The sequence below is a fragment of the Fibrobacter sp. UBA3629 genome (assembly GCF_002374005.1).
GTDB lineage: Bacteria > Fibrobacterota > Fibrobacteria > Fibrobacterales > Fibrobacteraceae > Fibrobacter.
On record NZ_DFLC01000012.1, the window covers coordinates 199,827 to 256,115 of the forward strand.

The following is a 56,289-nucleotide window of genomic DNA, read 5'->3' on the forward strand; positions in this document are numbered from 1 at the left end:
GACCTTTCTTGACGGATACCGTAATCTGCTTACCCGTCTCGTTCCTTCTGTTCTCGCGCTGCTTGCGGGCGGCGTAATGCAGGAGCCCGATGCCTGTCGCGTAGGATGGCTTGCGGAACGCTTCCTGGATTCCGCTGAAGAACTTGGGAAGCCCGATGCGCACCGGCTTGTGGAACACCTTCTCTGCAATCTCGTCGATTCCTTCGAGAGCGCAGCAGCCGCCCGTCAGCACGATTCCGCCGTTGATGAGGCCGTCGATTTTGTGCTTCTGGAGGTCATCGCTCAGCATCTTGAAAATCTCGGCGACACGGGCCGTGATCACGCGCGCAAGGAGCTTGCGGGAGCACTGCACGTCACCGCGGTCGCCCACGCCCGGGACCGGGAAAGTTTCGTCCTCGATGAGGTTGTTGATTTTGCAGGTGCCGTATTTTTTCTTGATTTCTTCGGCCTTCGAAAGCGAAATGGGAACCTGGAGGCACTTGCTGATATCGCTCGTGATACTGTTCCCAGCAAGGTCAAGGGAAACCGTATAGCGAACGGACTCGCCCACGAACACGGCCACGTCGGCAGAACCGGCGCCAATGTCAATCAGGGCGACTCCCAGTTCCTTTTCATCCTCGGTGAGCACGGCATAGGCGGCAGCAAGGGGTTCCAGCACAAATTCCACCGTGTGGAGACCGGCGCTCTTTACGCACTTGTCCAGGTTCTGGATGGCGTTCGGGCGCGAGGTAACCACCTGGACTTCGACGCCGAGGCGGCGGCCGTTGAGGCCCTTCGGGTTGCGGATGCCCGGCTGGTCGTCGAGCGTGTATTCGCCCGGGAACACGTGGATAATCTGCCCGGCCGATTCGGGAATTGTGCTCGCCTGGTCCTTGACCGTTTCGATATCCTGGCTGCGGACTTCTCCGGTCGGAAGCGTAATGAGTCCCCTGTAGTTGAACGAGGAGACATGCTTTCCGGCGATACCCACGTACACGTCGTGGACATCCACGCCGACCGTCGACTCGATGGACTGGGCCGCATTCTTGAGCGTCTCGACCACGTGATCGAACTCGTCCGCATTGGTAAGCGGGAAGTCCCCGCATTCCAACACGCGCACGGAAGCTCCGTCCACCATGCCGACGAACAGGTTAATTTTCGAGGCTCCGATATCCAGACCGAATATCAGGTCCTCTTTCCTCATTTCATTCCTTGCTTCATCCATTGACACACCTCTTGTCAAAATTCCTTACATAAGCAAAACCGGCATAACGCATGTCCAATTCACCGGCACAACGCAAATCCTTCGGAAATCCCGCCTTGACCATCTCGTACAGGGCGAAGAGATCGCTGTTCCAACCCGACTGCGGAAACAGCACATGAAACTCGACATCGCGGAAGAACACCTCGAAGGCCTTGTCTTCCGAATCCCAGCCCACCTGGGAAATCTGGCCGAAAAGCTTGGAATCGATCTTGCGCATTTCGGAGAGAAACTTGCATATGCGCTTGATTTCGTCCATGGAACCGGGTTCCACTATCGGAAGCCTGAGCGCAGTCGACATCGATAGCGGCATGGGCACTCCGCGTTCGGAATAGACAGTCGCCTTGCCCCCTTCGAAGAACGAAGCCACGGGATCCGCCTCCTGCAAACGGATTGTCACGGAGGAGGGGAACTTCTTCTCCACTTCCGCCGAACGGATGAGCGGCATCTGCATCAGCATTTTTTCTACCGAATCAGGTTCGAGTTCCGACATGAGCATTCCCGGTTCCACCTGCGCATTCTGGATAACGTCTTCCCACGAGAGCATGCGATTCCCCTCGATATCGATATACTGCAAATGGCGCAGTTCGAGCGGGTTGAATCGCTGCACGTAGAATCGGTTCGTCCAGAGAGCGACACCGGCGACAACCAGCAGGATTGCAACAATCCAGCCACGGCGCACGAACCAACGAGCGGCGCCCTTGAAGCCGCGCTTCAGCTTTTGAACGCGGGCCTCCTTGCGCTTGCTCTCGTTGTAGCCGATGCGACGGCCGAGGAATGTCGTCCTGGATTCGGTCAAATGCATTCCTCCAAAATACGGTCACCCAACTTGTAGATGCTTCCGGCGCCCATCAGCACCACCACGTCGCCTGCCTTGAGTTCCTCCTTCAGGATCGGAAGCAGGTTCATCTGGTCGCCCACGAAACGGGCATTGCGGTGGCCGCGGTCGCTCGCGCTGTTTGCGACAAGCGCGCCTGTCACGCCTTCGATGGGGCGTTCACGCGCCGGATAGATATCCGTCACCAAAAGCACATCGCAGTTCGCGAAAGCCATACCGAAAGCTTCGTGCTGGTCGCGGGTGCGACTGAAAAGGTGCGGCTGGAACGCAACGACAATCCTCTTGTCCGGGAAAGCCTCGCGGAAGCCAAGCAGCGTCGCGGTCGCTTCAGTCGGGTGGTGCGCGTAGTCGTTAAACACCATCACGCCGTTCTTCTCGCCCATGAATTCGAAGCGGCGCGTCACGCCCTGGAACGCGGCACACGCCTTGCGGGCCACATCGGCAGAAATGCCTTCCTCGATAGCAAGCGCCACGGCGGCGGTCGCATTGAGCACGTTGTGGCGGCCCGGAATCTGGAGGCGGAATTCGCCCAGGTTTTCGCCGTCGTTCAATATTTCAAATACGGGATACCCCTTCTCGAAGCGAAGGTTGTCCACGCGATACTTGGCCTGTCGAGTAAAGCCATATGTTATCACCGGCTTCCTGACGCGCGAGAGAATCGCCTGCACGTTCGGGTCGTCGAGGCAGAGGATTGCCTGGCCGTAGAACGGAATCTTGTTCACGAACTGCACGAACGCATCCTTGATATCCTCAATATTCTCGTAAGTATCCAGGTGGTCGGCATCGATATTTGTCACGATGGCCGAAGACGGCATCATCGAAAGGAAACTGCGGTCGAACTCGTCGCTTTCGGCAATCAGGTAGTCGCCCTTGCCCACCTTGGCACCCGAGCCCTTGCCCTTCACCACGCCACCCACGATAATCGTCGGGTCGAGACCGGCTTCTTCCCAGATTTCACCGACGATGGAGGTTGTCGTCGTCTTCCCGTGCGTCCCGCAAATCGAGAGCGTATACTTCATGCGCATGAGTTCGCCGAGCATTTCGGCGCGGCGAATGACGGGGATGCGGCGGTTGTGCGCTTCCACGAGTTCGGGATTATCGTGCGGAACGGCGGACGAATACACGACCAGGTCGGCATTTTCCACGTTCTTCGCTTCGTGCTTCGGCGCAATCTTGATGCCAAGACCCTTGAGGTAGTCGATGACGGGGCTTTCACCCGTATCGGAACCCGACACTTCAAATCCATTCGCATGCAGCACCTCGGCAATGCCGGACATCCCGGCGCCACCGATGCCCACAAAGTGGAGACGACGAACACGTTTACAATCATTGATCTGCATTACGCTTCTTCCTTTTCCAAGATGGCCTTCGCGATCTGGTCGGCGGCATCGGGCATTCCCAGCCCCTTCGCGGCAGCGGCCATAGCATTCAAACGGGTTTCATTCGCCAGAAGCTGCTCCACCTTTTCCCACAGGTGGTTCTCTTCGGCATCGAGCTCGACGAGGCATGCCCCCGCCTTTTCGACCACGCGGGCGTTGTGTTCCTGGTGGTTCGCAGTCGCATGCGGGAACGGGAGCAGAATCGACGGCTTTCCGAACGCGAGGATCTCGGCCAGGGCGGAAGCCCCGGCACGGCTGATTATCAGGTCGGCATGCTTCATGTAGGCGTAGATTCCGTCGAGGAACCCGCGGATGGCGACATTCGGCACATTGCCGACACGTTCCGAGATGGCTTCGACATTCTTCACGCCCACCTGCCACACGACAGACACGTCGTCGCGGGCGGCAATCGTCTTGATGCTTTCTTCAATCTTGTTGTTGATACCGGCTGCGCCCTGCGAACCGCCCACAATAAACACGGCCTTCTTGCCTGGGGCAAACTCGGCCGGACGAGCAAGCGAATCGCCATCGGGCAGCTTGCGCACGGGGTTTCCAAAGACCATGCACTTTTCTGCGGGGAAGAACTTCGCCGCATCATCGGAGGTCACAAACACAGTCTTCGCATAGCGAGACCCGACCTTGTTCGCGACACCGGCAACGGCATTCTGTTCCTGCAGGTAGACGGGGATTCCGAGACGGCCTGCCGCCATCACAATCGGGAGCGACACGTAGCCGCCCGTCGCCACGACCACATCGGGATTCACTTTCTTCACGACGCTCTTCGCACGCACCAGCGACTTCGAAAGCTTGAACGGAAGAGCCAAATTCTTGAGGAACGGACCGCGGTGGAGCGGTTCCGCCGTGATATATTCATAAGGCCAGTTAGCAGCCACAAGGCGCTCTTCCATGGAGTCCTTGCGACCTGCGAACGTGATGTCCGTATACCCCTTCTTCTTGAGGCTTTCGGCAATCGCAACTGCCGGGAAAATGTGGCCACCGGTGCCACCGCACACAAACAGGAACTTTTTCATGATTCAGCCCTCGTTATATCAAAACCGCCGAACGTATAGACGTTCGTTTTCTCGCCGCCCACATAGGGCTCGTCTATTCTCTTTCCCGTCCCGGACTTGGAAATATTCAACAGGACTCCTATGAACAGGCCGGAAACAATCAGGTTCGTCCCGCCAAAGCTGAGGAACGGAAGCGGCTGGCCCGTTGTCGGGATGAGCCCCGTACTCACGCACACGTGGACGATAAAGTTCAGGAACAGGGATGTCGTCAGCGCCACCGCCATATACTTTCCGAAGCGGGTCGAAGAATTCCTCGCAATCTCGAATCCCTGGTAGAAGAGCACTCCAAAAACGAACAGCACGCAGAACGTCCCGATAAATCCAAATTCCTCGCCTATGACCGAATACACCACGTCCTTGTGTGCCTCCGGAAGGTATCCGAGTTTCTGGATGCCCATGCCAACTCCTGTTCCAAAAAAACCGCCATTGCCGAGGGCTTCCAGGGAACGTTCCGCCTGGTAGGCACTGTCCTGGTGCATCGACGGATCCAGGAACGCGGCAATGCGCTTCGAAGAATGGCTTTTCACCAGAAGCATGATTACACCCATAAGAAGCCCGCCCCCCAGCGCCGGCAGCAAGTGCTTGAAGTTCACGCCGGCAACAAGAAGCATGGCCACGACAATGCTTGCGAACATGATCAGCATCGAGAAATTGGGCTGCAAAATCAGGAGGATTGCCGCAATCGCAAAAGGAATTCCGGGCTGGATTAAGCTGCACTTCAAGCTCTTTATTTCGGAGCCCGCCTCCGAAAGCTTGACCGCCACCATCACGATTAGCCCGAACTTCAGCACCTCGGAAGGCTGCAGCTGGAAGAATCCAAAATCCACCCAGCGTTTGGCACCAAGATGCGCCTTCCCGAAAATGAGGCAGTATACCGTCAGGGCGCAGCCCCCCGCAAAGATGACGCGCGAGAATTTTTTCCAGACCGAATAATCGATTTTTGCAGCAAAGAGCATGACAAGCAGCGTTACCAGCACCATCATGCAATGCTTCTTCAGGTAGTATTCCGGGGCAAGTCCCATCCTGAGCGCATGCTGGGTACAGGCCGTATAAACGACAACGATGCCAAAGCTCATCAACAAGAGTGTTGACAGCAGAAGCAGCTTGTTTACGCCTGTAGTCTGGTTGCTCATCTTAACTTCTCGATACCTTACGCCTTAGAAACCGGAGCCTGCTTGAGCAGGGCATCCACCACCTGTTCCATATGCATTCCGCGGCTGCCCTTCACGAGGAGCACGTCGCCTTCGCAGACCACTTCGCCCAAAAACTCAATCACGTCCTGCACAGAATCGAAATGGAAAGCCTGCTCCAGGCCGCCTTCCTTGGCGCCTTTCACATATTCCTTCGCATCCTCGCCCACAGCGAGCAGCAGGTCGAAATTCATCTCGGGAACGAGCTTTCCGATTTCGCGGTGCATTTCGCGACTCGCCTTTCCGAGTTCCAGCATGTCGCCGAGGACTGCGATACGGCAGCCGCGCACGTTCATGTTGCCGATGGTCTGAAGCGCCATGCGGGTAGAAGAGGGGTTCGCGTTGTAGCAGTCCGAAACAATCTTAAATCCGTTGCCCTTGCGGAATTCCATGCGCATGTTTGTCGCATGGAAAGCCTTGAGCGCCTTCGCGATATCGGCCTTCGGCACGCGGAAAGCCTCGCCCACGGCAATCGCCGCAAGCGCATTGTAGAGGTTGTGCGTCCCCGGCACGCTCAGTTCGAAATGCGTGCGGCCGACATAGAAATCGGCACAGGCGTTCTCGTTCCAGGTGAGCCTTTCGGGCTTCACGATTCCGCGATGCACGCCGAACGTGACGACCTTCATGTTCTTTGTCGAACGCACCTTGCAGAGGCGCGGGTCATCGGCATTCACGATCAAGGTGCCGTTCGTCTTGAGGCCATCCTTGATGGTAATTTTTTCGCGGAACACGCCGTCCAAATCGCCAAGGCGTTCCAGATGCGAAGCGCCAATGTTCGTAATCACGGCGACATCGGGTTCTGCGGCCAGCGAAAGCGGGCGGATTTCATCGGGACCGCTCGTGCCCATCTCGACGACAGCAGCCTCATGGCTGTGCTTCAGCTGGAACAGCGTCATCGGCACGCCAATATGGTTGTTGAAGTTGCCCTGCGTCGCATGGGTCTTGTATTTCATGGAGAGCACGGCCTTCGTCATCTCCTTGGTGGTCGTCTTGCCGTTGCTTCCGGTAATGGCGACCTTCTTCACCTTGAAGAGCCTCTGGTAGCCCTTGGCGAGCTTGAGCAGCGCCTTGGTGGTATCTTCCACCGGGGCATACATCTTGATGGAATTGCTTTCTACGGATTCCTGGTTCACAACGCTCATCAGCGCACCATCCTTTTCCATTTGAGAGACAAACTTGTGCGCATCGAAACGCGCTCCCTTTATAGGCCAGAACACCACGCCCTTGGCCTTCTCGCGTGAATCCATGCAGAGATTCACTTTCCGCTTCAAGACGCTGGCCGGAACACCCACGGCGGATGTTTCCAGGATTTCCAGCATTTCGCGGACTGTCAAATCAAGCTTTAACATTCTTCCATCGCCTTCACCGCTTCTTCGCGGTCGTCAAAATGATGCTTCGTCTTGCCGACGATCTGGTAATCTTCGTGGCCCTTGCCCGCAATTACGAGCCAATCGCCATCCTTCAGCGCGGCACATGCCTTGCGGATGGCTTCCGCACGGTCCGCCACGACCTCAAACTTGTCCGTACTCATTCCCGCGCGCACATCCTCGATAATCGCGAGCGGGTCTTCCGTGCGCGGGTTGTCGGAAGTGAGCCAAGCCTTGTCGGCAATCGTTTCCGCGATGTGACCCATGATGGGGCGCTTGGTGCGGTCACGGTCACCTCCGCAGCCGAATACCGTAGAGAGCGTCCCGCGGCAGAGTTTGCGCGCCGTCGTAAGCACGCGTTCCAGGGCGTCGGGCGTATGCGCATAGTCGACCACGACATGCTTTCCGTCCTTGTTCCATACCTTCTCGAAACGGCCCGGCACGCGGACGCTCGCAAGCGCAGCACGCATCGAGAGTTCCGGGATTCCGACCGCATTCGCCCAGGCGAGCACAAGCAACACGTTATCCACGTTAAAGTCGCCACAGAGGGGCGTCTCGAATTTTTCCTTCGCAACGGCAGGCAGGCTGAACACGAGGCCGTTCTCGGTATTCTGCACGTCGCCTTCCGGCTTCATGGAGGCCTTCGCATTCCCGAGCCTCGAAACCGCGACGGCATTTTTCCCGAGCGTCTTCAGTTCATCAAAAAGTCTCTCGCCGTGCGCATCGTCGATGTTCACCACGGCAACGCCATCATCGGCAAGGTATTTCGTAAAGAGGAGTTTCTTGGCCTCGAAATAGGCATCCATCGTCTTGTGGTAATCGAGATGGTCTTGCGTGAGGTTGCTGAAGAGCCCGCTCCTGAAGCGAATTCCGGCCACGCGCCCCTGGTGCAGCGAATGGCTCGACGTTTCCATGACGAGGTCGGTGCATCCGGCAGCAACAGCCTTCGAGGCGAACGCGAACAAATCCAAAAGGCCCGGAGTCGTGAGCGTCGCGGGAACGGACGATTCGCCAATCTTGTTCTTGATGGTGCCGAGGAGAGCCGTTTTCCGGCCTGCCGATTCAAGCATCGCATTCATGAGGAAGGCGCTGGTCGTCTTGCCGTTCGTACCTGTCACCGCATGGCAGCGGAGCTTCGCGAACGGATCCTTGTAAAATACACGGGCCGCTTCCAGGCGAGCTTCCTTCACGTCCGAGACCTGGATCCACTTGGAGGCAAGCCCTGCAGGGGCAGCCTGTTCGCTCACCACGGCAACGGCACCCGAAGCAAGGGCGCTGCGCGCAAATTCTTCATAGCCATCCGCGGGCATGGAGAAGAACAGGTCCTGCGCCTTCACGCGGCGGGAATCGTCGCAAAGTCCCTTGACAGACAAATTCTGCATCAAAGCTTCCGAAATCATCAACCTCTCTCCTTAAGCTTCAGCTTGCAAATTGTACCCTTGCGTAGTTCTTCCTCCGGCATCGGGGACTGCGCCACGACATGGCCCTTGCCCTCGTATTCCACGTTCACGCGGATGTTGCCCATAATTTCCATGGCGTCGCGCAGCGAAAGCCCCTTCAAGTCAGGCATCTTCGATGCGGCCATCTCGCCAAGGACAAGCGTCACGCCCGCCGTATCGGATGTGTTCTGGCGCTGGGAAATAACGCGGGAACCCACGCCGTCAAAAGCCACCTTGCAGTTCCTGTCGCTTGCAACCTTTTTCGCGCCATCGAGCGGCATTCCCATAAAATCGACATCGCAGGGAGTATCGCGTTTCACCTGCGCCAGGTTATACGAAATCGGCGAAAGTTGCGGATGGAAGTAGATCCCTTCCATAATCCGACGGAAAATAGGGCCCGCCGTGACGCCACCCGTATGTCCGCGGTCCTTGTCCATATTCGGGTCATCGACCAAGACCATGCACACGTAGCGAACATCCTCGATCGGAGCAAGGCCAATAAGCGAAGCAACCTGGCGATTCTTGTCGTACTTGCGCGTCACGTGGTTATACTTTTCGGCCGTACCCGTCTTGCCACCAAAAATCACATTCGGAATCTTCTTGCTCATCGCCTGCTTTGCCGTTCCCTTCTTGTCATACACCACGCGCTGGAGCATCTTGCGGATAGAGGCCGCAGTCTTCTCCGAAATCACGCGGCGAACGGCCGTCGGCTTTTTCTTGTCGACCACGTTGCCCTGCCAATCGCGCCATTCCTTCACAATCATCGGTTCCATGAGAACACCGCCGTTCGCGATTGCCGCATACGCCATCGCCATCTGTATCGGGGTCACCATCACGGCATGCCCGTAGCCCATCGTCATGAGCGTACGCGCATCGCGTTCCAGTTCGAAGGGCTTCAACAGGCGTCCGCTTTCCTCGCCCTGGAAATATTCCGAAGTCTGGATGCCAATACCGAAGCTGCGCGCCATGCGATAGAACCTGTCGGCGCCAACCGCATCCGCGACCCTCGCAAAGTACACGTTCGAGGACTGTGCCATGGCCTCGGGCATATCCACCTCCCCGATGACATGGGAATCGCAAATCGGCTTCTCGTTCTTGAACTTCGGATTGCCTTCCCACCATTCCCAGCAGCGCCCGCCATTGCTCGGGTAAACCTTGTCCGGCGAAACAATGCCGTCTTCGAGGGCGGCGGCAGCCGTAATCACCTTGAAGGTAGAGCCCGGCTCGTAGGGAAGCGAAACGATGTCATTCTTGGCCATGCGCCCCACGCCCTGCGTTCTGGAATTCGGGTCAAACGTCGGATAACTCGCCATCGCGAGGATTTCTCCCGTAACGGGCTCGATGACCACCGCGCTTGCACTTGCCGCCTGGAACTCCTCGACGCCATCCTTCAGCGCCTTCTCGACAATTTCCTGCATGTTGCGGTCGATGGTGAGGACCAGGTTCAGTCCCGGTTCCGCCTTCGCCACTTCCTCGGAGCGGCTGTAAATTTCGCGCTTCTGGACATCGCGCACGCCCACGCGTATCCCTTCGATTCCGCTCAAAGTGGTGTCGAACACCTTCTCCATGCCCATGTTGCCGCGGCCGTTGAAATCGAGTTTCCCGACAATCTGGCTCGCCAGATGCCCTTGCAAGAATATGCGGCTATAGTCATCGACACCCTTCGTGGTATCGCGATAGTTGTCGGCAAACACAATACCGTTCCTGTCCATGATGCGTCCGCGACCCGCATACACGTTGCGCGTACTCGTCACGCGATCCTTCGTCTTGGTCTGGTAGACTTCGCTGTTGAGCACCTGGATGTTGAAAGTCTGCCACATCAGCACGCCGACGAGGCTCATCACGACCCACTTGAGGAAGGCCAGCGGTTCCAATTTTACCCTATTGTACACCGGGACCTCCCGCATCCATCACCTTCACGGGGACTCCATTGAGCCCAAGCCCCACCGAGTCGGCAAAACTGCACAGGTATTCGAGCGACGAATACTGATTTATTTTTAGGTCCAGCATCAAAATGTCGCGCTTCAAAAAAACGATCTCGTTCGAAAGCGCATAGGACTTCGAATAGAGCGCATTCACCCTGTTCTGAAGGTACAAGGGAGTCACGAGGCCGATGACAATCAGCACGAACACAACCGCAACGATCAGGAAGGTCGCCCTGTTCGTCTTCGGTACCGGCAATTTATCCGTAGCGCTCATACCCGTTCGTACACCCTCAGTTTCGCAGAGCGAGCCCTGCTGTTCCTTGCAATCTCTTCACTTGTCGGCAAAATCGGCTTGCGGTTCACCTTGCGCAGGCGCTGGTGATTGCCGCCGCACGTGCACACCGGCTGGCGTTCGGGGCAAATGCAGGCCCTCTCGAACTTCGCGGCGGTTTCCTTCACGCAGCGGTCCTCCACCGAATGGTAGCTCATCACCACCAGGCGACCACCCACCTTGAGGCAGTCCACCGCGGCGCTCAGGCTATCTTCAATCTCCTTGAGTTCGCCATTCACTTCCATGCGTATAGCCTGGAAAACGCGTGCCAAAAGGCCGTTCACTTCGCGCTTCTTGTCGGGGAATACCGATTCCACCACGGCCTTCACGTCGGAAGGGAGAATATCGCGGTTCCCGGCCTTCACCGTGCCCGCCATTTCTACAAGGCGGGTTGCAAGCTTGAACGCACGGTCCATATCCGCATTCTTGCGGAGGGCCGCGGCAAGCGTTTCTGCATCGACATTCTTGAGCCATTCCTGCGCAGAGGTTCCTTCACGGCGGTCCATGCGGAGATCGAGCGGATTATCGCCCACAAAGGTGAACCCGCGCTTGGAATCGTCAACCTGGTGGCTGCTGATTCCCAAATCGTAAAGAATGCCGTCGAGAGTATTCGGTGCAATCTCGTTCTTCAGTTCACCGAAGCGCACCGGATGCACAACGAACTTGCACTTTACACCCGCAAGGCGCTTGGTCGCAAACGCAACGGCTTCCTCGTCACGGTCAAACGCGTGGAGCGTTCCGCCTTCGTTTAATTTGTTCGCAATCGCGTAGGAATGTCCGCCACCGCCGAGCGTGCAGTCGCCATAGGTACCATCAGGCCTGATGTTCAGCCCATCAAGGCATTCGGCAAGCATCACGGGGTCGTGATAGAACACGCCATCGGTAGCGCCGGCAAGAGCCGCAGAATATTCGTTTGTCTGTAAATTAGTTTGTCTGAGGTCAGCGTTTGTCATCAAGACCCTCCGACGAACCGATCAAGTAGAACATCTCATCGAACGCGTTCTGAGCTTCAACAGAATCCATGTTGCGCTCCTTCTCGAATCGTTCGGGGTTCCACAATTCCAGAGACCGTCCGCGACCGGGAGTGTAAACCACTTCGGTCGTAAGACCCGCATAATCCAAGAACTTCTTGGGAATGAGAATGCGGTTCTGGCCATCCATTTCAACTGGGCTGGCATCGAGCTGTTTCCGGAATACATCGGCTCGACGGCGATCTTTGAACGCGTCGAGTTCGGCCATGAACTTCACGTACTCGGGCAACATGTACAACCGGAGGGTGTGGTTCGGGTCGCGAGCGATCACGAACTCAGTCCCTTCGGTAGGCCACAGCTGGCGACGGAGTTCCCTGGGGAAGGAAGACCTTCCCTTTCCGTCTATCGCCGTCTTGGCGTTACCTATGAAATACGGTAAATTCATTTAATTCCTTGACACACTTTGCCACAACACTTATAACACATGGTAAAATTAAACATTTTCTACCACTACGGCAATAAAATTTTGGAATATCGCCCCCAGAAACCGGAAAACTTACAGAAAGCATACCTCGTACCGAGGTCCGATTTCGTTTTGGTGTTCAGATGAGCATTAACAAAAAAAAGACCCTATCGGGCCAAGTTGGATTTATCAAACTAAATTTTGACTACGCTATGAAAAAGTTCAAGCTCACCAAACTGAAGATCAAGATTATCGCGATTGTCCTACTGTACCCTACCCTAGTCGTAGGGCACAACATCTATTTTGACGAAACCACGCTCTTCGGCATGCTAGCCCTGCCCTCTACCATCTGGTTCGGCCTTGCCATTTTCATCATGTGCAATGCCGGAGCGCTCCCTCCTGGAGCCAAGCCATACGAATACGTGGTCGAAGACGATTTCGACAAGGCGCTAAAGAGCATGAAAAAGAATAAGGGAAAGGACAACAAGCCCAAAAGAAAATACCAAGGGCTTGATAAGTGAGACAAGGGAGGGCTAAAAGCCTTCATTTTGACATTTTAGCAGACCAAATCGGTTAAAAGCTGTCATTGCCGGTCTATTTTTGGGGAGGCAGGGTTTACCCCTAGTCCTTAAGGCAACGAACTGAAAGCCCTTCATACTTGCCGTTGTGAGTCAGTCCCGCATTGTCGAGGTCGTAGTACAAGTCCATGAAGAACGCGCTGTAGCCATCGTATTCAGTAGAACTCCAGAACCTCACTACGTCACCCTCTCTGTAGTAATCAAAGATGCCCCTGAAGCCGGCGGGCAACGCGGAAAAGCCGAAAGCATCGGTGCCGTTGCCACTGCTGTTCCAGCCGCTAGTGGACTTGAGTACCTTACCCGCTGTACTGGAACCACCAACTGTCGTAATCAACGTATTCCATTCCGTGGAGTCCGGCAGGTGCCAACCCTCGGGACAAACACCACGTACCAGATAGTCCGGCGAGCAGGTCATACCGATTACACTGTAACCGCAGCCCTTGCCGTTTGTGCTCCACGTACCAACGCTATCCATGGCTGCAGCCCAGGTGTATAGGCGACCGTACTTGGTGCTGTAGGATGCGTCGTTGTCGTAGTACCAACTAGTAGAATCGAGGGTGTTGCCACTATGGTTATAAGGGACACCGGTGTATGCGTAGTTAAGGTTTTCGGCCATCCAAGTTTGGGTGCCGATTTTCACGGTCCTATACGTCTGGCCGTCGCGGGAGTCGGTCATAGTTCCAGTGGGCACACTTGTCTTGCTATCGCTCGACTTCGGTGTGACGCTGGGCGAAGAATCCTTCCCGTCCGGACGCGAGATAAAGCCGCTATCGTCATCGCTACAGGCGACAAACATCACGGGCAAAAGCAATACAAACAAAACTTTCAAGACACGCATTCGTCCTCCTTAAAAAATGCGTCCAAAAATATAGCGCTTATCGAGTCTCGCGCAAATACTTGATGGCGGCAAGGCTAGCAATGGCGCCCTCGCCCACGGCGACAGCAACCTGCAACGTACCGCCGGTGCAGTCCCCCGCGGCAAACAGGCCGGGAACCGTCGTCATGTAATCCTTGTCCAGCACGACGCTGCCGCCGTCGAAGGCGGCTCCCGCCTTCCGCGCAAGATCCATGGCACTTGCGCTGCCGAGGGCGACAAACAGCCCGTCGAGTTTCAGTTCCTCGCCATCATCGAACTTTACGCCGCCAAACGTTCCCTCGCCCACAAGGCCCGCGAGCTTTCGCTTGTCAATTCTTACTTTGTCTGTGAATTCAGCCGTCGGTTCCGCACCATTCGTAAGGAGCGTCACACTTCCGACCACATTCAGGAGTTCATTGCATTCATGCAGGGCATACTCGCCCGACCCAAGAACCGCGACATCCTTCCCGCGGTAAAAGAACGCATCGCACACCGCGCAGTAGCTCACGCCGTGGCCTTCCATCTCGGCCATACCCGGGAGAGGAGTCTTCTTGCGGGCAGAACCCGTCGCCATGATGCACGCGCGACCACGGTACTCGCCCTTGAGCCCCGTCGCCACGAATTCCTTCCCGTCGAAAAACAGGTCGGTCACCTCGTCCTCTACAAGGTTCGCCCCGAGCCGCTCGGCCTGGTTCTTGCCCACCTCATAGAGTTCTGCGCCCGTCAGCGGTTTCTCCAGGCCATAGTAATTCTCTATCATGTGCGCCTTTTCGAGCGCACCGGCGCCCTTCCCGACCAAGATAACGTCCAAGCCGGCACGCAACGCATAAAGCGATGCCGAAACGCCCGCCGGGCCCTGACCAATAATCAACATATCTGCCATAAATACCTCTCGTTGTAAAAATACGAAATTTCCACACATTTTTTTACACTTGTTTTCAAAAAGCGGTTTTGCATACGGGGCAAATTAAGTTATTTTAGATAATAGAATAGAGGATTTTATATGGAACGCAAAAAGCCCCGCGACATGTTCGTCGAAGCAGGCTACGGCCCGAACTTCGCCGACCAGCTAATCCAGAACGCATTCAGCAAACTCTTCGAGGGCGACCCCATCGACGAGCGCGTGTGCTTTGACGCCGCCGACGACATGGCATACATCATCGACATCGGCCACGACGACATCCGCTCCGAAGGCATGAGCTACGGCATGTTCATCGCCGCCCTCACCGGCCACGACAAGCTTTTCCAGAAGCTCTGGAACTTCGCGAAGAAATACCTGCGAAATGACGACGGCCCGCACAAGGGCTACTACTCCTGGCAGGTCTCCACCACCGACTTCTCGATGATGGACCCGGGAGCCGCCCCCGATGGCGAGGAATACATCGCGGCCGCCCTCCTCATCGCCGCAAAGAAGTTTGGCTGCGACGACTACAGGCAGGAGGCCATCGAGCTCATCAACTGCATCAAGAACAAGCCTTTCAACGAACTCGTGGGCCCGATGATCGACCCCGAAAGGAAGCTCATCAAGTTCTCGCCCGTGCTGGGCAACGACTTTACCGACCCGAGCTACCACACCATCGCGTTCTACCGTGCCTACGCCGATGCGACCGGCGATAGCGAGTGGCTCGAGATTGCAAAAAACAGCATCGAATACCTGAAGAAGGCCGCCCACCCCGAAACCGGTCTCTGCGGCGACTACTCCGAATACGACGGCACGCCCAAAGCCATGCCCTGGTTTCCCGAGAGCAACTGCTTCAGCGGCGACGCCTGGCGCGTTGCGCTCAACCTGAGCCTCGACTACGCCCTGTTCGGCGGCGACGAGAGCGAAAAGGAAATCTGCACGCGCCTGCTGAACTTCTTCGAGAACAGGAGGCCCTACCTCTCTGACTACGCGACCGACGGCGGGCCCTATCCGCGCCAGGGCCGCAACGCTACGCCGGGCATCATCGCGATGAACGCGGCTGCCACACAGGTCCTCGATTCCGAAGACCCGCTGGTAAAGCCTTTCGTCAAAGACCTCGCGGCACTTTCCGTCCCGTTCCGCTTCTGGCGCTACTACGACGGCATGCTCTACATCATCGGGCTCTTGGCAACTGCCGGAAAAATTGAATTCTAAAACAAGGAGATCCAAATGAAACAGAGAACATTGCTCATCGGCCTGTCACTTACGGCAGCTCTCGCTTTCACCGCCTGCGACGACATCCGCACGCAGGAATTTCCCGATGGCAAGGTGCGCATGGAATCCACCTATGTCAACGACAAGAAGCAGGGTATCGAAAAGGAATACTACAATAGCGGAACCCTCAGGCGCGAAACGAACTTCAACGCAGACCGCAAGGAAGGCGTGCAGAAGGAATACTACGAAGACGGCACCCTCCAGGCCGAAACGCCCTACGCCGACGGCTACATCGAAGGCGAAGTCGTCAAGTACCACAAGAACGGCAAGCTCGCTTCCAAGGCCAAATACCAGAAGAACAAGCAGATTGAATTCGGCGAAATGTACGATCCGGATGGTTCTCCCGCGACAGACGGCAGTTACAAGGACCCGCGCGACGGATACGCCTACCAGTGGATTCGCATCGGCACTCAGGTGTGGACCGCCGAGAACATGAACTTCGGCACCTTCGAAGGTTCCGTGTGCAACCAGTGCAACCACTGGGGCCGCCTCTACAACTTCGAGAATGCGAAGAAGGCCTGCCTCGACGGCTTCCACATGCCCACCAAGGAAGAATGGAAGACGCTCCTCACCTTCGCCGAGACAAGCGGCAAGGTTGGCACCGTGCTCAAGGCCGGCTTCGGCTGGGATCCCATCAAGGAAGGCGGCAACGACTACGGCAACGGCAAGGATGAACTCGGGTTCGGCGTGAAGGCCGGCGGCGCCCACTTCGCAAAGAGCGACGTCCCGCTGAAGGAACGCAAGTTCGAAGACGCCGGCAAGAAGGCCTACCTCTGGACTGCCGAAGGCGAAGTGCTCGTGTTCTACCACGACAAAGACATCGCGAAGTTCGAGAAGTTCAATCCCGAATTCGGAGCGAGCCTCCGCTGCCTGAAGGACTAGCGAGCGTTCTCACTTCAGTCTTTTCACTTTATAAGTAAAGCCCTCGGTCGCTGCCGAGGGCTTTGCCATTACAATCCTAATGACCAATAACTAATGACAAACAACTACGTTGTGTATTCCGCGTTGATCTTCACGTAGCCGTAGCTCAGGTCGCAGGTGAACGCGCTTGCGGATGCCTGCCCGATATTGAGCACGAGCGTTACTTTGTATTCACGCTGGCGAACCACCGCATGGAGTGCCGCCGTCTGAGCTTCGTCGAGTTGGAGCGGGCGCCCGCCTTCAAGCACCTTCACGTCGCCAAAGTACAGGTCGGTATGTTCGGCCACCATGTTGCAACCGCTGGAACCCGCGCTGCTGAGGATGCGACCCCAGTTCGGGTCTTCGCCGAACATCGCGCACTTCGCGAGGTTGGATGTCCCGATGAAGCGGGCCATGCGGAGCGCTTCTTCGTGGCTTTCGGCCTTCTCGATACGCAGTTCGATAAGCTTCGTTGCACCTTCGCCATCACGCACGATGTCTTTTGCGAGGCTCTGCATGATAAGCATGAGGGCGGCACGGAACTCGCCCTGTTCGCTCAAGCTCAGGTCTTCGTAACGGAGTCCGCTCATGCCGTTCGCAAGCAAGATGCACGTGTCGTTCGTGCTCGTGTCGCCGTCCACGGTAATCGCATTGAAGGAATCGGCGATGTCGGCACGGAATTCGGCGAAGAAGTCTATGGGGAGCGAGATATCGGTCGTGATGAAGGCAAGCATCGTCGCCATGTTCGGGTGAATCATGCCCGAGCCCTTGCAGGCGCCGCCAATCGTAATCACGCCCTTTTCCGTCTGGATTTCCACGGCGTGGCTCTTGAGGGCAAGGTCGGTCGTGAGGATGGCGCGGCCGAATTCTTCGGAAGCGTCGGCGTGCAGTTTTTCCACGAGCTTCGGGATTCCCGCCTCGATCTTGTCCATCGGCATCAGGTGGCCAATCACGCCCGTGCTGCAAACGAGCACGCTCTTCGGGGTAAGGCCAAGGGCCTCCTCGGTCATCACGGCCATGCGTTCGGCATCCTTGTAGCCCTGTTCGCCGGTGCAGGCGTTCGCATTGCCGCTGTTCACTACGACCGCAGTCGCGAAATGGGCATGTTCAAGCGCAGCCTTGTCGTACAGTACCGGAGCGGCCTTCACCTTGTTGGTGGTAAAGACGGCGAAGCAACGGGCCGCCTTCTCGCTTTTCAAAAGCGCCATGTCGGCGTTACCGCTGGCCTTGATGCCAGCGCAAATTCCAGATGCGGTAAAGCCCTTGGGGGAGCAAACGCCGCCTTTTTCCAGCACAGTGTACATAGTATCTCCTAAAAAGAAGCTTTCTTTGCGATTCGGGGCTCGCAACGCCCGTTAAAATTTTTACCTTGTAGAGCATGGAAAAGATCCCGTTTACACAAGAAGCTTACGACCAGCTCGTCAAAGCACTCGAAAATTTAAAAAATGTAGAACGCCCGCGCGTCCTGCAAGAATTAGTTGATGCCCGTGCACAGGGCGATTTGAGCGAGAACGCCGAATACCATGCCGCGAAGGAACGTCTCGCCTCCATCGACAATATCGAAATGCCCAAGCTCCAGGACCAGCTGGCCAGGGCCGAAGTCGTCGCGTTCGACCCGAACTCCGACACCATCCGCTTCGGCGCGAAGGTCACGCTCATCAACGCCAAGACCAAGAAAAACGTCGTCTACCAGCTGGTGAGCCCCGAAGAAGCCGACGCCCTCAACGGCAAAATCAGCTTCAAGAGCCCCATCGGCGCCGCCCTCATGGGCAAGAAGAAGGGAGAAACCGTCGAGGTGACAACCCCGAGAGGCGTCAACAAGTTCGAAATCGTCGACTTCAGCTAAGGTACCCCCAACCCGCATGATTGTCACGCTCATCGGCAAGGACGAATTCAGCAAGGAAGCTCGAATCGGGAAATTCCTCGAGGAAGCCCTCGGCGACCGCAAGGACGACCCGATGTCCAGGCAAATCCTCTTTGCCACGGATACCAACATCCCTTCCATCGCCGATGCCGTCATCACTGCCTGCGATTCCGTCTCCATGTTCGCCCCCGAACAGGTTGTCGTCGTCCGCAAGGGCGAAGCGCTCAAGGCAGACGACAGCAAGGCCCTAGCCAAGTGGCTGAGCCACAATCCCCAGTGCAAGCTCCTCTTCGAATTCGAGAAGCTCGATGCCCGCGGCGAACTGTTCAAGGCGCTCAAGGGCGCAGGCGAAATCGAGAAATTCGAGGAACCCAAGCAGTACAAGATGGCCGAATGGATCGACGCCGCCATCCCCTCGCACTTCAACAAGGCGATTGACCGCGACGCAAGCCGCTACCTCGCCGAGGCTCTCGGCACCGACACCAAGCTCGTCTGCGAAGAAGTCGAGAAGGTGCTGCTTTTCGCTCCGGACTGCAAGAAGATTACGCTCGACCTCGTCCGCACCATGATCGTGCCGCAACGCGAGATGGTATCGTACGAAATCAACGATTCGTTCGGGCTGCGCGACGCAAAACAATACGCCCGCATGCTCAACGAGCTCTTGAACAACGGAGTGAACGCCATCCAGATCGCGGGTTCGCTCTACCGTTACTCCGTCGACCTGCTGAACTTCTCCTCCCTCCTAGACAAGGGGATGACGCCGAAGGATGCAGCCGCCGAACTCGGCAAGAACGACTACATCTTCAACGTGAAAGGCCGCGCCCCCGAATGTGCGCGACGCTGGAGCAAGCCGCTCCTCTGCCGCGTCATCCGCCGACTCGCCGATCTCGATTACGAATTCAAAAGCGGACTCTGCAGCACCCGCATTGCGCAGGAACTCGCGCTCGCGGCCCTCGTTATCCGGTAATGAAACCTGGGAGCGCGAAGCCCTCTCTAAAGCCCTCCCAAACAACGAGAAAAAACTTCGGCAAGCAAACTTGCCTCACGCTTACGCAAGCATAAGCGTTGAATAAACAGAAAAGCCCGCTGGAAGCGGGCTTCTTAAGTTCTTGCGGGACAGCCTAGTTCCAGTCGTCCTGGACTTCTTCGGTAGCAGGAACAGCCGGAGCAGCGGCAGCAGGTTCCTCGGCCGGAGCAGGCTCTTCGGCAGCCGGGGCCGGTTCTGCGGCAGGAGCCGGAGCGGGTTCGGCAGCAGGCTGAGCCGCGGGAGCCGCTTCCTGCGCGGGCTGTTCAACCTTCTTCGCCTGCGGGGCTTCCTGCTGGTCCTTCACTTCGGCAGCGGGTTCAGAGATATCCACGTTGCCGATGTAGTTGCGGATGATACGCGGCGTCACGAAAATCACGAGGTCCTTCTTGGTGACGGACTTGCGAGAATACTTGAAGAGGTTGCCGAAGAACGGGATATCCTTGAGGAACGGGATGCCGCTTTCGGATTCCTGGGTTTCGTTGCGGGTCAGGCCACCGATAATCACGGTTTCGCCGTCGGCCACCACGACCTTCGTCTTCGCTTCCTGAGTGCTGATCACGATTTCGCCCTTGGAGTCGTAATCGTAGGAGTTGTTCTCGGGATGCAGGTCGAGCAAGATGCGGTTGTCGCCCGAAACGTGCGGGGTCACCGTCAGCTTGATACCCGTTTCCACGAGCTGCGTCGAAGATTCACCGCTGTCGTCAATCACGCGGATAGAGACCTTGTCACCCATGAACACCTGGGCTTCGGTATTGTCGAGGGTGGAGACCTGCGGAGACGCCAGCACTTCGGTCGAAGCGTCGCCCATCAAGTTCGAAATCGCAAGCTGGAGATGGTTGTCGAGGAGGCTCGTGGTAATAGCGGTGGAAGCGCCGCTCACAGCAGGCGAGACACCGTTGTTCGGGAAAGACTGAACCACGGCTCCGGCACGGGTAGCATTCGCGGCGGTTCCGTTCGCAGCACTCGCAGTTCCCGGCGTAAGCACGGTTCCATTGCCCATGGTCGCCGTCCAGTCCACACCGAGTTCGCGGGCGCGCTGGCTGTTCACCACCACGAGTTTCGCGGTAATCATGATCTGGAGCGTTTCCACATCGAGTTCGGTAAGGGCATTTTCCATCTGCTCGATTTTCGAATCGGTATCGTAGACGATGATGGAGTTCGTGCGTTCCACGACCGTAATGCGGCCACGGCCACTCTTCATGCTTTCAAGCACCTTCACGAGTTCATCGGCCTTCGCGTGGTGAATCTGGAAGTTCTTGCGGACGAGCGGAGCCGTATCTTCCTGCTGCTTTTCTTCGTCGGCAATCTTCTTCTGCTTCGCCTGGTAAGTGCTCAAGCGCTGCACCACGATGTACTTGTCCTGGATAACCCAGGTCAGGTCGTTGATTTCGCAGATAATGTCAAGTGTTTCCTGCCAAGTCTTCTTCGTGACCTTGAGGCTCATCTTGCCCTTCACATCGGGAGCAAGCAAGATATCGACACCCGCAACCACGGACACCGAGCGGAACACGGCACTGAAGTCCGTATCCACGAACGAGAAGTCGTACAGCTTCTTGTTGGGTTCCACGGAACCCGACGCGGGGGCAGCACAGACCGAGGAGAGTCCCAAAACCAGGGACAGGACCATGAGTATTTTAATCAGCTTTTTCACTTTTGACCCCCAAATTTATCGGGAAGACCCATAGAGTAGCGACGGCTCACGCCAAATTCTTGAATAAGGAAGAGCACGTCTGTTTGTGTGATTTTAAGAACTTTTCCGTTGAGAATCTTGTCGCCTTCCTTGAGCGTGTAGGAGATGGAAGGATTCTTGGATTCCACGAGGAGCGCCATCGGGACATCGGATTCCCAGATGATACCGACAAGTTCGACCTGGTCGATGTTGATGCCTTCTTCGACGAGGCCCTTGATTTCGACGAACGGGTCGCGACGGCCGAAAGAACTGTAAGTAACGCGGTCATCATAGAGGCCATCAAGCTGGCTTCCGGCAACCTCGCCACCCTCGGAAACAATTTCGCCCCTTTCCTTGTCGACCTGTTTCAGGCGTTCAATCTGCACGGCGGAAAGTTCGTCCATGTAGCTCACGGCGCGCTTGTTCACGAAACCGATGTGGCTACCGTGCTGCACCTTGCAGTAGAGACCCGAAACGTCGAGGCTCACCAGGCGTTCGCCGAAGGTAAGGCGCTTCAGCACCTGGGAATTGTCGTTGGGCGCGGCAAAGAGTTCGATTTCGTCGGCGACGACGATGAGTTCGCGGACGACCGGACGCAGGTGGAATGTCTGCGAGCCAGAGACTAGCTTCTTGCTTTCCTTGTCGTGCTTGTTCACGAAAGACTCAAACGAAGGCTTCTCTTCGGAAGACTTCATCCAGTCGCGAACGAAAATTCCATCCGGATGGGCGCTCCAGAAAAGGAACCCGTCCTTCTTGATGGTCGTTTCGCGGACCTGCAAAATCAGGGCGCCTTCCTGCACCACGATTACCGGAGCAACACCGGCCTTGAGCTGGACCTTGAGACCGTTTGCGCCCCAGGTGACATGCTTTACGAGAGTGCCTGCGCCAATCTTGAATATCGGGGACTTCTGCGGACCCGCAAGGCCAATCGTGATGACGGCCGCCTTGTCCGGGCCAGAAACGTTCTGGATTTCAATCGGAGTCGTCGCCACCAGGCGGAACTGTTCCATGCCCGAGCCGACAAGCACCGTCATTTCCTTAAGGTTCGGAAGCAGCGCCGAAATCTTGCCACCTTCCCTGATGGCCTTGTCAAGGTTCTTCTGTTCCTCGGCGAGACGCTTTTCTTCTTCCTTCGCAGCCTTTTCCGCAGCCTTCTTCTCTTCGAGGGCGCGCTTCTCGGCTTCCTTCCTTTCGGCAGCTTCGCGCTTGCGTTCTTCGAGAGCAGCCTTTTCTGCAGCCTTCTTTTCTTCGAGGGCACGCTTTTCAGCGGCCTTCTTATCGAGCGCAGCCTGCTTCGCAGCGGCCTTCTTCTCTTCGGCGAGACGCTTCTTTTCTTCGAGGGCGGCCTTTTCCGCTGCCTTCTTGTCGAGCGCAGCCTGTTTCTCGGCAGCCTTCTTCTCTTCGGCGAGGCGCTTCTTTTCTTCGAGGGCGGCTTTTTCCGCTGCCTTCTTGTCAAGCGCAGCCTGCTTCTCGGCAGCCTTCTTCTCTTCGGCGAGGCGCTTCTTTTCTTCGAGGGCGGCCTTTTCCGCTGCCTTCTTGTCGAGCGCGGCCTGCTTCTCGGCAGCCTTCTTGCGGTCGGCAAACAACTTGGAGAGCGTCCAGGACTTTCCGTTCTTGCCGTTGAAAGTCAGCTTGAAGTCAGACTTTTCAAGAGCAATGGCATTCTTGTCCGTATTGATGGCCGAACCGACAGCCATTTCCACCTTCAAGAAATCCGTCCCGTGGAACGGTTCCTTGAAAACGCGGATAGCCTTCACCCAATCGCTGGAGGCGTCCACATCGAACACACCCTCGCCAAGGGCGAAAGTCGTCGCGGAGAATCCGAGCGTGAGCCTGTGGGTCTTGGCGTCATATTTCTGGAAGAACGTCGGCAAATCGGAATCCGACGCAAACTGGAACGTCATCGCGCATTTCTTGGAATCGCAGTTAAAACGCACATCCTTGATCTGGGCTGCATTGGCGGCCACCGCGACGAACAGGAACAAAGCAATTAATTTGTTCTTTATCATTGGGCAACCTTCTTGGATGTATAGGTGGTCAGGTTGAACGAGACCGACACCGTAATAGGCGTCCAGCCGTGCGTTTCAGCCTTCTGGAGTTCTGCAGCAATTCCCGAGTAGCGGTTCAAGCGGAGGTTCGTAATCGCAGTCGGATAGTTGAAGTTTGCGATTTCGGCGAACAGGTAGCCAAGCATGTGGTAACCGGAATTGACCGCGATGGAGTAGCGGTTTTCCACGTAGTGTTCCTTCGGCGAAGAACCTTCGGGGTTGAACCTCTGAATTTGCACGCCGGAGCTGCGGAGCACGGCGTAGAGGTCCTGCAAACGCAGCGGGACCTTTTCCTCTTCGGGGAACATCTCCTTCAGTTTTTCGAAGTCCTTCTCGGCCTGCACCAGTTGCAGTTCGAGTTCGGCAATGCGGTGCTTCTTTGCATTAATTTTGTCGAGTTCCGACTGTGCGGCATCGCGTTCGCGTTCGAGTCGATCACGGTCCTGCACGAACGGATCCCACACATAAGAATACAGGCAATAGCCCGCAGCCAAAAGCAAAAGGACTACGACTATCGCGTATATGTTCTTCTTATCCTTGAAATCTATATTTCCCATACTAGCCCTCCCCCAGATCCTGTTTCAGGACAACCTTGATGGTGAAGCTGTAGGCTTCCTCGCCATCGACCTTCGTCGTGGCGATTGTAAGTAAAGTAACCTTGTCGATACTCACCTGTTTTTCGAGCTTGACCATATACTCGGCCACCTCGGAGAAGTCGAACGTCGTCCCCTTCATTTCGAGGTTGTCCTCGGAAACCTGGTTCAAGCTCGTGAGCCACATGTTGGGAGGCAACACCGAGGATACATTCTCGAACAGCACCACCCAGCGCTTCTTGCTCACCTGGATGCTCTTGAGCGCGTTGATCTTGGTATTGACAATCGCCTGCTTCTGTTCGAGTTCGCCAATCTTGGTGAGCAGCGGACGTTCGCGTTCCACCTCCGACTTGATGCGTTCGACATCGCTTTGCAGACCCGATATCGTTTCGGTCGTGAAAGAGTAGAGCATCATCGCCGCAACGATTGCGACAATCATTGCCACCGTAGGCCATACCACACGGCGGTCCGTGATCCACGAGAAATCCTTCTGCGCCTTGCGGTATTCACCGGGCAAAAGGTTAATAGATATGCAAAGGGATTTCTTCGCTACATTCTTTGTCTTTTTAGCAGCCATTAGAATTTCCTCATTGCAAGGCCCAGAGCGGGCGCCAGGATGTTAGAAAGCGCAAGCGACACGCCCGACTCCCCGACGACGCTCGCGTCACATTCCACATAGCGGAAGGGGTTGACCGTATCGGTTTCGACACCGGAATGCTCGGCAATAAAAGCCCTGAGCCCGGGGATGGAAGCTCCGCCTCCACCCAAGAGAATCTTGTTCAAAGGTTCGGAGTCTTCGGACGAGGAGAAGTAGCGGATACCGAACTCGACCTGCGCCATGATGTCTTCGAAAGAAAGCTTCAGGGCTTCTTCCACTTCGGCTTCGGAATACCCGTCCACGATGCCCAGATCGCCCGTTTCGAACAACTGATGGCACTTCGCGGCATCGATGCCCAGCGTGACGCCGAGCTTTGCGATAATCATATCGATGGAACCGCCGGTCATGGCACGCATGGAGTGGAACTTGCCCCCCTGGATGAACCCGATGCTCATCTTCTTCTCGCCAATATTGATAACGGCGGTCGTCTGCTTCAGGTCGTCCTCGGACGCGGTCACCACGAACGCATTCAGGAGACCGAAAATATCTACATCCATCGCGGTAAGCTTGAGTCCCTTGATGGTAAAGAACTGTGCCCAGGAATCGAGAAGTGCGTTCTTCGCGGCGACTACGTTCGCCTTCACCTCGTCGCCTTCCCTGGACTCGACCTCGTAGTCGATGACGTTGTCCTGGTCGTCGAAGGGCGGACGGGACTGCGCGGTCTGAAGAATAATGGCGGCCTCGTTTCCGTTTTTCGGGACCTTGACGCTCAGGCGGTCCACCAGCACGCCACCGGCGCCAGCACCGCAGTTCACGCAGGCAACAAGGTCCGTATTCGGGTCGCGCGGATGGCGAAGCATCAGCTTGGAGAGGGCTTCGCTCAGAAGTTCGTAGCCATCCTTCTCCTTCTTGCCGTCAGGGCCCGTCGGGGCCTCATCGCCTTCACGGCGCTGGATTTCTCCGTTGACAATGGCGCCCTCAGGAACGGGCTCCGTATCGATTTCGACGACAACTCGGCCTCCGCGACTGTTATGGTAAACCTTCACGTACTTGATGCTGTAGTGGCCAACATCGATGCCGATTGTCTCGCGTTCACCGCGAATTCGAGCAATTAATCCTAAAGCCAAAGTAAAACTCCGATCGGAAACAGTACTATCCTAATTCTACCTTTATAAAATCGAAATGTCAAGCAAAAAAACGTCTAAGTCATTGAAAATTATATAGTTAGCGCATTTTTCGGGGTGTTTTTCAGCCCTTTTTCGACTTATGGAGCTCAAATATGTACTGAAGCACCCTTTCCTGGGTCCAACCGAAGGCTCCGGAGAAGGATGCCGTCATGGAATAGAACTCGGGATGTTCAGCGTTTTTTTGCCCCAAACTGCGCAAAATCTCAATTTCCACATCTTCCGGGCCGAAGCTCGGGAGCTCAAAATGAATCCGTATATGCTGTCCGCTTGCGCACTCGACCGGCAGCCCGATAAGGATACCGCCTGCCGAAAGGTCGTAGAGCAGGCCGGTGCACTTTTTCCCGTCCGGCAGTTCCGCCTCGACATCGAAATTCACGATTTCACGGCGCCAGCGACGCAGCTGCTGTTTTTCAAGCTGGCAGGAATGCCGGAGCACCAGGATTCCCGGTTCGCACCTCGCAACCCTGATGGTCGTAGAATAGACGGCATCCTCAGGACGGGTCCAGCGGACCTTCACCTCGCGCCCCACAAAGGAGGACGCCGGGCCGAAACTTCCGTCGTACGAGACCCCCCATTCCTTCTCCGCACGCCATACAATTTCGGAATGTTTGAGTTTGGCCCCGCCACTATCCAGGAGCAGGTCCACGCGGTTCCCCACGTTGAACTGGCGCGTGCTGGCAATGACCGAGAACGGGTTTGCCGCATCGAACTTGAGCTTGTCACGCAGCCGCGCCACGGCTTCGAGCGTCTCGTCGCGAACATCGTCCACGTTACGGAACTCGTAGAAATCCGAAACCGCAGCCTCGAACAGATGCGAGGAGTTGAGCACCGCATCCTTGTTCTCGAACTTGGAGGCTCGGACCAGTTTTTCGAGCGTGCGAATTTCCTTCGGGCTCAGGTTGTATTCCGCCACCTTGAGGTCGAAATCCTTCGTGCCGAACATCTCCTCGTTCTCGCGACGGTCGTTGGAACGCTGTATTTCCACCAACACGAGGAGCAATAGCCCCAAAATCAGGAGCACTACTATCAATAGGAGATGAGACGGCAGAATCATAGGCTACACCTCGGTCCACACCCCGCCGATGTAGGAGGCGACTATGGAAGACGGAATTTCCTTGCCCAGAAGCGGCGTGTTGCGCGTCTGGCCGGCGAACAAGGTCGGGACGACCTTCGTCGGGCGGTCCGGGTCCAGGAGGACCAGGTTCGCCCGTCCGCCCTTCGCGATAGCGGAAGGGCAGGCGCCGGCCAACTGTGCCGGAGCGGTGGAAAGCAGTTCCACCGCGCGCGCGGCGGACAGCCGCGTGCAGAGCGGTTTCCAGATAGCGCCGAGCGCTATCTCCAGCGAAACCGCTCCCGGCACCGCATCTTCGAAATTCACTTCCTTGTCCTGACGCAACACCGGGTCGTGATTCATGCTGATTGCATTCACGATTCCCGATTCGAGCCCTTGCCACAAGGCTTCGCGGTCTTCGGCAGAACGGAACGGCATCGGCACGTTGCAGTGCGAGTCGAGGTCGAACAGGCAGGAGTCGTCCAGGAGCAGATGGTAGACATCCACGTCGCAGGTCACGTCCACGCCCTGCGCGCGCGCCGTCTCGATAAGTTTGAGCGTATCGCCACAGCTAACTTGTTTGAAATGCACCGGCACCTTGAGGAAGCGGGCCATTTCTAGAATCCTGAAGGCGGCAATCGTCTCGGCGATACGGGGAATTCCCTTCATGCCGAGCGTGTCGGCGTAGCAGCCCTCGTGCACAAGCCCGTGATGGCGGAGCGAATCGTCGAGCGGCATAAAGAAGAATCGCTTGCCCGTCATGGAACCATATTCCATCGCGAGGCGCAAAAAGCGAGAGCGGGAGCAGTCCTTGTTGCCGTCCCCGAAACCGACGGCGCCGCCCTGGGCAAGTTCCACCATTTCGGCCAGGTCCTTGCACTGGTAGCCCATGCTGAAGGCTCCCAAGAAGGCGAACTCCATGCCGGACTTCGCACTCAGCTGCTGCATCGCGGTGAGTTTCTGAGAATCGTCAATCGGGTTTGCAGAACTTTCGTACAGCCCGCCGAAGAAGCCGCCACGGCGCATAGCAGAGACTCCGTCCCTGAACGTGTAGATATCGTCGCGGAGCGGTTCCTTGAAGTCGAGGCCGAGGCCGAAGAGCGCAGGAATTGCAAGAGCGCCCTTCGCATCGAATTCGTCGGTCTCTGCGGGAGCGGAATCTGCCCACGCGCCATCCACAAGGCACATCTTCGTCGGCTCGCCGAACTTCCCGTCCACGAACGGGCGAACGTTGTTCAAAACCACATTACGCATTTGCACGACCTCCAGCCAAAAGGAAGAGAACAGCCATTCGCACAGCCACTCCGTTGGTCACCTGATTGAGGATAACTGAATTTTCCCCGTCGGCAATTTCGCTGTCGAGTTCCACGCCACGGTTGATCGGGCCCGGGTGCATGATGAGCACCTTGTCCTTCGCGCATTCCAGGAGTTCGTGCGTGATACCGAAGGTGTTGCGGTATTCGCGCATGCTCGGGAGAAGCGCATCGTCCATGCGTTCTTTTTGCAGGCGGAGCGCGATGATGGCATCCGCATCCTTCACTGCCTTCTTCACGTCGCTCTCCCAGGTCACCTTGTCCATGAGTTCGGTATTGCGCGGGACCAGGGTGGACGGTCCGCAGAGCGTCACGTGCGCACCCATCGTCGTCATGCCCCAGAGGTTGCTGCGGGCCACGCGGCTGTGGCGGATATCGCCCACAATCGTCACGTTCTTGCCTTCGAGAGTTCCGAGTTTTTCTTCGATGGTGAGCATGTCGAGCAAAGCCTGTGTGGGATGCTCGTGCGCACCGTCGCCCGCGTTCACGATAATCGCATTGCTGTTGTCAGCGAGGAACTTCGGGACGCCCGTCCCCTTGTGGCGGACGACAACGATGTCGATCTTCATGGCCTCGATGTTACGGAGCGTATCGACAAGCGTTTCACCCTTCTTCACGCTGGAGTTCGAACTCGTGAAGTTCACCGTATCTGCAGAGAGTCGTTTTTCTGCAAGTTCAAAACTCGTGCGGGTGCGGGTGCTGTTCTCGAAGAACAGGTTCACAACCGTCATGCCGCGCAGGCTCGGAACCTTCTTTACCGGGCGTTCCAGAATTTCGCGGAACTGCTTCGCGTTATCGAGAATCATGCGGATATCGTGTTTCGATACCCCGCGCAGTCCAAAAAGGTGTTTAATCTCAAGCGCGCTCACGCTATGCCTCCACTTCTACGAGATAAACGGAATTTTCACTGTCAATGGGTTCAATCATCACGCGCACCTCCTGGTTCTGCGCCGTCTCGACCGTAAGACCCACACAATCCGGTGCAATCGGGAGTTCGCGGTGACCGCGGTCCACCAGCACACAAAGACGGATGGCGGCGGGACGGCCGAGGTCCAAAATCGCCTGCATGGCGGCACGGACGGAGCGGCCTGTGTAGAGCACGTCGTCCACAAGGATAACCGTCTTGCCTTCGACGGTCGCGGGCATTTCGGTAAAGCGCATCTCGGTGGAAGCGCTGGGCTTGCGGTAGTGGAAGTCGTCGCGGTAGAATGTCGCGTCAAGGCAGCCCATCTCAATGGGCTTGCCGAATTTTTGCGAGAGCCTGTCGCTCAGTTTCTTTGCCAGCGGGATTCCGCGGCTTGCCATGCCGAGAACAATCAGGTTTTCGGCAGACGGGTGCATTTTTGCGATTTTCGCGGCCATTTCGTCGAGGGCGAATTCCATGGCCTGCGCGGAAAGCAATTCCTGGATACGTTTGCAGTTGTCTTTCATACAGTGTTTTAATCTAGCATTTTTTTTAGAAAAAGAGGAAAACTGCACCTTATTTTTGTATATATACAATGCAAAGAGAAACAACCTATCAACCACTGGAGTTTACATGTTCAATCAGCTGGATAAACCGCAGCCGGGCGAAACCATCGCCATCATGACCACCAACCACGGGGTAATGAAGCTCCGCCTCTTCGAAGACCGCGTCGGCGAATGCGCAACGAACTTCATCGAACTTGCAAAGCAGGGCAAGTACGACGGCGCCCCGTTCCACCGCATCATCAAGGACTTCATGATCCAGGGCGGCGACTTCACCCGCAGGAACGGCACAGGCGGACACTCCGCCAAGGGCCCCGGCACCACTATCGGCGACAAGTACGACCCGTGCCTCACCCACATGCGCGGCGCCCTCAGCTGGGCAAAGACCGCCATGCCGAACAGCATCGGTAGCCAGTTCTTCATCGTCCACGGCGACAACGTACACTTCTTGGACCACGACCAGGTGGGCCCTGGCCCGGCTGACGGCTACTCCGTGTTCGGCCAGCTCTACGAAGGATTCGAGGTTCTGGACGAAATCGCAGGCGTCAAGACCGACCGTAGCGACCGCCCCTTCGATGACGTGATTATCGAGTCCGTGACCATCGAGAAGGCATAATTTTCACGGCGGCGGAGATTTTTTGAAAAAAAAGTCTTCTGCCCCCTTGACAAGGGCCAAATATTTTTCTCTATTTGGCTCACCTTTCGGGGTTATAGCTCAGTTGGTAGAGCGCCTGCATGGCATGCAGGAGGTCAGGAGTTCGACTCTCCTTAGCTCCACTAAAAAGACTCGCTTAAAAGCGGGTCTTTTTTTATGCCCTTCGCACAGACAAACTCCGGCATGCCGTAAGATTTTTGTATCTTTCAGCACATGAGGAACATTTCATACAAACTTATCGGTACCGCACGCAAGGCCTTCGCGCTCTGCCTTTGCGCAGGGTTTACGGCCACATTCGCGGAAGAATGCGACGAAAAGATGATGGACGCCTTCGCCTACGAGGACTGCCTCGCCGAACACAACCTGCCCATCCCGGGAACAGGCGACAAGAAGGATGACGGAGTCCCAAGACTCAAGGTAATCAACCCCAACGAGAAATACAGTCCCTTCAAGCGCGATGCCTACCTCACGTCCAGCTTCGGCGAGAACCGCGGGACGCGCTACCACATGGGCATAGACTATTCGACGCAGATGGAAGAAGGCTGGGTCATCTACGCCCCCGAGGACGGCATCGCAAGCGAAATCAAGACATCCCCCTACGGCTACGGCAAAGCGCTCTACTTCAAGGGCAACAGCGGCAAGACATGGGTGTTCGCGCACCAGAGCAGCTTCAGCGCCCAGCTCGACGAACTCGTATACAAGAAGATGTACAGTACCAAGAAGAACGACATCGTGATTTCGCCCAAGGTCGCGTTCAAGAAGGGCGACACGCTCTCCTTCGCGGGCAGCACCGGCATCGGGAACCCGCACCTGCACCTGGAAGTCCGGACCGCCGACAACAAGGGACTCTCGCCCTGCAAGGAGGGCGCGCTCTGCCTCGACACCATCGCTCCGCAGATTTTCGCGGCAGCGGTCACCTACAAGGACGACGTGGCATTCACGTCGACCGAGGCGCTCGACAAAGGATGCATAGCGACTCCCATCAAGAACACCTTCGAGAACGACGCTCCCGTTCACATCTCCTTCAAGATTGCGGACTACAGCCGCGAGCCCAAGGAAAATCCGATGTCCATCCGCAGGATCGAAGTTTTCCGCTACGACGAAAAAATCTACAGCAAAATCCAGGATACCATTCCCTTCAGCAAGCAGCTCCGCATCCGCGACGAGCTCCTGTGGGCGGAGGAAGCCGACACCGCCGGCGACTGGCACTACGTCAACGTCCCCTTCCCGCCGCAGTCCGAATACCGCATCGAGGTGGAAGACTACGCCGGCAACGTGACCACGAAGAAGTTCTCCATCCGCTCCCACTGCAAAGACAACTCCGAATTCCAGAAACAGAACTTCCAGAAGACACCCCTCATCACCTACCTTTCGAGGCCGGCGCTCGACCTCGGCCGCTGCGATTCGAGTTTCACCTTCGCGGCTCTCGACAAGAACGGCAACACGCTCAGCGAGAATCTCTGCAAGGTGTTCCCCCACAAGTTGACGTTCCTCGGAAAGATTGCGGCAACCTTCCCTGCCGCCACGAAGATCGCCTACTCCAACGGCAATAGCGAGAACACCATCTACATGACCACGCTAAACAAGGGCGCATCTTCCGCCAGCTGGACCGTCAAGGATGAAGATTTCGAAATCTCGCAGAAGGTGACCGGAATGGCCGTAAAGACGAACGACGGGACTCCTGTCCTCGCCTTCACGAAAAACATCACCGACAGCCTGAACTTCTACGAGTTCCACCCCAAGGGACTGCAGTTTACCGGCAAGTGGGAAGTCTGCATCGATGCGCATACGGCCCAGGCCCCGCTCTACTGGCTTGGAGAGACGAGCCGCAACTGGTTCATCTTCAGCAAGCAGACCTCCGGCAAGAAGCGTTGCGCCAGCATGAACGAGCTCCGCGACATCGCAACAATCGACAACCAGGATCCCCCCACGCTCGGGTTCCCCTACTGGGACAACATGATTATCGGGGGACTGCACCAGCCCGCCCTCAAGATTCCAGTCAACTTCAAATACGACGGAATCCCCGACGGGAACTCCATCACCGTAAAATCCGGCAAGAACTGGATTGCCGCCGAATACGACTCCGAACCGCGCGAAATTATCCTGGAAGGAGCGAGACTCCCGGACGAGGGTGAAAAGATCACCATCCAGATAGTCGACGAAGGCAAGCACAAGGCCACCTACACCGTGACCATTCCGGGCATGTAGCGGCTAGGGTTCGCCGCGGCTAGAGTTCGCTGTAAAGCGCAAGCTTGCGGTCGCTGCCGAGCGCCGCACGCACCAGGTCATAGACCTTGGCCTTACGGTCCGGGAAGTCGACCGGATGAAGCGCGATCCGCGGAAGCCCCACCGGCAGGTCCAGAATAAACTTGCCGAACCCGAAGGCCGTGTTCATCAAGGCATCGGGAATGCCCGCAAAACTCGTCACCGGCGAAAAATAGCGTTTGCCGTTGGCCTTCACCACCATGAACCTGTTCTCGTACAGCATACCCATGTTCCGGACCTGATGGGGCAGGAACCTGTTGCTGTACCAGGTGGGCGGGATAAAGGCAGCAGGCCTCTCGCCCCCCGCAAACAGTTGCTTCCATGCGGATTCCGCCTCGCGCAGGAGCCTCCCGGATTCGAACTCGCTAAGGCCGGCAAATTCCGCCTCGCCTCCCGTGAGGTTCATGCTCATGAGACCAAAATAGCTGCGGCCCTGGCTGAATTCGGCCTTGTGCTTGTAACCGTGGAGCGAAAGTTCAAAGCCGTCAGCGACAAGGAGATGCAGCGCCTCCCGGAATTCAGCGACAGTCCGTTCGTCTGCTCCGTCCGTGCAGGGAATCACGAGGACGCTGAACGCACGTCCGCAAAGGTCTTTCAACGTTCCCAAGACCGGAACCACCGTCCGGAAATTCCAGACGCTCAAATCGTGAAAGCACAGGAGAAAACGTTTGCACATGTCGCTGAAGATAGCAAAATACTATATTTCCATCCATGATTGAATCCATCATCCTCGGCCTTTTGCAGGGCCTCGCCGAATTCCTCCCCATTTCCAGCTCCGGCCACCTCGTGCTGGGCCACGAACTCCTTGGCATGAACGAGGCGGGCATGTTCTTCGACATCATGCTCCACGCCGGGACGCTCCTTTCCATCTTCGTGGTGTTCCACAAGAAGATTACCGACATCATCGTGGGCTGCATCCGCCGTAATCCGGACCAGTTGCGCGAAGCAGGCTACATCATTCTAGCAAGCATCCCGACAGCGATGATCGGCCTCGGCTTCAAGGACTTGCTGGAAGGCCTTTTCGAGAACCCGCGGGCCGTGTGCGTGGCCGAACTCTTTACCGGCTTGCTCCTGTTTACCTCCCAGTGGGGCCCGACCGGCGCCAAGCATCCGGAGAGCGTTGGCGTCAAGATGAACTGGTGGCGCGCGCTCGTAACCGGTATCGTCCAGGGCATCGCCTGCATTCCGGGCATCAGCCGCAGCGGCTCCACCATCAGCGCCATGATGTTCATGGGTGTGAACCGCAAGTACGCTGGCGAATTCAGCTTCCTCATGAGTATCCCCGCCGTGGGTGGCGCAGCCCTCCTCGACGTCATCAAGTGGGCCAAGTGCCAAAGCATGACTCCCGAAAAGGCTCTTCTCGACCCGGAAAAGGCTTTGAAGTGTGCCGATGCCGGTGGCTTTACCCCCGAACTTTTGGTGGGCATGGTCGTGTCGTTTATCTTTGGCATTATCGCCCTCAAGTGGCTCATGACCTTCTTGCAGAAGGGCAAGTTCCAGCACTTCGCCTGGTACGTATGGGCCGTGGGTATCCTCGGACTGATCTTTATCTAGTCCCGTAAAGGGAGATTATTGGGTTTAGGAGGAATCAATCGCATGATTGTTTGTTATAAATGCGGTGGAAAATACGAAGACGATATGCCGCGGTGCCTCTGGTGTGACGCACTCAATCCAGAGCATCCGCTGAACAAGGAGCCTGCTCCGTCCCTTACCGAAAAGGCTTCTGCGCAAGCCTCTCCTGGCATTGCCGTGCCGCCGGTTGTCAAGCAGACCGTTGTGGAGCAGGTAGCGCCTGTTGCAACAGAAACTTTGCCCGATGCCGGTGCGTCAGACATCAAGTCTTGCGAAACCTCTCCTGAACCGGGTGATACCGTTGCCGTCATAGGGCCCGGGCAAGAACAGGACATCGCCATAGAGCAACAGTTCCGTCAAAAAGGCGTCCTGTGGAGTGTCATTCTGGCCGGAGTTTTCGTCTCGTGGCTATGCCACTACAAGTACCTTAAGAAAACCGACAAGTTTAGCACAAAGTTCTTTTTGCCCCTATTCGGCATTGAGTGCGTGTCCAAATCTTTATTCTACATGCTTTCAAAGGCTAATTATTCTGGATTAGCCTTCGGTCCCTTTTTATATGCCATCATTGTCATTATCGTCTGCCTCTTCTATTGGTTTTTCATCGGAAAACTCGGCCTCGTTCTACTCAAGAAAGCCGTTCCAAACTATGACCAAAAGGCTTTCAAAAAACGGGAACGCATCGGGATAGCTATCGGCATTCCCATCTTCGCTTTAGAATTTATCGCCGGATACCTTCAATACGGCACTGCCGCTAGAATGTTGGGAGTTTGGCTAGGCAACGCCCTCCGGTAGTTTTCCCACCATTTTTGGCACGGTTCTTGCATCTTCTATAGCGAAAACAAGGCAGGACCGTTGTTTTGTTTCATTTTGAAACATCTTGGCAGTCTAAGCCGCTCGAAAATTAAACATAACGGAGATTCCCGTCTGCGCGGGAATGACAAAAAGGAAAGGACGTAAAATGGCAACAGAGAAGATGGAATTCCAGACCGAAGTTCGCGACATGCTGAACTTGATGATCAACTCCCTTTACAGCAACAAGGAAATCTTCCTCCGCGAGCTCGTCTCGAACGCGGCGGACGCACTGGACAAGCGCCGTTTCCTCTCGCTTTCAAACGCAGAACTCTTGCCGCAGGGCACGCAGCTCCGCATCGATATCTCGGTGAACAAGGAAGGCAAGCGCATCGTTGTCGAAGATAACGGTATCGGCATGAACAAGGAAGACTTGATCAACTGCCTGGGCACCATCGCCCGTAGCGGCACCAAGAACTTCATCAAGAATTTGAAGGAAGGCGACAAGGGCAGCGTCGATCTCATCGGCCAGTTCGGTGTGGGCTTCTACTCCGTGTTCATGGTCGCAAAGAAGGTCGAAGTGCTGACCCTCAAGGCCGGCGAAACTCAGGGTTACCTGTGGTCTTCCGAAGGCACGGGCGAATTTGAAATTTCTGAAGCCCCGCGCGACAAGGTGGGCACCAAGATTACTTTGTACCTGAAGGACGACGAAGATGCGGGCGACTTTGCCAGCGAATGGAAAATCAAGGACATCGTTCAGAAGTACAGCGGCTTCGTGAGCTATGGCATCTACTTCCACCCGGAGCCGACCAAGAACGACAAGGGCGAACTCGAAGAAAAGCCTGAAGAACGTTTGAACGAAAAGCAGGCATTGTGGCGCCAGAGCGAAAAGGAAGTCACCGAAGAACAGTATAAGGATTTCTACAACGTCATCAGCCACGAAGCCGACGAACCGGCCGCCTGGAGCCACAGCCACGCCGAAGGTTCCCAGGAATTCTGGAGCCTCGTGTACATTCCGTCGAAGGCCCCGTTCAACATCTGGCACAACGACGCCTTGCACGGCCTCAAGCTCTACGTGAAGAAAGTCTTTATCATGGACGACTGCAAGGATTTGCTGCCACCGTGGCTCCGCTTTGTGCGCGGTGTGGTCGATAGTGAAGACTTGCCGCTGAACGTATCCCGCGAAATCTTGCAGAACAACAAGATTATCATCAACATTCGTAAGCACGTGATCAAGAAGGTGCTCGACACCCTGCAGAACATGGCCGACAAGGATGCCGCAAAGTACAACGCCTGGTGGCGCGAACTCGGCATGGTGTTGAAGGAAGGCTTCTACATGAACTGGGAACATCTTGACGAACTCAAGAAGTTGCTCCGTTTCGAAAGCACCAAGACCGAAGGCGACGCTCTCGTGGGCCTCGACGAATACGTGAAGCGCATGCCGGAAGGCCAGAAGGAAATCTACTACCTCATTGGCGACAAGAACGCCGTGAAGTCTAACCCGATGCTCGAAGCCTTCAAGGCCAAGGGTTACGAAGTGTTGCTCATGAGCGACGGCATCGACGAATTCATGATGTCTAGCCTCACCGAATTCGGCGACAAGAAGTTCCACGACATCGCCCGCGGTGATGTGGACTTCGAAAAGACCGAAGACGAAAAGAAGGCCGAAGAAGAAAACAAGGGAATCTTCAAGGGCCTCTGCGAAAACCTGCAGAAGGTCTTGGACGAAGACATCAAGGAAGTCCGCGTGTCTAGCCGCCTGAAGGATAGCCCCTGCTGCCTTGTGACCAGCGAAGACGCCATGAGCGCCCAGATGGAACGCATGATGAAGGCCATGGGCCAGAAGAACTTGCCGAAGAGCAAGCGTATCCTGGAAATCAACCCGACGCACCCGATTTGCGAAATGCTCAAGAAGAAAGTGGAAGCGAAGGAAGACCTGGGCGATTGGCCGAAGGCCCTCTACGGTCAGGCTTTGCTTGCCGAAGGCTCTCCGCTCCCGAACCCGGCAGAGTATGTTGCGGCAATTACCAAGTTGCTGACCGCCAGCGTGAAGTGACACAAGGCGCGAAGGATCTAACCCTGAACATTAAAAAGACCGCGATTCACTCGCGGCCTTTTTTCATTCTAAATTCATTTTCAGCCTAAGTCAAAAAAGATGGGAGCAAAGAACGCAACAACAAAAACAACAACTAGGATTACTACACCCAAAATAATTCCCTTGCGTTCACGGGGCTTATAGACTTCTGGCGCATATTCCGGGAGACATTCCTTTATTTTAGAAGCGCCTAATCTTCCCAAAATGAAAATGGAAACAAAAAACCAGACCATTCCCAAGATATCGTAGACATTCAAGGTTTCCGGAGATGTCATTTTAGAGCCAGCGGTTAGTGCCTTATCTACCATATTCGTCAGGATATTCCACCCAAGCATCGGCAAGAAAAAACTCTTTGCGCTCTTTTCCAGCTCCTTGCGATGGAAAAACCACGAAATAATCGGCCCGCCAAGAGCCATGCTCCACATAAATTTTCCCGCCGGATGCGCAACGGCTGCGGTTTCCGGCACAGGTTCCACGACAACAGTTTCCGGGACTTTGTCTTCGTTCATGTTTTACCTCTGTAAGTTTTTTTGAAATATACAAAAAAAACAGGGTCGGAATGACGACTCTTTTCGTTGACACCGGGCCCATTTTTTGTTAAATTTGAATTTGCGAATGATTTGCAAATTAGAATACAAGACGAAAACGCGACAAGTCATCATGGACTTCATGGTCAAGAATCCTGACCGGATTTTCAAGGCCTCCGATATAGCCCAGGACCTGCGCTCCGTTTCCCTGAGCACCATCTACAGGAACCTCGCCCGTCTCGAAAAAGCGGGCATCGTCCAGATTGTCGGGGCCGAAGAGAACAAGGAACTCCAGTACCGCTACACTGGCCCGAGCAAGTGCCAGGAGAAAATGCACCTCGTGTGCAAGGAATGCGGCAAGTTTTTCCACCTGGAAGGCCCCGCACTCAAGATGTTGCAACTTTCGGTACAGCGCGTAAGCGGCTTTGAACTGGACCAGCAGCAGTCGGTTTTGCTCGGGCGCTGCGCCGGATGCTCCATAGCCGCGAAGAAACCCCTCCCGCGGAGGCGGATGCACCATGTTTAAGGCCCTGTTCGACAAGCTTCTGGTTATCTTGGCGTCGCTCTATGTGTCACGCCACCTGGAACACCATTGCCACGGCGAACATTGCCACGTCTGTCACCATATCCATCGCTGTCTGGAACTGATTACGGTCTGCATGGAAATGGTCGTCGCACCTTTTGAAATCGCGCTCTGCTGCGTGTTTTTCAGGCTCCCCCGCATCAAGGCTCTCGATACGTGCCGAGCCACCCTTGTTTCGCAAAAGGTCCTGTTGTTGAATTGAAGTGCGTCGCACCCAAGACGACGAGCGGTACAAAGCCGCATAACAACATCAACAACATTTGTCCATACGGACAAGGACCTTTATATGAAAAAAATTGCATCCATTGCAATACTGCTTTTTGCGTCGGTATTAATGCTGACCGCCTGCAACACGGAATCCGGGAAAAAAGATTCCGCACCGAAAAAGATTTCCGTCGTCGCGACCATCTACCCGCAGTACGACTGGTTGAAGAACGTGATCGGCGAGCGTGCCGATGCAGTTGACCTGAAACTGCTCATCAAGAACGGCACCGACCTTCACAGCTACAAGCCCTCGGCCAAGGACATTGCGACCATCGCCAAGGCCGACCTTGTCGTTTACGTGGGCGGCGAGTCTGACGAATGGATTGAGAAAGCTCTTGAGGCAACCCCGAAGGAGGGGCGCATCGCGTTGAACCTGATGAAGGCTCTCGGCGACCGCATCAAGGAAGAAGAAGTCGTGGAGGGCATGCAGGTAGAGGAACATCACCATGAGCACGGCGAAGAAGCCGAAGAACATGAGCATGAACATCATGAGCATGCCGAAAAGCACGAAGACGAGCATCATCACCACGAAGAAGTCGAGAACGACGAGCACATCTGGCTTTCGCTGGTAGCGGCCAAATACCTGGTTGGCGTGGACATCGTCAAAGCCCTGGTCAAAATCGACACCGCAAATGCCGAAACATACAGATCGAACGCAGCTGACTATACTGTCAAGCTGAACGAAATTGACGACGAATATGCCGATGCCGTTGCCGAGGCGACCCACGAAACTATCCTATTCGGCGACCGTTTCCCGTTTCGCTATCTGGTGGACGATTATGGCATTAAGTACTATGCCGCATTTGCCGGCTGTTCCGCCGAGAGCGAAGCGAGTTTCGAGACTGTAACCTTCCTTGCGAACAAGATGGATTCGCTTGCGCTCCCCGCCATTTTGACTATCGACGGCAGCGACGGGAGAATCGCCCGAGCCATTCTCGAAGCAAGCAAGAACTCCAAGAACGCGCAGGTCTTGACGCTCAATTCGATGCAGTCGGTGACGGACGAACAGATAAAGGCCGGCGTCGATTACCTCTCCATCATGCGCGACAATCTGGAAGTATTGAAAAAGGCTTTAAAATAATATGAACGAAATAATCCCTCTGATCAAATGCCGCCAGCTGACGCTCGGCTACGGAAGCAAGGACCTGGTCCGCGACCTGGATTACGACGTGAATGTCGGGGACTACCTCTGCATCATCGGACGCAACGGTTCCGGCAAGACAACGTTCCTCCGTGGAATCGCAGGCTTGCTCAAGCCCAAGTCCGGAGATATCGAACTCTGCGAAGGGCTCAAGCGCAGTGAAATCGGTTACCTGCCGCAGATGACGCTAGTCCAGAGGGATTTTCCCGCATCGGTGGAAGAAATCGTTCTTTCCGCATTCCAGGGCAAGTTCCGCCTGCTGCCGTTTTATGGACGGGCCCAGCGGGAGCGCGCCATGGAATGCATGGCGCTCACCCGTACCGAAAGCTTGCGCAAGTCGTGCTTCCGCGAGCTTTCGGGAGGCCAAAAGCAGCGCGTGCTCTTGGCCCGGGCCCTCTGCGCTGCCGATCGTTTATTGCTTCTCGACGAGCCCGTAACCGGCCTCGATCCCGAATCTACGGAAACAATGTACCGCGTCATCAATGACCTGCACAAGAAGGGCATGACCATCGTGATGGTCACGCACGACGTGGACTCCGCCCTGGACGATGCTACCCGCGTGATGAACTTCGACCAAATATCAGTTAAAGGAAGATAAAACCTCAAGTCAAGGAGATCCCCGCATTCGCGGGGATGACAATGTACGGTATGCCAATTGATACGCTTCTTTTCTACCTAGACTTTCCCTTCGTGCGCTACGCGATTGTCGTAGGCGTACTCGTATCGCTCTGTTCGTCACTGCTGGGCGTAACCCTCGTACTCAAACGCTACTCCTATATCGGTGACGGCCTCTCACACGTTGCATTCGGCGCACTTGCCATTGCAGCAGTACTCAAGGTGACAAACAACATGCTCATCATCTTGCCGGCAACCATAGCCGTGGCTGTACTCCTGCTCTGCACCGGGAAAAACGCTCGCATCAAGGGTGATGCCGCCGTCGCCATGGTATCGGTCGGCGCGCTCGCCATCGGCTACCTGCTGATGAACATCTTTTCCACCTCGGCAAACATCTCGGGCGACGTGTGCACTACGCTTTTCGGTTCCACGTCCATCCTCACGCTGAAACTGGAAGAGGTCATCCTGTGCATCGTACTCTCTTGCATAGTCATCTTCTGCTTCGTCCTCTTCTACAACAAGATTTTCTCCATCACGTTCGACGAGAATTTCGCACGAGCCACGGGCGTCAACACTGCACTTTTCAACCTGCTGATTGCCGTCATCGTGGCAACGATTATCGTACTCGCCATGAACCTTGTGGGTGCGCTTTTGGTATCGGCCCTCGTGGTTTTCCCGGCACTTTCGGCCATGCGCGTATTCAAGAGCTTTTTCTCGGTAACGGTCGCTGCGGCCACCATATCCGTGATTTGCTCGCTTATCGGCATCGTAGTCGCTATTCTCGCCGGGACTCCCGTGGGTTCGACCATCGTGGCGGCGGATATCGTAGTTTTCGGTCTATTCTACCTGATAGGTATTGCACGAAACGGCGGTAACTAATTTGTCCAAATATTTCAAGAAAACAGCAATCGCATTCATTGCTGTGCTCCTGTTCGCACTGAACGCCTCCGCGAAGGAAGACCTGGGCGATTGGCCGAAGGCCCTCTACGGTCAGGCTCTGCTTGCCGAAGGTTCTCCGCTCCCGAACCCGGCTGAGTATGTGGCAGCAATTACGAAACTGCTGACGGCTAGTGTGAAGTAATTACGCGCAAAACGTCATTAAAGAAGGCCGCGAAATCGCGGCCTTCTTAATTTTTCGTATCGGATTTCAACAACATTTGTCAAAAAAAACTGGATAAGCGAGCAGAGCAAGGCCGCAACTCTTTTTAGCCAGAACGTTGGATAATCAAGCAAGACAAGGCGCGAGCCTCCGTAGCGTACTAAAGTACGCAAGGAGGCGAGCAACGCAGTATTGCGCCGATTAGCGAACGTTATTACCCGTGGTACAGATTGCCGGATTGGTAATTCGGTTCCGTCGTGAGGTTCACGCCCAGGCGGCGGAACACGCCCACATCGACCTGCGAGAGGATAACGCTGGAATGCACTTCGCAGTGGCGGAGTTCCGGCAGTTTCTCTAGGGCGATTTTCGCGTTGTAGTCCGTGAGAGCACAGACGGAAAGCGCCACGAGGGCCTCGTCCATGTGCAAGCGCGGGTTCTTGTGTCCGAGCTGTTTCGTCTTCAGATTCTGAATCGGCTCGATGACCATCGGCGAAAGCAGGCGCACTTCGTCGGGAATCTTCGCGAGGTGCTTGAGCGCGTCGAGCAACATGGCAGAAGAAGCGCCCAACAGCGAAGAAGTCTTCGCCGAGATGATTACACCGTCATTCAGCTGGATGGCAACCGCCGGGCCGCCAGTTATTTCAGCCTTTTCAACAGCAGCCGCAATCACGGGGCGGTCAACAGTGCTGATCTGCGCCTGCTCCATGATGAGTTCCTGCTTGTAAATCTGGTCCTTTTCCGCATTGCCCTTGCGCACGTCGCAGAGCGTGTTATAGTAGCGGCGGATGATTTCCTGCTTGGCCGCCTCGCAAACGGCATCATCGTCGATAATGCAGTTGCCCGCCATGTTCACGCCCATGTCCGTGGGGCTCTTGTACGGAGATTCACCCAGAATGCGCGTAAACAGCGCGTTCAGCACCGGAAAAATTTCCACATCGCGGTTGTAGTTGATTGTAGTTTGTCCGTAAGCTTCCAAATGGAACGGGTCAATCATGTTCACGTCGTTCAGGTCAGCGGTCGCCGCCTCGTACGCGAGGTTCACCGGATGCTTGAGCGGGATGTTCCAGATGGGGAACGTCTCGAACTTCGCATAACCGGCCTTGATGCCACGCTTGTTCTCGTGATAAATCTGCGAGAGGCAGACGGCCATCTTTCCACTCCCGGGGCCGGGAGCCGTCACCACGACGAGTTCGCGAGTCGTTTCGACAAACTCGTTCTTGCCGTAGCCGTCATCGCTTACAACCAAAGGAATATTGCTCGGGTAACCCGCAATCGGGTAGTGGCGGTAAACCTTGAGTCCCAGTCCTTCAAGCTTCTTCTGGTAAGCAACGGCACTCGGCTGTTCCTGCCAGCGGGTCAGCACCACAGAGCTCACGTAGAGGCCATAACCGCGGAACGCGTCAATCAGGCGGAGCACGTCCTGGTCGTAGGTAATGCCGAGGTCGCCGCGGACCTTGTTCTTTTCGATGTCACCCGCATTGATGGCGATAATGACTTCGGCCTTGTCCTTGATTTTTTCGAGCATGCGGATCTTACTGTCGGGCGCGAAGCCAGGCAACACGCGGGATGCGTGATGGTCATCAAACAGTTTTCCGCCAAATTCCAGGTAAAGTTTTCCACCGAACTTCGCGATGCGTTCGGCAATTTTTTCGGACTGCGTCTTGAGGTACGCTTCGTTATCAAAACCTACTTTAAACATCTTTTTCTACCAATTCAAATTAAAAATTCAACGTTCCAAAAATAAAAATTTTCAGCACGGCCGCAGTCTGTTTTACGAAGTAAAAAACGCCTTTCCTAAAAATGTTTTCGGAAAATTTTTCTTTTTTTCTAATTCGTTAAGTATCAAGAAATTAAGTCCTCCATCAAAAAAAAATCAGGGTCAGCGGCAAGCTCACCCCGATAGACAAGCAACAAACAACAAAATACTATTTCGCGATCTTGTGGACCTTGCCGCCGACGTTCACGAGCAGCACACCCCGAGCGCCGATGCGGATTTCCTGATTCACAGAAGTGATTTCCGAAGCCTTCAGCACACGGCCATTGAGGTCAGCAACAAAGAATTTCGTTCCGACCGCTGCGCCATCGATAAAGAGCGAGTTGCCGGACGCATGGACATTCACGTTGCCGAGAGAAGCCGTGGCAATCACCTTTTCCGGTTTCTTCACCGTCACCTCGTAGAGCTTGCACGATTCAAACGCGTGGAACGTGGTGTCGTTTTCATAACTTACGCCATTGTATTCACCTTCTGCCGTCTTTTTCTCGATCTCGGGCTTCTTCTTCCAAATCTTGAAGTTGCCGGTGAGATGGAGCATAGCGAGGTAATGCACCAGGCCGTCGTAGTAACGCTGGCTACCGACGATGGGCTTGGAATCCCAGGCCTTCTGCAGCACCTTCTTGACCAAATCCTTGTAGCCCTCTTCTTCAAGCAGGGCGTAGGTAGCAACCGCATTCGCGCCCGCCTGGCCGATGGTGAAATCGCCGTATCCGTTGGTGCCGTCCCAGTTGAAATGCCCGTGCCTGTAGCCGTCCTTCTCGAAGAAGTCGGTAATCACCTTCGCGATTTTCGTCTGGCGTTCCATATCCACGCCGAACAGGTAGCTGTCCATGCCGTAGTTCATGGGGCAACGGATGGCATCGAACGCGTACTTGGTGGAGTTGTCGCTGAAAGCGTAATGCGGAGTTCCGTCGAAGTTGCTGTAGTCGCTGCACAGGCCCGACTGCGGGTTTGCGGAATTGTAGATGTGGTCGCGGGTGGCCTTCGTCGCCTTTTTCCACTTGTCGGTGTTGGTAGTCGACCAGCGGCTGAACATGTCCACGAATGCGGGCAAACTGTAAGAGGCGTCGCCCCAAGTGTTGTTGCCATCAGACGGCTGGAAGGTCGCGATAAAAGACTGTTCGCTGTACAGGGATTGGCCGTTGCCTTTCCAGCAGGCCTTCAAGATGCTCTGCGCATCCCTCATGTAGCCTTCGTCGTTCCAGCGGTGGGCAGCAAACAGGAGCGACATCATGAAGTAGATTTCGCCATCGGGAGCGTTGCCCCAGTCGCGCACGGAACCGTCGCGGTTCGCCTGCCACGCGAAATAGCCGGAGCCGCCCGTGGCAGGGTCCTTCCACATGTGTTTCTTGGCCCAGTTCCAGAGTTTGCCGAACTGTTCCTTGTGGTTGGTCTGCACGGCAATCATCATGCCGTAGCTCATGCCCTCGGAGCGGATGTCGTTATTGTTTATATCGACAATGTAGCCGCCGTCGTTGTCTTCGTAATACACGGTCTTGTCGTTCTGGCCGCCAAAGTAATGGTTCCAGAGTTCATCCAGCTTGTCCTGGATGTCCTTGTCCGTCTTGCCGAGGAAAGTCTTGAACGGGCTCGTGTAATCGCCCGTATAGTAGGCGCCCGTAGATTGCGTGCCATCCTTTTCGCAGTCGGGGCCAAAGTATGCTCCGCTATCGTCGAAGAATGTGCCGGTGTATATTGAATTTTCCGCCGCAATGGCCATAGAGGCACACAGCAGAGCTACCGAAAATACGGATAGGTTTTTCATTTTTCTCTCCAATCGGATTGTTTCAACCTATCCATAACAAACCCATGTATAATATAGATAAGGGAGGCCCGATTTCATCTACCGCACAGAAAAAGCCGTTGTTAGACAAAACAACGCAAAAATACCATTTTTGCACTAAAAACGCAAAAGTGCCTCCAGGGCAGGAATTTCACTAAAGCCCCGGAGGCACCGTTGTACGGAAATCTTTAGGCGATTACGAGACCTTCATTCGTAGCGGTATCGCCCTCAATGTGGAAGGAATTGAGCACCGGATGTTCGCGGTCCATAAGCGAAAGAATCAAGTAACTCGCCCTAGAATCGTAGACAAGGCGCTTATCTTCTTCCGACGGGCGCGAAGGGGATTCCGGATGGGAATGCCAGTTACCCAGCGGCGAGAGGCCGTTTGCACGCATGTCCTTGATGGCGGCAAGTTGTTCCTTGGGGTCCAGCGAAAAATGCTCGTTGGAATGGTCGATATTCGTGAGCAGGTAGACCTTCTCGATATGCTTGTCGCTACCTTCGATGCGCCCCGCAATCAGCCCGCAGGCCTCTTCGGGGAGGTTCTTTTGGGCGTGCGCAAGGATTTTTTCGTATTCAGATTTCGGTAATGTAATCATTTGAAATAATTCCTATGACCATCTATCGTCTTTCGTCTATAGGGCGAAGCCCGTTCTTTCATCTAATTTAGTGTTTCAAGTCGCAGACCGCCTGCTCGTAGTCGATGAGCTGGGTGATGGTCGGGTGCGTGCCGCACACGGCGCAGTCTTCGGTATGCGTCGGCAGTTTCACCTTGCGGAATTCCATCGTGAGCGCATTGTAAGTGAGCAGGTAACCCGTGAGCAGATTACCCACACCGAGAATGTACTTGACAGCTTCCATCGCTTGCAGGCTACCGATGACTCCGCCCATGGCGCCAATCACGCCCGCCTGCTTGCATGTCGGCACGGCATCTTTCGGAGGGGGTTCCTTGAATACGCAGCGGTAGCAGGGGCCCTGGCCCGGAACATACGTCATGAGCTGTCCCTGGAAACGGATGATTCCCGCATGGGAGAACGGTTTCTTCGCCATCACGCAGGCGTCGTTAATGAGGAACTTCGCCGGGAAATTGTCCGTGCCGTCGATGATGAAATCGTAATCCTTGATGAGGTCGAGGATGTTCTCGCTGGTGACGAAGGTGTGGTAAGTAACCACCTTCACGTCGGGGTTCATCGCTTCCATCGTCTCTTTCGCGGACTGCACCTTGGGCTTGCCTACATCGGCCGTCGCATGGATAATCTGGCGCTGCAGATTGGAAAGGTCAACCACGTCGGCATCGGCAATGCCGATGGTGCCCACGCCTGCTGCAGCAAGGTACATCGCCACAGGAGCCCCGAGGCCACCCGCACCAATCACGAGAACTTTCGCATTCAGGAGCTTCTTTTGGCCCTTCGCGCCCACCTCTTTCAAGATGATGTGGCGGGAATAGCGCTCCAGCTGTTCGTTAGTAAATGCCATTAGCAGCCGCCTCCCATGAAGTAGAGGAACTCAACGCTGTCGCCGTCCTTGAGCACGGCCTTGTCAAACGTTCCGCCTTCCACAAATTCCTCGTTTACCGAAACCGTCACGTAAAGCGGGTTGTCAATCTTCTCGGCTTCAATCAGTTCTGCGACGGTGAGGCCGTCCTTGTATTCTTTCTTGTTTCCTGCAACAGTAATAAACATTTTATACTCCTTGGGGGCGCGCCCCGCAATTTAGTCTCCGGCCTTCTTCACGATGAGCGTGAAGGTGCCGTCCTGGTTGTCGTCAAGTTTCAAGATTTCGTGTCCCTCTTCCTTGATGCTGCGCGGCACGTTCTGCACCGGTTCGCCGTCGTTCAGGCGAATAGAAAGGATTTGACCTTCTTCCAGTTCCTCGAGGGCGACCTTCGCCTTCACGAAAGTAGTCGGGCACACGACATCGGTAATGTCGATGGTATCGTCAATTTTGAATTCCTCAGCCATTGTAAACCTCCGTAATTTTTTTCGCAAAGACGTCGCGGCCTATGCGATCAATGGTGTACTTGAAACGTTCACCGGGTTTCGCGTTCTCGGCAAAGAACGTGATGGCCGCATCGCAGATGTCCAGCAGTTTTTGCTTGTCTTCGATGAAGGGGATAATCGTTTCGCCCTTGTTGATGTTGTTGCCGAAAAGACCGCCGAAGGACACGATATAGCCGTGGGTATCTTCCCAGGCATCCGTGGGGCAAGACTTGTAGCAGCGACCGCAGAAGTTGCACTGCGATTCGTCGAAGATAACCTTCTTGTTTTCGACCTTGATGGCTCCCTTGCGGCAAGTCTTTGCGCAAAGCCCGCAGCCGATGCACTTGTCTTCGAGCCACTTGACCTTGATGGCTCCCTTGATGCCCACGTCGTTTTCTTCGGCCTTGAGGCAGTTGTTCTGGCAACCGGTCACGCCGAACTTGAACTTGTGCGGGAGTTCGCGAGCAAAGTAACGGTCGTCGAGTTCCTTGGCAAGCGCGTAGGTGTCAATGCATCCACTAGGGCAAACCGCTTCGCCCTGGCATGCCGTGATGGTGCGCACGCGCGGTCCGCAAACGCCCGGTTCCACGCCGCCTTCGGCCAAGGCCGCCTTCACGTCTTCTACGTTTTCCAGCTTGATGAACGGGATTTCGACGCTCTGCCTGGAGGTCAAATGAGCGTAGCCTTCGCCGTACTTGTCGGCGACTTCCGCGATTTTAGCGAGCTGGGTAGCGGTCAGGTTTCCGCCCACGACGCGCACCCGCAGCGAGAAGTTGTTCTTCTGCTTCTGGCGCATCCAACCGCCCTTTTTAAGAGTTGCATAATCCGTTGCCATTTTTCTGTGTCTCCGTTATTGTCATGCCCGCGAAGGCGGGCATCTCCGTTTAAATATTTTTAATCGCCTGTTCAAAATCTTCTTTCAAATCCTCGATGTCCTCAATCCCGATGCTCACGCGGATAGTCCCTTCGAAAATTCCCGCATGTTCCTTCTGTTCCTTGGAACTGTGCGTAAAGATGGTGCTTTCCGGGTGAATTACCAGCGTGCGGATATCCCCGATATTGGTGGCGATGGTGGCGTACTTGAGCCCGTTAATCAGTTTGAACGCCCTTTCCTTCGTGCCCGCGTCAATCGTGAGGATTGCGCCTCCCCTGCCGCCAAGCTGCTTCTGCACCAGGTCGTAATAGGGGCTGCTTTTCAGGGCCGGATAGTTGACAGAAATGTCATCAAAACCCTGCAAAAATTCCGAGAGTTGCAGCGCGTTGCTGCAAAGGCGATCCATGCGCAGGCCGAGAGTTTCGAGCCCGAGCGAATTGAGGAAAGATGTTTGGGGAGCAACGCAGCAACCCACATTGCGCCAGATTCCGTTGCGCAGTTTCGCAATGTAGGCGAACTTGCCAAAACGTTTGTATTCCTCGAGGCCCTTGTAGCGGGCGTAATCCCAAGGAAAGTTCCCGCTATCAACAATGAGGCCGCTAATCGCAGAACCGCTGCCGTTAATATACTTCGAAGATGAATGCACCACGATATCCGCGCCGAAATCGAAGGGATGCACAAGGTACGGGGTTGCAGTCGTGCTATCGACGATAAACGGGACACCGCCCTCGTGGGCAACATCCGCAACGGCCTTCAGGTCAACGACATTCAGTTTCGGGTTCCCGATAAGTTCGGTAAACACCGCCTTAGTCTTTTCGTTCAGTTGCTCGCGGACGCTTTCGGCGGTCACTTCGGTAACGAACCGCGTCGTGATGCCGAACGCCTCCAGGTCGTGGAACAGGTCGATAGTGCCGCCAAAAAGCCCGGCACTCGCAATCACCTCGTCACCCGCGTGCAAAATGTTCAAAAGCGAGATAGTCACCGCGGCCATGCCCGAAGAGCAGGCCACCGCGCCAATGCCCTTCTCGAGCGACGCGATTCGGCGCTCAAAGGAATCGTTCGTGGGGTTCGCGATGCGCGTATACGCAAAACCTGGAGCCTTGTTGTTGAACACGGCTTCGAGTTTTTCGGCAGAATCCTGTGAAAAGGCGCTCACCTGGTAAATCGGCGCAAGCGTAGAACCGCTACATCGGTCACTACCAAAATTCTGGTGCAATAAAGCAGTATTGAATTCCATTCAGCATGTCTCCGTACATTTTTTATCCGCAGCCAAATATAGAACGGGATTTCAACCCCGTCCAATACTTAATTTTTATGCGGAATTATCAGTTTTTTCTATAACAAAGCCGCATCCGTTCGTTAAATCACCACCACCGGCTCACGCAGCGACTTGTTTTCGAGCAGGGTCGCGGTATCGCCCTGAGTCACGAACATGCGATAGATGAACACATCCACCTTCTCGCCCACCTTGATTCTCGGCTGATCGAAGGAGCGCCGCGCCGTAAGCAAGACCCCGTTCACGCGGACGCGCAGTTCGATACCGTAACCACGGAAATCCACTTCTTCCACGACGCCTTCTTCTGCAGAATTCTTGTACTTCTGCACTTCAGTTTTCTTGGTGACCTTCACGAATTCCGGGCGCACAATCGCATTTTCCGCATTCTCGAGGATGTCAAAACGACGGAAATTACTATAGTCCTTGAAAATGCTAGGTTGCCCGAAGAACGATGCCGTAAAGGCGGTTTTCGGGTTGCTGTAAACCTCGTACGGCGTGCCCACCTGCTCGATGCGGCCCCTGTTCGTGATGATGATTTCGTCGGCGACTTCGATGGCTTCGTCCTGGTCGTGGGTCACAAAGATGCTCGTGACGCCGAGCTTCTGGATCATACCCTTGAGCCAACTGCGCAGTTCCTGACGCACCTTCGCGTCGATAGCGGCAAAGGGTTCGTCGAGCAGGAGCAACTGCGGATTGGGAGCGAGCGCACGCGCAAAGGCAACACGCTGGCGCTGCCCGCCCGAAAGTTCGCTGGGGTAACGTTTCTCGAGCCCGGAAAGGCCCACCAGTTCCAAGAGTTCATGGACGCGTTCCTTGATTTCATTCGCGGGCTTCTTCGCAATCTTTAGTCCAAATGCAACATTGTCAAAGACCGTCATGTAGCGGAACAGGGCGTAACTCTGGAACACGAAACCGATACCGCGCTTGCTTGCGGGCACATCGTTGATGACCTTCCCGTCGATGATGATTTCGCCACTGTCCGGGTTCTCGAGCCCCGCAATCATGCGGAGAATCGTCGTCTTGCCCGAACCGCTCGGGCCCAGAAGGCCAATCAGCTTGCCTTTCTCGATGCCGACAGTTACATCGTCCGAGGCCTTGAAATTTCCGAAATGCTTGTTGATATGTTTGAGTTCGACGTACATAAAATCTCCTTTCAAGGCTATTTCTTTCTTCCCTTATGTTCAATGACGCTTCTTGCAACCAGAATGAGAATGGCAAGCATCACCAGTATCGACGCCACCGCAAACGCAGGCACGTACTGGAACTCGTTAAAAAGGATTTCCACATGGAGCGGGAGCGTGTTGGTCTTTCCGCGCAAGTGGCCCGAAATGACAGACACCGCACCGAATTCGCCCATGGCACGCGCCGCGCAGAGCACCACGCCGTAAAGGAATGCCCACTTGATATGCGGGAAGGTGATGCGCCTGAAAATCGTAAAACCTTTCGCACCCATGAGCGCCGCCGCCTCTTCCTCGTCGGTTCCCTGCGATTCCAGCACCGGAATCAATTCACGCGAAATGAACGGGAACGTCACGAAAATTGTTGCAAGCACGATTCCCGGCACCGCAAAGACAATCTTGATGTCGGCATCCTGCAACAGCGGGAAAATCGGGCTCTGGCGACCGAAAGTGAGCAAGAAAATGAGGCCCGCGATAATCGGCGAAACCGTCACCGGCAAGTCAATGAGCGTCGCGAGAATCTTTTTTCCCTTGAACTTGAACTTCGTGAGGCTCCATGCGGCACACAGCCCGAATACCGTATTGATGGCGACCGCAAAAAACGAAGCCTCCAGCGTAAGAAGTATCGCCTTGATGGTGTAATCGTCGGCAACCGCCTTGCTGTACACCGCAAAGCCCTGCTTAAAGGCCTCGGTAATTACCGTAATCAGCGGGAGAATAAGCATCAGGAATACGAAAAGAAGGCTTATGCCAATCAGCGAATACCTGACCAGCTTAGAACCCTTCGTATCGCGATGAAGTCCACCCTGTATAGCAGTACTCATTAGCTACCTCCCTTGAGAATCTTGGCGTTCCTGTTCTGCACCACGTTCACCAGGAACAGCGTGATGAACGACGCCACCAGCATCACGAGGGCGATTGTCGTCGCGCTGGAATAGTCGTATTCCTGCAGTTCCGACATAATGATGAGCGGTGCGATTTCTGTTTCGAAGGGCATGTTGCCCGCAATGAACACGACGCTACCGTATTCGCCAAGGCAGCGCCCGAAAGCGAGCCCGAAACCCGTAAAGATGGCGGGAATCAGTTCCGGCAATATTACCTTCCAGAAAATCCGCGTGCGACTTGCGCCCAGCACACCCGCGGCCTCTTCGTAGGCGGGATCCAGTTTTTCGAGCACCGGCTGCACCGCGCGAACCACGAACGGGATGCCGATAAACACCAGCGCTACCGTAATGCCGATGCGCGTGAACGCAATCTTGATGCCGAAATTCGCGAAAAAGCCGCCTATAAGGCCCGTATCCGCAGTGAGCGCCGTAAGCGCGATGCCCGCCACCGCCGTAGGGAGCGCAAACGGGAGTTCGATCGTTCCGTCCACGATGCGCTTGAGCGGGAACGTGTAACGCACCAGCACCCAGGCGAGAACCACGCCCATCACCGCGTTGATAAGCGATGCGATAAAAGCCGTCAAGAAACTCACTTTAAAACTGGACAGCACGCGCGGCCGCGTGATGACATCGATAATCTCGCTTGCACTCATCTGGGCCGAAAACACGACCAGCGAGGCAAGCGGAATCAACACCACCACGCTCAAAATCGCCAGGGTCACCCCTGTTGTAAGGCCGAAGCCCGGTATGACAACACTCTTTCTTTTCATAAGCGTCGCCAAATATAGAACGGGATTTCACGCGTGTCCAATACTTAATAATTATGCTGAATTATCAATTTTTTCTATAACAAACAGGGTGTAACCGACATGCGAAAATATTTATATTACCACTGAAAATTTGGAGGCATTAGATGAGCTTGACACTTGAACGCGCAAAAGAAATCAATAAGGGCCACGTAACCGAAGAATCGCTGGTCATCCATTCCCTCAACGTATGCTACGCCATGGGTGCCATGGCCAAACACTTCGGCGAAGACATTGAACACTGGCAAGCCGTGGGCTACCTGCACGATTACGACTACCAGGAATTCCCCGAAGAACACCTGCAGCACACCGAAAAGGAACTGCTTGCGCAGGGCGTCTCCGAAGAAGACGTGCGCGCCATTTTGGCACACGGTTTTGAAATCGTGAACCAGGTGGAACCCAAGACCAACATGGAAAAGAGCCTGTTCACCGTCGACGAACTCACCGGCATCATTCAGGCCTGCGCAAGGATGCGCCCCAACGGAATCCTGGACCTCGAAGTGAAAAGTTTCATGAAGAAGTTCAAGGACAAGAAATTCGCCGCCAAGTGCAACCGCGACTACATTCTGAAAGGCTGTGCCCTGCTCGGCATGGACGTGAAAGACGTCGCCGCCATCTGCATCGAGGGCATGCGCGAACACGCCGCAGAAATCGGCCTGGCGGGGAACGCCGGGGCTCAATAAAGGAATAAAACTTAAAATATCAAAAAATCCCCGCTACGGAGAGCAGGGATTTTTGCTATGACATATTTCATGGACCCTATCGCGCTCCGCGCTCCAGGGTGACAAGTTCTTACTTCTTTTCGTAAATCTGGTCAAAGATGCCGCCGTTGGAGAAGTGCGTTCCCTGCGCCTTGTCCCAACCGCCGAAGTGCTCGATAGAAATCAAGTTCACGTTCTGGTCGAATTCCTTGTACTGGTCGAGAATGGCCTTGTTGGAGGGGCGGTAATGGTTCTTCGCTGCAATGTGCTGGCCGTCGTCGCTGTAGAGGTAGCTCAGGTATTCGGTGGCAAGTTCGCGGGTACCGCGCTTGTCAACCACCTTGTCCACGATGGCAACGGAGGGTTCTGCCAGGATGCTGATGCTCGGGATTACGATTTCGTAGTCGTTCGGGTAGTCCTTGAGAGCTAGGAACGCTTCGTTTTCCCAAGAGAGCAGCACGTCGCCCTGGCCGTTTTCGATGAAGGTCGTGGTGGAGCCGCGAGCGCCCGAAGCGAGCACGAGAACGTTGGCGTAGAGTTTCTTCACGAAATCCTTCGCCTTTTCCTGGTCGCCGTTATACTGGTTCTCGGCCCAAGCCCAGGCGGCGAGGTAATTCCAGCGCGCGCCACCGGAAGTTTTCGGGTTCGGAGTGATGATGCCAACGCCCGGCTTCACGAGATCGCCCCAATCCTTGAGTCCCTTCGGGTTGCCCTTGCGGACCAGGAACACGATGGTGGATGTGTACGGGGAGCTGTTCAGCGGGAATTCCTTGACCCAGCCGTCTTCGATGAGGCCCGCGTCGCGCACGGCGTTCACGTCGAATTCAAGCGCGAGCGTCACCACGTCGGCTTCGAGACCGTTGGCCACTTCCAAGGCCTGCTTGCCGGAACCGCCGTGAGACTGCGTGATTTCCACTTCGCCACCGGTCTTTTCTTTCCAGTGCTTCTTGAAGACTTCGTTGTAGTTGGCGTAGAGTTCGCGGGTCGGGTCGTAAGACACGTTGGTGAGCGTCTGCTTTTCGACCTTCTTGGCGGATGCATCGCTCTTCTGTTCGTCAGAAGAAGAACATGCGCTAAAACCGATAGTTCCCGCAATCAAGAGACTTGCCGCAATGGCGGACTTGACAAAATTCTGATTCATTCTTGTACCTCGCTGGTTTATTGTTTTTTGTTTGTTGTTTTTTTTGTGCGCCGAAATATAGAACCCGTTTTTGCCATTGTCCAATACTTAATTCTTATGCGGTATTATCGGATTTTTTTATAAGTATCGAACGCAAAATAGCCTTTTGCTATCGGCAGGTATAAGAAAATAGTATAGCACCGGATATTGCGCCACGTAAACCCGATTTGTATTTTATAGTATCACCCCAAAATTCAAGAGGTCAATATGTATTCTACCCACTATATGGATTTGCTCATGCAAAATTCCCCGTGGAACCTAATTTACTTTATGGCAATCCCGGTAGTGCTTGCCGAAACGGTCGCCATCACGGAACTGCTTTTGCCCTATGCAGATAAACGAAGCAACATTGTAAAAAAGATAAACCGCGTCTGCGGAGTGTTGGGTGGAATCGCCTTTGCTATCATCGCCATTTACTTTATTCCAAATATCGTCGTGCCACTTGCATCTAACGGTGAATTTCGCACCTGGGTCGACGCCGTTGCCATCGGTTCCTACGTGATTGCCGCCGTCCCCATGATTTTGCTGGCATTACTCAATGTGCGCGTATTGTGGCGAAAGGCCAGCGAATTGCACCGTTCACTCGCGCGCATTTTGCTATTGGCGGCATTCCTCGTATTCTCCCACATCGCCATGATTTTTGGCATGGTGGATCCGGGCATTGCCGGCTATTCCCCCGACAAGGCGACCTCTGCGGTATCAGCCCCTGCGGTAGAGATGGACCACCATCATCACCACCATCACTAAATACTTTTATACACGACAAAAAAAATGTCCGAAGTCAAAAAATTCCTTGCAAAAGATTTCTACACGGTCAATGCTCAAAATTCGACACTGCTCGATGTCCGCGAACCCAGCGAATCCATCGTACGCCCTGTAAATGGTGCGCTGCAGGTTCCGTTCTTTGAACTGTCCAAGAAGATAGACAGCCTCCCGAAGGACAAGCCCGTTTACGTGTTCTGTTCTACGGGAGACCGTTCCGAAGAGGTCGCTGAAATCCTCGCCGACCGCGATTACGACGTGTACAATGTGGAAGGCGGGCTTGACGCCGTCCCGAAAATTCACTATGTGGATGCTAAGGGCCTCAAGTGCCCAGGCCCAATCGTGAAGGTGGACGAAGCGGTCAAAAGTGTATCCGTCGGCGAAGAAGTCCAGGTGGAAGCGACCGAGAAAGCGTTCTTTTCGGATGTGGATGTCTGGTGCCAGCGAACCGGCAATGAATTGAAATCGCTTTCCGAAAAAGACGGCGTAATCTATGCGACCATCGTAAAGCGTGACGCGCCCCAATCTCTCGAAAAAAGGGATTTTGAGCATGGCAAGACGTTTGTCGTTTTCAGCGGCGATTTGGACAAGGCGATAGCCTCTTTCATTATGGCGAACGGAGCTGCCGCCATGGGACGCCCGGTTACCATGTTCTTCACCTTCTGGGGAGTAAGCATTTTGCGCAGGCCCGAAAAGGTGCGCGTCAAGAAATCGCTCATCGGAAAAATGTTTGGATTCATGATGCCCCGCGGTTCCAAGAAACTCGGACTTTCGCGCATGAACTTTGGCGGAATCGGCGCCAAGATGATTCGCGCGGTCATGAAGCAGAACGGAGTTTCTTCGCTAGAAGAACTGATTGAAAGCGCAAGGCAAAAGGGCGTGAAGTTTGTCGCCTGCCAGATGTCGATGGAACTCATGGGAATCACAGCCGAAGAGTTGATTGACGGCGTGGAACTTGGCGGTGTTGCGACCATGCTCGGTTCCACTGAAAAATCCGACTTGACCTATTTTATTTAGGCGAAGCATGCATTATGTATGATTTCGATACCGTCATTGACCGTCGAAATGACGATTCTATAAAATGGAAAGTCGCCGAAAACGAGTTGCCCATGTGGGTGGCGGATATGGATTTCCGGACTGCGCCTGAAATTCTGGAGGCTCTCCGAAATCGCCTGGAACTTGGCATCTTTGGTTATACGGACATTCCCGATTCGTGGTATAAAGCCTACATTGACTGGTGGGAAAAGCGACATGGCATGAAGATGGAGAAAGCGAATTTATTTTTCTCAACGGGTGTCGTCTATTCCATTTCGGCCATAATCAAGCATTTGGCGACCGCAAATGAAAATGTCATCGTTCAGTCGCCCGTTTACAACAACTTTTATAATTGTATCGAAGATGCAGGGCGGCACGTGTTGGAAAATCGCCTACTGTATAAAGACGATGCTTACTCGATTGACTTTGCGGACTTGGAAGAAAAGTTCTCTGACCCGCAAACAAGCCTGATGATTCTTTGCAATCCCCATAATCCGATTAGTAAAATCTGGAAAACTGAGGACCTGGCAAGAATTGGGGAACTTGCAAAAAAATATAGCGTGACCGTTATCGCGGATGAAATTCATTGCGACATCACGAGACCGGGAACATGCTACACGCCTTTTGCCGCCGTGTCGGAGGCTTGCCGTGAGGTGAGCATAACCTGTATCGCGCCGACAAAGACTTTCAACCTGGCTGGGCTCCATACATCGGCAGTGTATGTACCGAATCCTGCTTTGCGGAGAAAGGTTCGACATGCGCTGCACGCAGACAAGTTCAGCGCGCCCAATTCTTTTGCGACAGTGGCTACCGTCGCCGCCTTTGAGCAAGGCGAAAAATGGCTTGATAGCCTGCGTGAATATGTTTTCGAAAACCGTAAGTTCGTCGAAAACTTTTTAGCAAAAGAACTTC

Annotated in this window: 57 protein-coding genes and 1 tRNA gene (2 of these 58 running past the window's edge); 21 read left to right on the top strand and 37 right to left on the bottom strand. The window is 55.0% G+C overall.

Going from position 1 to position 56,289, the window contains the following annotated elements; genetic code table 11:
* The 11 genes in view from ftsA to B2310_RS04575 are tightly spaced (at most 17 nt apart) and all read right to left on the bottom strand, a layout consistent with a single transcriptional unit that may run on beyond the window.
* On the bottom strand, positions 1–1,204 hold the 5' portion of the coding sequence (gene ftsA, locus B2310_RS04525) for a cell division protein FtsA (protein ID WP_290728999.1). The gene continues 38 nt to the left of window position 1, outside the view; 1,204 of the gene's 1,242 nt are visible here — the first part of the coding sequence; the start codon lies at positions 1,202–1,204; its stop codon lies off the left edge, out of view.
* Complete coding sequence (locus B2310_RS04530) at positions 1,197–2,045, bottom strand: cell division protein FtsQ/DivIB (protein ID WP_173365139.1); 849 nt, start codon at positions 2,043–2,045, stop codon at positions 1,197–1,199. Before B2310_RS04530 ends, ftsA begins: the two co-directional genes overlap by 8 nt.
* A complete protein-coding gene (gene murC, locus B2310_RS04535) occupies positions 2,036–3,418 on the bottom strand; it encodes a UDP-N-acetylmuramate--L-alanine ligase (protein ID WP_173381318.1) in 1,383 nt (460 codons plus the stop codon). Before murC ends, B2310_RS04530 begins: the two co-directional genes overlap by 10 nt.
* Complete coding sequence (murG, locus tag B2310_RS04540; protein ID WP_173365137.1) at positions 3,418–4,488, bottom strand: undecaprenyldiphospho-muramoylpentapeptide beta-N-acetylglucosaminyltransferase; 1,071 nt, start codon at positions 4,486–4,488, stop codon at positions 3,418–3,420. Before murG ends, murC begins: the two co-directional genes overlap by 1 nt.
* Positions 4,485–5,660: a putative lipid II flippase FtsW gene (ftsW, locus tag B2310_RS04545; protein WP_173365136.1), complete on the bottom strand. Its 1,176-nt coding sequence runs from the start codon at positions 5,658–5,660 to the stop codon at positions 4,485–4,487. Before ftsW ends, murG begins: the two co-directional genes overlap by 4 nt.
* 17 nt (positions 5,661–5,677) lie before the next feature.
* Complete coding sequence (locus B2310_RS04550) at positions 5,678–7,066, bottom strand: UDP-N-acetylmuramoyl-tripeptide--D-alanyl-D-alanine ligase (RefSeq protein WP_173365135.1); 1,389 nt, start codon at positions 7,064–7,066, stop codon at positions 5,678–5,680.
* On the bottom strand, positions 7,060–8,484 hold the full coding sequence (locus B2310_RS04555; protein WP_290729002.1) for a UDP-N-acetylmuramoyl-L-alanyl-D-glutamate--2,6-diaminopimelate ligase: 1,425 nt from the start codon (positions 8,482–8,484) through the stop codon (positions 7,060–7,062). The genes B2310_RS04550 and B2310_RS04555 overlap by 7 nt, the downstream gene beginning before the upstream one ends.
* Positions 8,484–10,415 (bottom strand): penicillin-binding transpeptidase domain-containing protein, encoded by a 1,932-nt coding sequence (locus tag B2310_RS04560; RefSeq protein WP_290723229.1) that lies wholly within the window; start codon positions 10,413–10,415, stop codon positions 8,484–8,486. Before B2310_RS04560 ends, B2310_RS04555 begins: the two co-directional genes overlap by 1 nt.
* A complete protein-coding gene (locus B2310_RS04565) occupies positions 10,405–10,722 on the bottom strand; it encodes a hypothetical protein (RefSeq protein WP_173381322.1) in 318 nt (105 codons plus the stop codon). Before B2310_RS04565 ends, B2310_RS04560 begins: the two co-directional genes overlap by 11 nt.
* Positions 10,719–11,732, bottom strand: coding sequence for a 16S rRNA (cytosine(1402)-N(4))-methyltransferase RsmH (gene rsmH, locus B2310_RS04570; RefSeq protein ID WP_290729005.1), 1,014 nt, complete (start codon positions 11,730–11,732; stop codon positions 10,719–10,721). Before rsmH ends, B2310_RS04565 begins: the two co-directional genes overlap by 4 nt.
* The gene (locus tag B2310_RS04575) at positions 11,719–12,195 is read right to left on the bottom strand and encodes a division/cell wall cluster transcriptional repressor MraZ (protein WP_290723235.1); all 477 of its coding nucleotides are present in this window, start codon (positions 12,193–12,195) and stop codon (positions 11,719–11,721) included. Before B2310_RS04575 ends, rsmH begins: the two co-directional genes overlap by 14 nt.
* Positions 12,196–12,425: 230 nt before the next feature.
* Between B2310_RS04575 and B2310_RS04580 the strand changes: the two genes are divergently transcribed.
* Positions 12,426–12,734, top strand: a complete 309-nt coding sequence (locus B2310_RS04580) for a hypothetical protein (RefSeq protein ID WP_290723236.1) — start codon at positions 12,426–12,428, stop codon at positions 12,732–12,734.
* A gap of 100 nt (positions 12,735–12,834) precedes the next feature.
* Here B2310_RS04580 and B2310_RS04585 read toward each other — a convergent pair whose 3' ends face one another.
* Positions 12,835–13,629 carry a fibrobacter succinogenes major paralogous domain-containing protein gene (locus B2310_RS04585; protein WP_290729007.1) on the bottom strand — a complete coding sequence of 265 codons (795 nt, stop codon included), beginning with the start codon at positions 13,627–13,629 and terminating at the stop codon, positions 12,835–12,837.
* A 37-nt stretch (positions 13,630–13,666) separates the two neighbouring features.
* A complete protein-coding gene (locus B2310_RS04590) occupies positions 13,667–14,530 on the bottom strand; it encodes an NAD(P)/FAD-dependent oxidoreductase (protein ID WP_290729009.1) in 864 nt (287 codons plus the stop codon).
* A 120-nt stretch (positions 14,531–14,650) separates the two neighbouring features.
* Here B2310_RS04590 and B2310_RS04595 point away from each other — a divergent pair, with 120 nt between their 5' ends.
* Both B2310_RS04595 and B2310_RS04600 read left to right on the top strand, forming a co-directional pair.
* Positions 14,651–15,763 (top strand): glycosyl hydrolase family 8, encoded by a 1,113-nt coding sequence (locus B2310_RS04595; RefSeq protein WP_290729011.1) that lies wholly within the window; start codon positions 14,651–14,653, stop codon positions 15,761–15,763.
* Between the two features lie 15 nt (positions 15,764–15,778).
* On the top strand, positions 15,779–16,705 hold the full coding sequence (locus tag B2310_RS04600) for an FISUMP domain-containing protein (RefSeq protein WP_290723242.1): 927 nt from the start codon (positions 15,779–15,781) through the stop codon (positions 16,703–16,705).
* A 104-nt stretch (positions 16,706–16,809) separates the two neighbouring features.
* On the opposite strand, the gene argJ is transcribed toward B2310_RS04600, so the two are convergent.
* Positions 16,810–18,027: a bifunctional glutamate N-acetyltransferase/amino-acid acetyltransferase ArgJ gene (gene argJ / locus B2310_RS04605; RefSeq protein ID WP_072808701.1), complete on the bottom strand. Its 1,218-nt coding sequence runs from the start codon at positions 18,025–18,027 to the stop codon at positions 16,810–16,812.
* Between the two features lie 74 nt (positions 18,028–18,101).
* On the opposite strand from argJ, the gene greA reads away from it, so the two are divergent.
* Both greA and holA read left to right on the top strand, forming a co-directional pair.
* Positions 18,102–18,569, top strand: coding sequence for a transcription elongation factor GreA (gene greA, locus B2310_RS04610; RefSeq protein WP_173365124.1), 468 nt, complete (start codon positions 18,102–18,104; stop codon positions 18,567–18,569).
* Positions 18,570–18,585: 16 nt separating this feature from the next.
* Complete coding sequence (holA, locus tag B2310_RS04615; protein ID WP_290729015.1) at positions 18,586–19,554, top strand: DNA polymerase III subunit delta; 969 nt, start codon at positions 18,586–18,588, stop codon at positions 19,552–19,554.
* Positions 19,555–19,708: 154 nt separating this feature from the next.
* Here the strand turns inward: holA and pilQ are convergent, their stop codons facing one another.
* The 9 genes from pilQ to pyrR all read right to left on the bottom strand — a co-directional run bounded on the left by pilQ (position 19,709) and on the right by pyrR (position 29,504).
* Entirely contained in the window at positions 19,709–21,265 is a 1,557-nt protein-coding gene (gene pilQ / locus B2310_RS04620) for a type IV pilus secretin PilQ (RefSeq protein ID WP_290729017.1), read from the bottom strand.
* On the bottom strand, positions 21,262–23,292 hold the full coding sequence (locus B2310_RS04625) for a hypothetical protein (RefSeq protein ID WP_290729019.1): 2,031 nt from the start codon (positions 23,290–23,292) through the stop codon (positions 21,262–21,264). Before B2310_RS04625 ends, pilQ begins: the two co-directional genes overlap by 4 nt.
* Positions 23,289–23,888 carry a type 4a pilus biogenesis protein PilO gene (locus B2310_RS04630; RefSeq protein WP_173365121.1) on the bottom strand — a complete coding sequence of 200 codons (600 nt, stop codon included), beginning with the start codon at positions 23,886–23,888 and terminating at the stop codon, positions 23,289–23,291. The genes B2310_RS04625 and B2310_RS04630 overlap by 4 nt, the downstream gene beginning before the upstream one ends.
* A gap of 1 nt (position 23,889) precedes the next feature.
* Positions 23,890–24,501, bottom strand: coding sequence for a PilN domain-containing protein (locus B2310_RS04635; protein ID WP_173382519.1), 612 nt, complete (start codon positions 24,499–24,501; stop codon positions 23,890–23,892).
* Positions 24,501–25,649 carry a pilus assembly protein PilM gene (gene pilM / locus B2310_RS04640; RefSeq protein WP_173365119.1) on the bottom strand — a complete coding sequence of 383 codons (1,149 nt, stop codon included), beginning with the start codon at positions 25,647–25,649 and terminating at the stop codon, positions 24,501–24,503. The genes B2310_RS04635 and pilM overlap by 1 nt, the downstream gene beginning before the upstream one ends.
* A gap of 121 nt (positions 25,650–25,770) precedes the next feature.
* Entirely contained in the window at positions 25,771–26,763 is a 993-nt protein-coding gene (locus B2310_RS04645) for a PilZ domain-containing protein (RefSeq protein ID WP_290729021.1), read from the bottom strand.
* Between the two features lie 3 nt (positions 26,764–26,766).
* The gene (locus B2310_RS04650) at positions 26,767–28,014 is read right to left on the bottom strand and encodes a dihydroorotase (RefSeq protein WP_290729023.1); all 1,248 of its coding nucleotides are present in this window, start codon (positions 28,012–28,014) and stop codon (positions 26,767–26,769) included.
* Positions 28,007–28,942, bottom strand: a complete 936-nt coding sequence (locus tag B2310_RS04655) for an aspartate carbamoyltransferase catalytic subunit (RefSeq protein WP_173365116.1) — start codon at positions 28,940–28,942, stop codon at positions 28,007–28,009. The genes B2310_RS04650 and B2310_RS04655 overlap by 8 nt, the downstream gene beginning before the upstream one ends.
* 1 nt (position 28,943) lies before the next feature.
* Complete coding sequence (gene pyrR, locus B2310_RS04660) at positions 28,944–29,504, bottom strand: bifunctional pyr operon transcriptional regulator/uracil phosphoribosyltransferase PyrR (RefSeq protein WP_290723254.1); 561 nt, start codon at positions 29,502–29,504, stop codon at positions 28,944–28,946.
* A gap of 106 nt (positions 29,505–29,610) precedes the next feature.
* On the opposite strand from pyrR, the gene B2310_RS04665 reads away from it, so the two are divergent.
* The 3 genes from B2310_RS04665 to B2310_RS04675 all read left to right on the top strand — a co-directional run bounded on the left by B2310_RS04665 (position 29,611) and on the right by B2310_RS04675 (position 32,403).
* Entirely contained in the window at positions 29,611–30,156 is a 546-nt protein-coding gene (locus B2310_RS04665) for a peptidylprolyl isomerase (protein WP_173382523.1), read from the top strand.
* Positions 30,157–30,244: 88 nt separating this feature from the next.
* Positions 30,245–30,317: transfer RNA gene (locus B2310_RS04670), tRNA-Ala, on the top strand.
* A 91-nt stretch (positions 30,318–30,408) separates the two neighbouring features.
* Positions 30,409–32,403: a M23 family metallopeptidase gene (locus B2310_RS04675; protein WP_290729024.1), complete on the top strand. Its 1,995-nt coding sequence runs from the start codon at positions 30,409–30,411 to the stop codon at positions 32,401–32,403.
* Positions 32,404–32,422: 19 nt separating this feature from the next.
* Here the strand turns inward: B2310_RS04675 and B2310_RS04680 are convergent, their stop codons facing one another.
* The gene (locus B2310_RS04680; protein WP_290729027.1) at positions 32,423–33,136 is read right to left on the bottom strand and encodes a DUF2334 domain-containing protein; all 714 of its coding nucleotides are present in this window, start codon (positions 33,134–33,136) and stop codon (positions 32,423–32,425) included.
* 35 nt (positions 33,137–33,171) lie between these two features.
* Between B2310_RS04680 and B2310_RS04685 the strand changes: the two genes are divergently transcribed.
* From B2310_RS04685 to htpG, 3 genes are all read left to right on the top strand, one after another.
* A complete protein-coding gene (locus B2310_RS04685; RefSeq protein ID WP_290729029.1) occupies positions 33,172–34,014 on the top strand; it encodes an undecaprenyl-diphosphate phosphatase in 843 nt (280 codons plus the stop codon).
* Positions 34,015–34,056: 42 nt separating this feature from the next.
* Positions 34,057–34,824: a hypothetical protein gene (locus B2310_RS04690; protein ID WP_290729031.1), complete on the top strand. Its 768-nt coding sequence runs from the start codon at positions 34,057–34,059 to the stop codon at positions 34,822–34,824.
* Positions 34,825–34,990: 166 nt separating this feature from the next.
* Positions 34,991–36,877 carry a molecular chaperone HtpG gene (gene htpG, locus B2310_RS04695; protein WP_290729034.1) on the top strand — a complete coding sequence of 629 codons (1,887 nt, stop codon included), beginning with the start codon at positions 34,991–34,993 and terminating at the stop codon, positions 36,875–36,877.
* 80 nt (positions 36,878–36,957) lie between these two features.
* Here the strand turns inward: htpG and B2310_RS04700 are convergent, their stop codons facing one another.
* Positions 36,958–37,425: a hypothetical protein gene (locus tag B2310_RS04700; protein WP_290729036.1), complete on the bottom strand. Its 468-nt coding sequence runs from the start codon at positions 37,423–37,425 to the stop codon at positions 36,958–36,960.
* A gap of 106 nt (positions 37,426–37,531) precedes the next feature.
* Here B2310_RS04700 and B2310_RS04705 point away from each other — a divergent pair, with 106 nt between their 5' ends.
* The 6 genes from B2310_RS04705 to B2310_RS04730 all read left to right on the top strand — a co-directional run bounded on the left by B2310_RS04705 (position 37,532) and on the right by B2310_RS04730 (position 41,127).
* On the top strand, positions 37,532–37,969 hold the full coding sequence (locus B2310_RS04705; protein ID WP_097035177.1) for a Fur family transcriptional regulator: 438 nt from the start codon (positions 37,532–37,534) through the stop codon (positions 37,967–37,969).
* Complete coding sequence (locus tag B2310_RS04710) at positions 37,962–38,228, top strand: hypothetical protein (protein WP_290729038.1); 267 nt, start codon at positions 37,962–37,964, stop codon at positions 38,226–38,228. Before B2310_RS04705 ends, B2310_RS04710 begins: the two co-directional genes overlap by 8 nt.
* 84 nt (positions 38,229–38,312) lie before the next feature.
* A complete protein-coding gene (locus B2310_RS04715) occupies positions 38,313–39,371 on the top strand; it encodes a metal ABC transporter substrate-binding protein (RefSeq protein WP_290729040.1) in 1,059 nt (352 codons plus the stop codon).
* Between the two features lies 1 nt (position 39,372).
* Positions 39,373–40,029 carry a metal ABC transporter ATP-binding protein gene (locus tag B2310_RS04720; RefSeq protein WP_290723274.1) on the top strand — a complete coding sequence of 219 codons (657 nt, stop codon included), beginning with the start codon at positions 39,373–39,375 and terminating at the stop codon, positions 40,027–40,029.
* Positions 40,030–40,079: 50 nt separating this feature from the next.
* A complete protein-coding gene (locus tag B2310_RS04725) occupies positions 40,080–40,925 on the top strand; it encodes a metal ABC transporter permease (protein ID WP_290723276.1) in 846 nt (281 codons plus the stop codon).
* A 1-nt stretch (position 40,926) separates the two neighbouring features.
* On the top strand, positions 40,927–41,127 hold the full coding sequence (locus tag B2310_RS04730; RefSeq protein ID WP_290723278.1) for a hypothetical protein: 201 nt from the start codon (positions 40,927–40,929) through the stop codon (positions 41,125–41,127).
* 232 nt (positions 41,128–41,359) lie between these two features.
* On the opposite strand, the gene B2310_RS04735 is transcribed toward B2310_RS04730, so the two are convergent.
* From B2310_RS04735 to cysT, 11 genes are all read right to left on the bottom strand, one after another.
* A complete protein-coding gene (locus B2310_RS04735; protein ID WP_290729042.1) occupies positions 41,360–42,844 on the bottom strand; it encodes a DUF1846 domain-containing protein in 1,485 nt (494 codons plus the stop codon).
* Positions 42,845–43,070: 226 nt separating this feature from the next.
* Positions 43,071–44,684 carry a glycosyl hydrolase family 8 gene (locus tag B2310_RS04740; protein ID WP_290729044.1) on the bottom strand — a complete coding sequence of 538 codons (1,614 nt, stop codon included), beginning with the start codon at positions 44,682–44,684 and terminating at the stop codon, positions 43,071–43,073.
* Positions 44,685–44,890: 206 nt separating this feature from the next.
* On the bottom strand, positions 44,891–45,301 hold the full coding sequence (locus B2310_RS04745) for a M67 family metallopeptidase (RefSeq protein ID WP_290729046.1): 411 nt from the start codon (positions 45,299–45,301) through the stop codon (positions 44,891–44,893).
* 67 nt (positions 45,302–45,368) lie between these two features.
* A complete protein-coding gene (locus B2310_RS04750; RefSeq protein WP_290729048.1) occupies positions 45,369–46,178 on the bottom strand; it encodes a HesA/MoeB/ThiF family protein in 810 nt (269 codons plus the stop codon).
* Positions 46,178–46,384 (bottom strand): sulfur carrier protein ThiS, encoded by a 207-nt coding sequence (gene thiS / locus B2310_RS04755; RefSeq protein ID WP_073189598.1) that lies wholly within the window; start codon positions 46,382–46,384, stop codon positions 46,178–46,180. The genes B2310_RS04750 and thiS overlap by 1 nt, the downstream gene beginning before the upstream one ends.
* Before the next feature lie 30 nt (positions 46,385–46,414).
* Entirely contained in the window at positions 46,415–46,663 is a 249-nt protein-coding gene (locus B2310_RS04760; protein WP_290729051.1) for a sulfurtransferase TusA family protein, read from the bottom strand.
* Complete coding sequence (locus tag B2310_RS04765; RefSeq protein WP_290729053.1) at positions 46,656–47,516, bottom strand: 4Fe-4S binding protein; 861 nt, start codon at positions 47,514–47,516, stop codon at positions 46,656–46,658. Before B2310_RS04765 ends, B2310_RS04760 begins: the two co-directional genes overlap by 8 nt.
* Before the next feature lie 49 nt (positions 47,517–47,565).
* On the bottom strand, positions 47,566–48,792 hold the full coding sequence (locus B2310_RS04770) for an O-acetylhomoserine aminocarboxypropyltransferase/cysteine synthase family protein (RefSeq protein WP_290729055.1): 1,227 nt from the start codon (positions 48,790–48,792) through the stop codon (positions 47,566–47,568).
* A 122-nt stretch (positions 48,793–48,914) separates the two neighbouring features.
* A complete protein-coding gene (locus tag B2310_RS04775) occupies positions 48,915–49,973 on the bottom strand; it encodes an ABC transporter ATP-binding protein (protein ID WP_290729057.1) in 1,059 nt (352 codons plus the stop codon).
* A 17-nt stretch (positions 49,974–49,990) separates the two neighbouring features.
* Positions 49,991–50,833 (bottom strand): sulfate ABC transporter permease subunit CysW, encoded by an 843-nt coding sequence (gene cysW, locus B2310_RS04780; protein ID WP_097035163.1) that lies wholly within the window; start codon positions 50,831–50,833, stop codon positions 49,991–49,993.
* Positions 50,833–51,663: a sulfate ABC transporter permease subunit CysT gene (gene cysT, locus B2310_RS04785; protein WP_073115760.1), complete on the bottom strand. Its 831-nt coding sequence runs from the start codon at positions 51,661–51,663 to the stop codon at positions 50,833–50,835. Before cysT ends, cysW begins: the two co-directional genes overlap by 1 nt.
* Positions 51,664–51,806: 143 nt before the next feature.
* Here cysT and B2310_RS04790 point away from each other — a divergent pair, with 143 nt between their 5' ends.
* Entirely contained in the window at positions 51,807–52,382 is a 576-nt protein-coding gene (locus tag B2310_RS04790; RefSeq protein ID WP_290729060.1) for an HD domain-containing protein, read from the top strand.
* Between the two features lie 109 nt (positions 52,383–52,491).
* Here B2310_RS04790 and B2310_RS04795 read toward each other — a convergent pair whose 3' ends face one another.
* On the bottom strand, positions 52,492–53,541 hold the full coding sequence (locus tag B2310_RS04795) for a sulfate ABC transporter substrate-binding protein (protein ID WP_290729062.1): 1,050 nt from the start codon (positions 53,539–53,541) through the stop codon (positions 52,492–52,494).
* Between the two features lie 246 nt (positions 53,542–53,787).
* Here B2310_RS04795 and B2310_RS04800 point away from each other — a divergent pair, with 246 nt between their 5' ends.
* The 3 genes in view from B2310_RS04800 to B2310_RS04810 are tightly spaced (at most 24 nt apart) and all read left to right on the top strand, a layout consistent with a single transcriptional unit that may run on beyond the window.
* Positions 53,788–54,327: a DUF6803 family protein gene (locus B2310_RS04800; RefSeq protein WP_349679640.1), complete on the top strand. Its 540-nt coding sequence runs from the start codon at positions 53,788–53,790 to the stop codon at positions 54,325–54,327.
* 24 nt (positions 54,328–54,351) lie between these two features.
* A complete protein-coding gene (locus B2310_RS04805; RefSeq protein WP_206674490.1) occupies positions 54,352–55,359 on the top strand; it encodes a DsrE/DsrF/DrsH-like family protein in 1,008 nt (335 codons plus the stop codon).
* Positions 55,360–55,373: 14 nt separating this feature from the next.
* On the top strand, positions 55,374–56,289 hold the 5' portion of the coding sequence (locus B2310_RS04810; protein ID WP_290729067.1) for a MalY/PatB family protein. 257 nt of this gene lie beyond the right edge of the window; only the first 916 of its 1,173 coding nucleotides appear in the window; its start codon is at positions 55,374–55,376; its stop codon lies beyond the right edge, outside the window.

Excerpts from the sequence above, each read along its gene's own strand:
- B2310_RS04530 (WP_173365139.1), bottom strand. The coding sequence starts at position 2,045 with ATGCATTTGACCGAATCCAGGACGACATTCCTCGGCCGTCGCATCGGC.
- murC (WP_173381318.1), bottom strand. The coding sequence starts at position 3,418 with ATGCAGATCAATGATTGTAAACGTGTTCGTCGTCTCCACTTTGTGGGC.
- murG (WP_173365137.1), bottom strand. The coding sequence starts at position 4,488 with ATGAAAAAGTTCCTGTTTGTGTGCGGTGGCACCGGTGGCCACATTTTC.
- ftsW (WP_173365136.1), bottom strand. The coding sequence starts at position 5,660 with ATGAGCAACCAGACTACAGGCGTAAACAAGCTGCTTCTGCTGTCAACA.
- B2310_RS04550 (WP_173365135.1), bottom strand. The coding sequence starts at position 7,066 with ATGTTAAAGCTTGATTTGACAGTCCGCGAAATGCTGGAAATCCTGGAA.
- B2310_RS04555 (WP_290729002.1), bottom strand. The coding sequence starts at position 8,484 with ATGATTTCGGAAGCTTTGATGCAGAATTTGTCTGTCAAGGGACTTTGC.
- B2310_RS04565 (WP_173381322.1), bottom strand. The coding sequence starts at position 10,722 with ATGAGCGCTACGGATAAATTGCCGGTACCGAAGACGAACAGGGCGACC.
- rsmH (WP_290729005.1), bottom strand. The coding sequence starts at position 11,732 with ATGACAAACGCTGACCTCAGACAAACTAATTTACAGACAAACGAATAT.
- B2310_RS04575 (WP_290723235.1), bottom strand. The coding sequence starts at position 12,195 with ATGAATTTACCGTATTTCATAGGTAACGCCAAGACGGCGATAGACGGA.
- B2310_RS04580 (WP_290723236.1), top strand. The coding sequence starts at position 12,426 with ATGAAAAAGTTCAAGCTCACCAAACTGAAGATCAAGATTATCGCGATT.
- B2310_RS04585 (WP_290729007.1), bottom strand. The coding sequence starts at position 13,629 with ATGCGTGTCTTGAAAGTTTTGTTTGTATTGCTTTTGCCCGTGATGTTT.
- B2310_RS04590 (WP_290729009.1), bottom strand. The coding sequence starts at position 14,530 with ATGGCAGATATGTTGATTATTGGTCAGGGCCCGGCGGGCGTTTCGGCA.
- B2310_RS04595 (WP_290729011.1), top strand. The coding sequence starts at position 14,651 with ATGGAACGCAAAAAGCCCCGCGACATGTTCGTCGAAGCAGGCTACGGC.
- B2310_RS04600 (WP_290723242.1), top strand. The coding sequence starts at position 15,779 with ATGAAACAGAGAACATTGCTCATCGGCCTGTCACTTACGGCAGCTCTC.
- argJ (WP_072808701.1), bottom strand. The coding sequence starts at position 18,027 with ATGTACACTGTGCTGGAAAAAGGCGGCGTTTGCTCCCCCAAGGGCTTT.
- greA (WP_173365124.1), top strand. The coding sequence starts at position 18,102 with ATGGAAAAGATCCCGTTTACACAAGAAGCTTACGACCAGCTCGTCAAA.
- holA (WP_290729015.1), top strand. The coding sequence starts at position 18,586 with ATGATTGTCACGCTCATCGGCAAGGACGAATTCAGCAAGGAAGCTCGA.
- B2310_RS04625 (WP_290729019.1), bottom strand. The coding sequence starts at position 23,292 with ATGATAAAGAACAAATTAATTGCTTTGTTCCTGTTCGTCGCGGTGGCC.
- B2310_RS04630 (WP_173365121.1), bottom strand. The coding sequence starts at position 23,888 with ATGGGAAATATAGATTTCAAGGATAAGAAGAACATATACGCGATAGTC.
- B2310_RS04635 (WP_173382519.1), bottom strand. The coding sequence starts at position 24,501 with ATGGCTGCTAAAAAGACAAAGAATGTAGCGAAGAAATCCCTTTGCATA.
- B2310_RS04645 (WP_290729021.1), bottom strand. The coding sequence starts at position 26,763 with ATGATTCTGCCGTCTCATCTCCTATTGATAGTAGTGCTCCTGATTTTG.
- B2310_RS04650 (WP_290729023.1), bottom strand. The coding sequence starts at position 28,014 with ATGCGTAATGTGGTTTTGAACAACGTTCGCCCGTTCGTGGACGGGAAG.
- pyrR (WP_290723254.1), bottom strand. The coding sequence starts at position 29,504 with ATGAAAGACAACTGCAAACGTATCCAGGAATTGCTTTCCGCGCAGGCC.
- B2310_RS04665 (WP_173382523.1), top strand. The coding sequence starts at position 29,611 with ATGTTCAATCAGCTGGATAAACCGCAGCCGGGCGAAACCATCGCCATC.
- B2310_RS04675 (WP_290729024.1), top strand. The coding sequence starts at position 30,409 with ATGAGGAACATTTCATACAAACTTATCGGTACCGCACGCAAGGCCTTC.
- B2310_RS04680 (WP_290729027.1), bottom strand. The coding sequence starts at position 33,136 with ATGTGCAAACGTTTTCTCCTGTGCTTTCACGATTTGAGCGTCTGGAAT.
- B2310_RS04685 (WP_290729029.1), top strand. The coding sequence starts at position 33,172 with ATGATTGAATCCATCATCCTCGGCCTTTTGCAGGGCCTCGCCGAATTC.
- B2310_RS04690 (WP_290729031.1), top strand. The coding sequence starts at position 34,057 with ATGATTGTTTGTTATAAATGCGGTGGAAAATACGAAGACGATATGCCG.
- htpG (WP_290729034.1), top strand. The coding sequence starts at position 34,991 with ATGGCAACAGAGAAGATGGAATTCCAGACCGAAGTTCGCGACATGCTG.
- B2310_RS04700 (WP_290729036.1), bottom strand. The coding sequence starts at position 37,425 with ATGAACGAAGACAAAGTCCCGGAAACTGTTGTCGTGGAACCTGTGCCG.
- B2310_RS04705 (WP_097035177.1), top strand. The coding sequence starts at position 37,532 with ATGATTTGCAAATTAGAATACAAGACGAAAACGCGACAAGTCATCATG.
- B2310_RS04710 (WP_290729038.1), top strand. The coding sequence starts at position 37,962 with ATGTTTAAGGCCCTGTTCGACAAGCTTCTGGTTATCTTGGCGTCGCTC.
- B2310_RS04715 (WP_290729040.1), top strand. The coding sequence starts at position 38,313 with ATGAAAAAAATTGCATCCATTGCAATACTGCTTTTTGCGTCGGTATTA.
- B2310_RS04720 (WP_290723274.1), top strand. The coding sequence starts at position 39,373 with ATGAACGAAATAATCCCTCTGATCAAATGCCGCCAGCTGACGCTCGGC.
- B2310_RS04725 (WP_290723276.1), top strand. The coding sequence starts at position 40,080 with ATGCCAATTGATACGCTTCTTTTCTACCTAGACTTTCCCTTCGTGCGC.
- B2310_RS04735 (WP_290729042.1), bottom strand. The coding sequence starts at position 42,844 with ATGTTTAAAGTAGGTTTTGATAACGAAGCGTACCTCAAGACGCAGTCC.
- B2310_RS04740 (WP_290729044.1), bottom strand. The coding sequence starts at position 44,684 with ATGAAAAACCTATCCGTATTTTCGGTAGCTCTGCTGTGTGCCTCTATG.
- B2310_RS04745 (WP_290729046.1), bottom strand. The coding sequence starts at position 45,301 with ATGATTACATTACCGAAATCTGAATACGAAAAAATCCTTGCGCACGCC.
- B2310_RS04750 (WP_290729048.1), bottom strand. The coding sequence starts at position 46,178 with ATGGCATTTACTAACGAACAGCTGGAGCGCTATTCCCGCCACATCATC.
- thiS (WP_073189598.1), bottom strand. The coding sequence starts at position 46,384 with ATGTTTATTACTGTTGCAGGAAACAAGAAAGAATACAAGGACGGCCTC.
- B2310_RS04760 (WP_290729051.1), bottom strand. The coding sequence starts at position 46,663 with ATGGCTGAGGAATTCAAAATTGACGATACCATCGACATTACCGATGTC.
- B2310_RS04765 (WP_290729053.1), bottom strand. The coding sequence starts at position 47,516 with ATGGCAACGGATTATGCAACTCTTAAAAAGGGCGGTTGGATGCGCCAG.
- B2310_RS04770 (WP_290729055.1), bottom strand. The coding sequence starts at position 48,792 with ATGGAATTCAATACTGCTTTATTGCACCAGAATTTTGGTAGTGACCGA.
- B2310_RS04775 (WP_290729057.1), bottom strand. The coding sequence starts at position 49,973 with ATGTACGTCGAACTCAAACATATCAACAAGCATTTCGGAAATTTCAAG.
- cysW (WP_097035163.1), bottom strand. The coding sequence starts at position 50,833 with ATGAGTACTGCTATACAGGGTGGACTTCATCGCGATACGAAGGGTTCT.
- cysT (WP_073115760.1), bottom strand. The coding sequence starts at position 51,663 with ATGAAAAGAAAGAGTGTTGTCATACCGGGCTTCGGCCTTACAACAGGG.
- B2310_RS04790 (WP_290729060.1), top strand. The coding sequence starts at position 51,807 with ATGAGCTTGACACTTGAACGCGCAAAAGAAATCAATAAGGGCCACGTA.
- B2310_RS04795 (WP_290729062.1), bottom strand. The coding sequence starts at position 53,541 with ATGAATCAGAATTTTGTCAAGTCCGCCATTGCGGCAAGTCTCTTGATT.
- B2310_RS04800 (WP_349679640.1), top strand. The coding sequence starts at position 53,788 with ATGTATTCTACCCACTATATGGATTTGCTCATGCAAAATTCCCCGTGG.
- B2310_RS04805 (WP_206674490.1), top strand. The coding sequence starts at position 54,352 with ATGTCCGAAGTCAAAAAATTCCTTGCAAAAGATTTCTACACGGTCAAT.